The sequence below is a fragment of the Nocardioides sp. YJ-D4 genome (assembly GCF_054031495.1).
This window is the reverse complement of the sequence record NZ_CM132932.1, coordinates 2882490-2939418: the sequence shown is the minus strand read 5'-3', so window position 1 is coordinate 2939418 and position 56929 is coordinate 2882490. Positions and strand designations below refer to the sequence as shown.

Below are 56929 nucleotides of genomic sequence, written 5' to 3'. Positions count from 1 at the left end.
AGCGCGAGGAGCGCGAGCGCGTCCGGCGGCCGCTCGAGGAGATCGCCTTCGCCGACAAATGGGGCACCTCCTGGGCCTGATGCGCCGGGGTGCGCGTCCCGGAAGGCATTAAAAAGGACGTACCCATCGGGGCATCGGTCTAAGGTTCGTGGGTGGAGAACGGTCAGGGAACAGGTCGGCTCCGGCGCGTCGTGGCAGGTGTTTTCGTGCTGGGGGTGCTGGGTGCTGGGCTGGTGACGACCGCCCCGGCGGCCGTCGCGGCGCCCAACGACGGAGTCGGCGAGTCCTCCCGCACCCGCTATGTGCTCGACGAGAAGGCCAAGACCGTCAAGGTGAAGGCCGAGGTCACGGTCACCAACCAGCAGCCGAGCACGGCCACGACCTACTACTTCCTGACCGGTCACGCGATCCCGATCCCGGCCGGAGCGTCGAAGGTCAGGGCGACCAGCAACGGCGCGAACCTGCCGGTGAGCACCGAGAAGATCAAGGGCACCGGCCTCGCGGTGGTGACCGTGTCCTTCCCGAACCTCTACTACGGCAAGTCGCGCACGATCACCTGGACGTACGAGCTGAAGGGCGCCCCGATCCGGGCGAAGAAGAACCACACCCGGATCGGCGAGGGGTACGCCGTCTTCCCGGTGATCGGCCTCGGTGACGACGGGCAGGTGACCGTCGACGTCGTGCTGCCGAAGTCGATGACGTTCACCGCCTCCTCGGGCGACTTCACCAAGCGGACCAAGGGCAAGACGACGACCTGGCACTCCGAGGGCGACTTCGTCGACGCCGGCGTCTCCGCGCGCGACCCGAAGGCCTTCGACGAGAAGAAGATCAAGGTCGGCGACACGAAGCTGTCGCTGCAGAGCTTTCCCGAGGACAAGGAGTGGCTCGACTTCGCCGAGAAGCGGGTCACCGAAGGCATGCCGGTGCTGGAGGAGCTGACCGGCAACGAGTGGCCCGGTGGGCTGGAGACGATTCGTGAGGACGGTTCGGCAGAGGCCGTCGGCTACGCCTGGTTCGACTCCGACGCCGACGAGATCGTCGTCTCCGAGGACCTGGACACGGCGATCCTCTACCACGAGATGACCCACGCCTGGATCAACCCCGACATCGTCGAGGGCCGCTGGCTGAGCGAGGGCCTCACCGAGCTCGTCGCCCAGCACGCGACCGAGAAGGTCGGTGCCAAGGGGCAGAAGTACGGCAAGGTCAAGCGTCGCAGCGAGGAAGCGTTCCCCCTCCTGACCTGGGACGCCAACGGATGGAGCCAGGAGAAGGACGCGTACGGCTACCCGGCCGCCTACACAGCCGTCTCGGCCATGCTCGCGGACCTCTCCGACGAGGAGCTGACCCAGGTCGTCGACGACGTCTACGACGGCCGCACCGGTTACGACGCCGCCGATGACGAGATCACCAGCGGCCCGGTCGACTGGCGCCTCTTCCTCGACATCGTGCAGAGGTACGACACCGACGCCTCCCCGGAGAAGCCGCTGAAGAACTGGGTGCTCACCCGCGCCGAGGCCAAGCAGCTCGGGCCCAGGGCCGAGGCCCGCAAGACGTACGCCGAGATCGACCGCGTCAACGGCGAGTGGCTGCCGCCGCTGGGTCTGCGCGACGTCATGGCCGCGTGGACCTTCGAGGACGTGGACGGTGTCGTCGGCCTGATCGGTGAGGCGAACGCCGATGCCGCCGCGGTCCAGGAGGCGGCGGAGAAGGCCGATCTGCCGGTCCCGGCCGCGGCGAAGGAGGCGTACGAGGGCGCCAACGATGACGACCGGTATCGCGAGCTCGCCACCACGCTGCCCCGCACCGCCGAGGTGATCACCGAGGTCGGTGAGGCGACTGCGGACGTCGAGGGGATCCAGAACCCGCTGACCGAGCTCGGCGAGCTGGTGCTGTTCCTCGACGTGGGTGCGGCCAGCGCTCGAGCCGACCTGAACAACGGCTATCTCGAGGACGCCTCGGCCACCGCGGCCGGCGTGCGCGCCCGGGCCGACTGGGCACTGGTCGTCGGACTGGTCGCGCTGCTCGTGCTCGCCTGCGTGGCGTACGCGGCGTACCGGGTGTTCTGGAACCCGTCGGCGCGACGCCGGCGGGCCGAGCGCAGGGCCTTCCTCAGGCAGGCGAAGGAGACGCGGAAGGCGGGGGCTCCGTGGGATTCGCGACCTGCCTGGCCGCCGATGCCGCCCGGGCCGCCCGGACCGCCCCCGCCGTCAGTCGGTGGCGAGCTCTTCGGCGTACAGCGCGGCCCCGACGGCCCCCGCGGTGTTGAGCAGCTTCGCCGGGATGATCTCGGTGTCCAGGTCGAGCAGCGGCAGGAATTCCGCCGCCTCCTTCGAGACCCCTCCTCCGACGAGAAATAGGTCGGGGGAGAAGAGCATCTCCAGGTGCTGGTAGTACCTCTGCAGGCGCTTGGCCCAGTGCTTCCAGGAGAGGTCCTCGCGCTTGCGAGCGATGTTGGAGGCGCGGGTCTCGGCGTCGTGGCCGTCGAGCTCGAGGTGACCGAGCTCTGAGTTGGGCACGAGCACGCCGTCGTAGAGGAGCGCCGAGCCGATGCCGGTGCCGAGCGTGGTCATGATGACCAGTCCACGGCGACCCTTCGCGGCGCCGTAGCGGACCTCGGCCAAGCCGGCGGCGTCGGCGTCGTTGACCACGTGCACGTCCCGGCCGGTGGCCGCGGTGAAGATCGCGTCCGCGTCGGCGCCGATCCAGGACTTGTCGATGTTGGCCGCGGAGTGGACCACCCCGTGGCGTACGACGCCGGGGACGGTCACGCCGACCTTCCCGTCGTAGTCCGGGAACTGGGAGAGCAGGTCCACGAAGATCTCGGCGATGGCGTCGGGGGTGGAGCGTTCGGGTGTCGGGATGCGTACGCGTTCCTCGGCGAACTCGCCGGTGGCGAGATCGATCGGGGCACCCTTGATGCCCGTGCCGCCGAAGTCGATGCCGAAGGGCAGGCTCGTCGTCATGAGCCCATCCTATTTACAAGCACCGACGTGACGTACGACACTTGACAGATCGTCCTCATTTGTCAATCAAACTCAGCGTCAAAGGGGCCAACGATGGAGATCGCCAACAGCACGGTGCCCGACGGCTCGACCGAACACTGGCGCGACAGGAAGCGCTATCTGTGGTTGCTCGGTCTGGTGGTGCCGCTCCTCGGGTTCATCGCGATCGGCGGCTGGCATCTCACCGATATCAGCGCGTTCCTGTGGACCGGCCCGATCATCATCCTGATCGTGGTCCCGGCCATCGACCTGTTCGCGGGGCTCGACAAGTCCAACCCGCCCGACGACATGATCGAGGCGCTGGAGAACGACAGGTACTACCGCTGGATCGTCTACTCCTACCTCCCGCTGCAGTACGCCGTCTTCATCGGAGGCATGGCCATGGCCGCCCATGGCGCCCTGGACGGCCACACCCTGAGCATGCTGGACCGGGTCGGGCTGGCGATCTCGGTCGGCTGCGTCGGCGGAATCGGCATCAACACCGCCCACGAGCTCGGCCACAAGCGCGAGGACGTCGAGCGCTGGCTCTCCAAGGTCGCGCTCGCGCAGAGCTTCTACGGTCACTTCTACATCGAGCACAACCGCGGCCACCACGTCCGCGTCGCGACGCCGGAGGACCCGGCCTCCGCCAAGGTCGGCGAGTCGTTCTACACCTTCTGGCCGCGCACGGTCTCCGGTTCGCTGAAGAGCGCGTGGAGGCTGGAGAGGAAGAGGTACGCCCGCCGCGACCAGCACCCGTTCCGGATCGGCAACGACGTGCTCAACGCCTGGCTGATGTCGGCGGTGCTGTGGGGTGCGCTGATCGTGTGGCTCGGACCGGTGGTGATCCCGTTCCTGCTGATCCAGGCGGTCGTCGGGTTCTCGCTCCTCGAGGTGATCAACTACATGGAGCACTACGGGATGCTGCGGCAGAAGGTCGGCCGGCGCTACGAGCGCGTCGACCCCAGCCACTCCTGGAACTCCAACAACATCGCCACCAACGTGCTGCTCTACCACCTGCAGCGCCACAGCGACCACCACGCCAACCCCGTACGCCGCTACCAGACCCTGCGCGACTACAAGGAGTCTCCGGTGCTGCCGACCGGCTACGCCGGGATGATCCTGCTCGCGATCGTGCCGCCGGTCTGGCGCCGGGTGATGGACCCCAGGGTGCTGGCGCACTTCGACGGCGACATGTCGCGGGCCAACATCCTGCCGCGCAAGCGGGACAGGATCCTGGCGAAGTATCCGTCGCCGGTCGCAGATCGTGCCGAGACCGGCGACGACACCGTTGCGCAGGTCGTCGGCCAGGAGGTGCTGGTCGCCCGCTGTCCCGGCTGCGGCTACACCTACCGCGTCGAGGAGGGCAACGAGGCCGAGGGCTTCGCTGCCGGGACCGCATGGGCGGATGTCCCTGACGACTGGTGCTGCCCCGACTGTGGCGTGCGCGAGAAGGTCGACTTCGTGCCTCTCGCCTCGGACTCCGTCTCGTAGCCGTCCTCGGACGGCGACAGCCCCCGGCCTCGTACGAGACCGGGGGCTGTCATCGGTGCGGAGACCTCAGCTCTTGACGAGCTCCGGCTCACGCGGCTTCTCGGCGTAGTGGTCGGCGAGGTAGTGCCGCTCCAGGCTCTCGCCCTCGACGTCGACGTTCGGGAGGATCCGGTCGAGCCACTTCGGCAGCCACCAGGCCTTCTCCTTCATGAGGTACATGAGGGTCGGGATCAGGAGCATGCGGACCACGAAGGCGTCGAAGATGACCGCTGCCGAGAGCGCGAAGCCCATCGACTTGATGATCGGGTCGTCCATCAGGATGAAGCCCGAGAAGACGGCGGTCATGATCAGCGCGGCCGCCGTGACGACCCGGGCCGAGTTGCGGAACCCGTCGACGACGGCCTCCTTGTACGAGGCGCCGTGGACGTGCGCCTCGCGGATCCGGGTCACCAGGAAGACCTGGTAGTCCATCGCCAGCCCGAACACGAGCCCGATCAGGAAGATCGGGATGAAGCTGACGATCGGCTGGCCCTCGAAGATGCCGAAGGCGCCCTCCTGGAAGATCGCCACGGTCGCGCCGAGGGTCGCCAGGACCGACAGCAGGAAGCCGAGGGTCGCGGTCAGCGGCACCAGGATCGAGCGGAAGACGAGCATCAGCAGGATGAACGCCAGCCCGATCACGATCGCCAGGTAGGGCAGCAGGGCGTCGTTGAGCTTCTCGGAGATGTCGGACATGATCGCCGAGGTGCCGGTGACCGCGAGGTCGGTGCCGGTCTCCTTCTCCACGGCAGCCTCGCCGTCACGCAGCTCGGCGAGCAGGTCCTCGGTCTTCTCGTCCTCCGGGGCGGTCTCGGGCTCGATCAGGATGACCGCGCCGTTGTCGTTCCCCGAAGGCGGGATCACCTTGGCCACGCCGTCGAGGCCCGCGGCCCAGTCGGCGACCTCGGCGTAGGCCTGCTGCTTGGCCGCGGTGTCGCCGGACATGTCACGCGCGTCGACGACGAGCATCATCGGGTCGAGACGCCCGGGGCCGAAGCCCTCGACGACCAGCTCGACCGCCTGGCGGCGCGAGCTGTCCTCGGGCGCGGTGCTGTCGCTCGGCATGCCGAGGTGAAGGTCCTTGAACGGGATCGCCAGCGCTCCGAGGCCGATGACCGCGATCAGCACCCAGAGGATCGGCGCCTTGCCGATGAACCGGGCCCAACGGACACCGTTGTTGAGGATGCGACCGTTGGCCTCGCGCTTGGGGTTGTAGCGACGTACGTTGAGGCCGAAGGCCTTCGACTTGAGCAGGCCGAGGAGCGCCGGGAGCAGGGTCAGCGCGACCAGGACCGCGACGACGACGGTGACGGCCGCGCCCAGGCCCATGGCGGTCAGGAACGGGATCCCGACGACGCTGAGCGCGGCGAGCGCGATCACGACGGTCAGGCCGGCGAAGACGACCGCCGAGCCGGCGGTGCCCACGGCGACGCCGATGGCCTCCTCGCGGTCGTCGGTGTGGTCGAGCTCGCTGCGGTAGCGGGACAGGATGAACAGCGCGTAGTCGATCCCGACCGCCAGGCCGATCATCGTGGCGAGCATCGGGGTGGTCGAGGAGACATCGGTGAACGCGGTCAGTGCGGTGATCCCCAGCGTTCCGATCGCGACGCCGACGCCGGCGGTGATGATCGGGAGGCCGGCGGCCACGAAGGAGCCGAAGGTGATCACCAGGATGAACAGGGCGATGATGATGCCGAACAGCTCGGAGCTCGCACTGCCCATCTCCTGGACCTGCATGCCTTGGCCGCGCACCTCGACCTGGAGGCCGTCCTTGTTCGCGTCCTCGATGACGTCGGTGACCTGTTCCTGCATCTCAGGCGTCACCTCGGTCGCTTCGACATCCTCGAACTCGGTCGAGATCAGCCCGATCCGGCCGTCCTCCGACAGCGTCGGCTGAGCCTGGAGCTGGCCGAGCAGCATCTGCTGCGCCTGCTGGGTCGTAACCGTCTGCCCGCTCTCGGCGGACATCGCCTTGGCGTAGCCAGGGGCGGCTGCCTCGGCCTGTTCCGGTGTCCAGATGTAGGAGATCTGGTCGGGTACGTCATCGAGCGCGGCGAGGTTCTGAACGAGCTCGGCCACGGCCTTCTGGTTCGCGGCTGTGGTGAGCGTTTCGCCCTCGGGAGCAGCGACGACGACCTCGATGGAGGCGGCGTCGAGCACCGAACCGCCCTCGGTGCCCATGATCTCGGGCAGCTCCTCGGCAGCCTCGACCGACTCGAGGCCGGGCATGGTGAAGGTCGTGGACATCGGCTTGGACATCGTGGTCGCCACCGCGCCGATCCCGATGATCACGATCATCCAGACGGCGACGAAGATCGGCCACCGCCGGTAGGCGGTCTTTCCGAGTCGATAGAGCAGCTTGGCCATTTCGGGGTTCCCCCTGGTCAGTGGTTCAGAACAGATCGACGAGGTCGTCGAAGATCCGGGTGAAGTGGTCGGCGACGGTGCCGGCCGAAGGATTGGCGAGGTAGGCGTCGAGCGAGGCGTTGAAGACCACGATCACGAGATGCAGGACGACGCCCGCGAGCTCGGGAGTCATCTGGTCGCCCTCGCGCTCGGAGATGACCTCGGCGAAGTGAACGGTTATCTGCTCGAAGCGGGTGCGTGCCGCATCCAGCACCTGCCGGTCGGTGGCGAGGATGTGCCGGACGAGGACGAGCTCGTCATGGTCGATGGGCTCGGCGTCGAGCACCGTGCGCACCAGCGCGCCGAGATCGCGGCCGACATGGCCGGTGGGCCCGCCGCTGAGGAAGGCCTCGAGCAGCTCCGGGTCAGGCTCCTGCTCAGGGCCGAGGACGGCGTCCATCTTGCTCGGGACGTGGTTGAACAACGTACGCCGCGAGACACCGACGCGGTCGGCGAGATGCTCCATGGTCCAGCCGTCGAAGCCGAACTCGTCGGTCATCTCGAGCGCGGCCCGGTGGATCGCCGCCGCGGTCTTGTTGAGCCGCCGCATCATGACGTTGCACTTTCTCTCACAGAGTGCAGTGTTGCACTCCGGGGGTATCGAGTGCAAAACGATGTGGCTGGGTTCACCTGCCCGTCTTCCACGAGGAGGAGAGGCCGTAGACTTTGCCTTCATGGCGGCCGGCGCACCTGAAACCACCCGACAGCGGATCCTCGATGCCGCCGTCGAGATGACCACCGAGTCCGGGTGGGCGAGTGTGACGATGTCGCGCATCGCCGAGCGATGCGGAGTCAGTCGGCAGACGGTCTACAACGACATCGGCGCCAAGCCGGCGCTGGCGAAGTCGCTGATCCTGCGTGAGCTGGAGCAGTTCCTCGCGGTCGTGAGCACGGCCTTCGACGAGGAGGACGACTTCATCCGGGCGATCCGCCAGGCGACGTACGGCGTCCTCGACCGTGCCCAGGACAACAAGCTGCTGCACGCGGTCGTCTCGGCGACCCACGGTGCCGACACCGAGCTGCTGCCCTACCTCACCAGCCACAGCGAGGGACTGCTGGGCTACGCGACCGAGCTCATCCACGAGCACGTCGAGAGGTTCGAGCACGGCCTGACCGACGACCAGGCGGACACCGCCATCGAGATGACCGTGCGCGTGGTCCTCAGCCACGTCATGCAGCCGACCAAGTCACCCGACGAGACCGCCGACGACATCGCCTGGCTGATCTCGCGGGTCCTGAACGGATGAGTTTCCAGCGAGTTGGGTGCTGACCAGGCCTCGCCTAACCTTCCTGCGGGGAGGTAGATGGATGCGACAGGTCTCGTGGAGAGCGGCTGCGGCAGTGGGCGCGGTGCTCGTGACGACCCTGGCCGCCTGTGCGGGTGAGCGGGCGAAGCCGTCCACGCCGAGCGGCAGCCCGAGCTCCAGCGGGGCCGCCAAGGTCGAGAGCCCGGTCGCCGACCCCTCGCACGCCGTCGACATCCCCGGCAAACGCGAGGGCACGCTGCACTCCACCGACCTGCTGATCCTCTCCGAGGACACCCTCTCGTCCGCCGACGTCAAGAAGATCCGAGGACTAGACGGCGTCTCCGGCGTTGAGCAGATCTCGATGGCCCAGGTCAGCGTCGAGGGACGGCTGGTGAAGGTGGTCGCCGTCGACCCGTCGACCTATCGCAACTTCGCCCCCTTCCAGAGCGCCGACTCCGACGAGGTCTGGCAGCGCGTCGCCGGTGGCGAGGTGGCGATCGACCCCGAGCGCCAGGACGAGCTCCCGGCCGACAAGGACGGGTTCGTGCGGCTCGGCTCCAAGAAGGACGCGGCCTCTGTCCACGTCGGCGCCTACGCTCCCCAGCCGCCGGGTCTCGCCGCCGCCGTCGTCAACCACAAGTGGGGCGAGGAGATGGGCATGGAGAAGGGCAACGCGCTCATCGTCTCCACCGCCGCCATCGCCCCCAACCGGGTCGTCGAGCCGATCCAGAAGGTCGTCGGCTCGGACGCCTCCGTCCAGCGCCTCGACGTCGTCGCCCGCGCGGGCCTCGACCCCAACGCTCCCCAGAAGGCGTACGTCGTCGGCACCGTCGCCGAGGCCGTCGGCAACTACACCTACCGCGCCAACGGCGACGGCACCATCACCCCCGCCGCGAGCTGGGTGAGCTCCCACATCGTGACCGCCCAGGTGCCGATCCTCGGCTCGGTGACCTGCAACAAGGTGATGATCCCGCAGCTGCGGGCCGCCCTGCAGGAGGTCGTCGACCGCGGCCTGGCCAGGAAGATCGACCCGTCGCAGTACGCCGGCTGCTACTACCCCCGCTTCATCGCCAACACCACCCAGCTCTCCAACCACGCCTTCGGCACCGCCGTCGACCTCAACACCGCCGGCAACCAGCGCGGCACCGTCGGCGAGATGGACCGCACCGTCGTCTCCATCTTCGAGCGCTGGGGCTTCACCTGGGGCGGCAACTGGAAGTGGACCGACCCCATGCACTTCGAGATGAACCGCATCGTCAAACCGGGTTAACCCGGGGTTGTTGCTGACCTGCTTGGGACCCCGCATCTACGCTGGGGGACGTGACGATCCTCGATGACGCCCGTCCGGGCATGGATGACAGCATTCGGCCGCAGGACGACCTGTTCGGGTTCGTCAACGGCACCTGGCTCCGGGAGGTCGAGATTCCGTCCGACCGGTCCAGCTGGGGGCCGTTCGTGATGCTCGCCGACCAGGCCGAGAAGGACGTGCGCGCGATCATCGAGGAGCTCGCGGCCTCCGGTGGCGAGCCGGGCAGCGACGCCCAGAAGATCGGCGACCTCTTCGCGAGCTTCATGGACGTGGAGGGGGTGGCCGCGCGCGGCGTACGTCCTCTGGACGGCCTGCGGGCCGCCGTGGACGGGCTCCGCGACGCGGACGACCTGGCGGCGTTCCTGGGTGAGGTCGAGCGGATCGGCGGGCACGGGCTGTTCGGGTCTTACGTCGACAACGACGACAAGGCCTCCGACCGCTACATCTTCAACCTGCTCCAGGGTGGCCTCGGGCTGCCCGACAAGGACTACTACTTCGACGAGAAGTTCGCCGAGGTGCTGGGGAAGTACGCCGACTACCTGACCCGTCTCTACGAGCTCGCCGAGCACCCCGACCCGCGTGCGGCCGCCGAGACGATCATCCGGATCGACACCCGCCTGGCCGAGGGCCACTGGGCGCGCGAGGAGACCCGCGACAAGCAGAAGACCTACAACCTGCTGACCCTCGCCGAGCTGCGCGAGCTGGCCCCCAACTTCAACTGGGATGCGTACGTCCGCAATCTCTCCGGCTCGAAGCTGACCACCGAGGCGGTGCTCGGTGAGGTGGTCGTGCGGCAGCCGTCGTTCTTCTCCCACCTCTCGACCGTGCTCGGCGAGGTCGACATCGACGACTGGAAGCTGTGGCTCTACTTCCACGTGCTCCGCTGGGCGGCGCCGTACCTGACCGACGACTTCGTCGAGACCAACTTCGACTTCTACGGCCGCACCCTCAACGGCACCCCTGAGCTGCGTGAGCGCTGGAAGCGCGGGGTCGCGATCGTGGAGGGCGCGATCGGCGAGGCGGTCGGCAAGGAGTACGCCGCGCGTCACTTCCCGCCCGAGGCGAAGGCGCAGATGGACGAGCTCGTCCACAACCTCCTCGAGGCCTACCGCAAGTCGATCTCCGAGCTCGACTGGATGGGCGAGGAGACGAAGGAGAAGGCGTACGAGAAGCTCGACAAGTTCACGCCGAAGATCGGCTACCCGTCGAAGTGGCGCGACTACTCGGCGCTGCAGATCAGCAAGGACGACCTCATCGGCAACGTCTCGGCGGCCTCGATCTTCGAGACCGACCGGCAGCTCGGCAAGCTCGGCGGCCCGGTGGACCGCGACGAGTGGTTCATGCTGCCGCAGACGGTCAACGCCTACTACAACCCCGGCACCAACGAGATCTGCTTCCCGGCCGGGATCCTGCAGCGCCCGTTCTTCGACAAGGACGCGCACCCGGCGGAGAACTACGGCGGCATCGGCGCGGTCATCGGCCACGAGGTCGGGCACGGCTTCGACGACCAGGGTGCCCAGTTCGACGGCGACGGCAACATGCAGGACTGGTGGTCGCCGGAGGACAAGGCGGCCTTCGAGGTGAAGACCAAGGCGCTCATCGAGCAGTACTCGGCGCTCTCGCCGCGGGACCTGCCGGGTGAGTTCGTCAACGGTGCGCTGACCGTCGGCGAGAACATCGGCGACCTGGGTGGCCTGACGATTGCGCACACCGCCTACATGCTCGCCACCGGCGGTTCCGCCGGCGTCGGCGACCGGCAGCGGCTCTTCCTCAACTGGGCCTACGTGTGGCGTACGGTCCGACGCAAGGAGCAGGCTCAGCAGTACCTCACGATCGACCCGCACAGCCCGCCGGAATTCCGTGCCAACATCGCGCGGAACCTGGACGAGTTCCACGAGGTCTTCGGCACCGCTCCCGGCGACGGTCTCTGGCTCGACCCGGAGGAGCGCGTGCGGATCTGGTGACCTGTGCGGGTAGGGGTATTGGTTAATATTCGATAACAACGTAAAGGAGTTACGCGGGGAGGCGGCTTCACAAATCCGCATTGCAGGAACTTGTTTCTCCACGCTATCGATTCCGGTGCAAGGATTCCCTCCATCCTGGTCCCCACAATCGAGGAGAACCCCACGATGCGTATCGTTCGAGTAGCGGGAGCAGCGACCGCTGCCGCTGTTGCAGGAACTGCCTTCATCGCCTCCTTCGGAAGCCCAGCCGGCGCCACCCCTGCCGACTCCGCCTCCACCATCACGCCCGAGAGTCTGTCTGCGCAGAAGGTCGTCGACGACGAGTCGATCGCGGACAAGGCGATCCGCGCGCTGACGAGCAAGCCGTCGACCTGGAAGGTCGGCGCGGGCCAGGAGCTCGAGCCCGTGGTGACCCTGAAGGACGCCAACGGTGCCACCCACGTCCGGATGAACCGGACCTACGAGGGCCTCGAGGTCGTCGGCGGCGACCTGGTCGCCCACCAGACCAAGTCCGGCACCCTGACCTCCGTCTCCCAGGGGCTGACCAAGGTGCTCGACCTCTCGGTGAAGCCGGCGATCACCGAGACCGCAGCCACCAAGGCCGCGCTGACCCTGGACGCCGTCACCAAGACGATCACCAAGCTCCAGGCCGACAAGAAGTACGCACCCGAGCTCGTCGTCGACGCGGTCGACGGCACCCCGACGCTGGCGTGGCGGGTGACCACCAAGGGCAAGCAGGCCGACGGCACCCCCTCGCGCCTGGCGACCTACGTCGACGCGGAGACCGGCAAGGTGCTCCGCCGGGTCGAAGGCATCCACACCATCGACGGCGAGGGCAACACCCTCTACTCCGGGACCGTCCCGCTGCAGGTGAAGCAGAACGGCTCGACGTACGAGCTGCGTGACGAGACCCGCGGCGGCACCTACACGACCGACATGAACAACGCCGAGGACAGCCTTCTCTGCCAGCTCCTCGGGTTCGGCTGCGCGGCCGGGACGGTGGTCACCAGCCCGACCACGACCTTCGGCAACGGCTCCAACGACGACCGGGCCACCGCGGCGGCCGACGCGCAGTACGGCACCAACGTCACCTGGGACTACTTCAAGAACGTCCACGCCCGCGACGGCATCTTCGGCGACGGCTCGGGCTCCTACAACCGGGTCCACTACGGCACCGACTACGTCAACGCCTTCTGGGACGGCGAGAAGATGACGTACGGCGACGGCGACGGTGTCGGCTACGGACCGCTGGTCTCGCTGGACGTCGCGGGCCACGAGATGACCCACGGCGTCACCGAGAACACCTCGGGCCTGGAGTACTCCGGTGAGTCTGGTGGCCTCAACGAGTCGACCTCGGACATCTTCGGGACGGCAGTCGAGTTCTACGCCGACAACGCCGAGGACCAGGGCGACTACCTGATCGGTGAGTCCTTCATCCTCGACGGTGGCGACCCGCTGCGCCGGATGGACAACCCGTCCTTCGACGGCAACTCGGTCAACTGCTGGTCGTCCTCGACCGGCGGCCTCGACGTCCACTACTCCAGCGGCGTCGGCAACCACTTCTTCTACCTGCTCTCCGAGGGCTCGGGCACGAAGACGATCGGTGGGGTCGAGCACTCGAGCACGACCTGCGACGGCTCGACGATCGCCGGGATCGGTCGTGACAAGGCCGAGAAGATCTGGTTCCGGGCCAACTCGACCTACTTCACCTCGACCACCGACTACGCCGGCGCGCGCGACGCGACGGTCAAGGCGGCCTCGGACCTCTACGGCGCCTCCAGCCCCGAGGTCGCGGCGGTCGAGGCGGCGTGGACCGCAGTCTCGGTGAGCTGATCTCGCCACACTGACAACAGAGTCGTCCGACGGCGTCGTTTTCCTGCTGGAGGCGGCGCCGTCGACCGCTTTGGGTAACTAAAGTACGAATTCGGGCGTGTGGTTATGCCGGTTCGGCGATTGGACGCATACTGGAGATGCCGGGCCGGTTCTGCGGGTCCCCGTGGGGGAGGACCAACAGCGCCGGCTCGGCGTTCGCATCTGCGCTCGGCGAATAACGGTTCGCGTGGACGGGTCCTCGCTGTCTACCCTGGAGGCATGTACTCCGGCATCGCCTACATGCGCCTGCGCCCCGTCGCCTGACGGCGGCGCTGCGAGGCATACTCACGCCGCTGTCCGGCCATGCCGGGTAGCTGCTCTCGCTTTCCCGGCTCCCGTACGCGAGCTGGAAGTTCACTTTCGTGTCTGTACAGACCCATCACACCTCTGCCCACCTGCGCGCCGAGGACATCTCCGTCACCCGCGGCGGTCGCCCCGTCCTGCGCGGCGTCTCCCTGACCGTCTCTGCTGCCAACCGGTCCCGGTTGGCCATCGTCGGCGAGAACGGCCGCGGCAAGACCACGCTGCTCCACGTCCTCGCCGGACTGCTCGAACCCGACTCCGGCCGGGTTCAGCGGCACGGCAGCCTCGGCGTCGCGCAGCAGGCTCTGGACGTACGTCCTGGGGACACCGTAGGCACCCTCACCTCCGCCGCGCTGGCCGAGTCGCACTCCGCGCTCCGCGCACTCGATGAGGCTGCGGCGGCCTTGTCGGACGACCCGGCGGACTCCGGCGGGACGTACGCCGCCGCATTGGAGCGCGCGACCACGCTGGACGCCTGGGACGCCGATCGCCGGGTCGAGATCGCTCTGGAGGCGCTCGGCGCGTGCACCGATCACGGACGAGAGCTGGCGACCCTGTCCGTCGGCCAGCGCTACCGGGTGCGGCTCGCCTGCCTGCTCGGAGCACACCACGACCTCCTCGTGCTCGACGAGCCGACCAACCATCTGGACGCGTCGGGGCTGGCGTTCCTCACCGAGCGGGTCCGGGCTCATACCGGCGGGGTCGTGCTCGTCTCTCACGACCGCGCGCTGCTGCGGGAGGTCGGTGAGGAGTTCCTCGATCTGGACCCGAGCGAGGACGGTCGGCCCAGGACGTACGCCGGTGGCTACCAGGGCTGGCAGGAGGGTCGGCGCCGCGACCGGGAGCGCTGGGAGCAGGACTACGCGGCCCAGCAGGAGGAGCACCGGCGACTTCAGGACTCGGTCTCGGCCGCGCGGGACCGGCTGAGCACCGGCTGGCGCCCGCCGAAGGGCACCGGCAAGCATCAGCGACAGACCCGTGCCCCCGGTCTGGTGCGTTCCTTCAACCGTGACCTCGCAGCGCTCGAGGCGCACCGCGTCTCCGTGCCGGAGCCGCCGATGTCGCTGCGCTTCCCTGAGCTCTCCTCACCTGCCGGCAGCACGCTGCTGCGCTGTGAAGGCGTACGCGTGCCCGGTCGGCTGCCCGGACCCGTCTCGTTCGCCCTCGACGGTGGCGAGCGGCTCGTCGTCACCGGTCCGAACGGGGCGGGCAAGTCGACGTTGCTGCAGGTGCTGGGCGGCGTACTTCCTCCGTCCGAGGGGTCGGTGTGGGTCTCGCCGGGGGCGCGGATCGCGCTCGTCGGTCAGGAGGAGCCCGAGTGGGCGCCTGGGCTGACGGCGGCGGAGGTCTATGCGCAGCACTGTGGCCGGCTGGTCGCCGCCGGAGTGGTGCCGGAGCGGGCGATCCCGTCGCTCCGGTCGACCGGACTGGTGGACGCGGAGGCGCGGCGTACGCCTGCTTCGCGGCTCTCCCAAGGGCAGCAGCGGCGGCTCGAGCTGGCGCTGCGGCTGGCCTCGCTCCCGCAGCTGCTGATCCTGGACGAGCCGACCAACCATCTCTCGGCCGGGCTGGTCGACGAGCTGACGGCCGCGCTGCGGGCGACGCCGGCGGCGGTCGTGGTGGCCACGCACGACCGCCAGATGCTGGACGACCTGGCCGACTGGCCGAGGTTGGCACTGGGAAAGTAGTCGGTGGTCCCTGATAGACCTGTGGTCATGACTGATCCGGCTGGTGACGTACGTGCTCGTGCTGAGGCGCATCTGCGGGCCCTCGTGGGCCGGGACGACGCCACGCTGCGTGAGGACCAGTGGTCGGCGATCTCGGCGCTCGCCGTCGAGCGTCGCCGGGCACTGGTCGTGCAGAAGACCGGTTGGGGGAAGTCGGCGGTCTACTTCGTGGCGACGCTGCTGCTGCGTGAGGCCGGTCTCGGGCCGACCGTGATCGTCTCGCCGCTGCTCGCGCTGATGCGCAACCAGATCGCGGCGGCGCAGCGGGCCGGGATCCGGGCGGTGACGATCAACTCGACCAACCCCGAGGACTGGGTCTCGATCGAGGAGGCCATCCACGCCGGTGAGGTGGATGTCCTGCTGGTCTCCCCCGAGCGGCTCAACAACCCGAAGTTCCGCGACGCGGTGCTGCCTCGGCTGGCCGCCGAGTGTGGCCTGCTGGTGGTCGACGAGGCCCACTGCATCTCCGACTGGGGGCACGACTTCCGGCCCGACTACCGCCGGATCCGCACACTGCTGGCCGACCTCCCCGACGGGATCCCGGTGCTCGCCACGACCGCGACCGCCAACTCCCGGGTGACCTCGGATGTCGCCGAGCAGATGGGTTCGGGGGTTCTCGTGCTTCGAGGATCGCTGGACCGGGAGTCGCTGCGGCTCGGGGTGGTCACGTTGAAGACGCCTGAGCAGCGGCTGGCCTGGCTCTCCGACCACCTCTCCGAGCAACCCGGCTCGGGCATCGTCTACTGCCTGACCGTGGCCGCGACCGAGGAGATCGCCGACTATCTGCGCTCGCGCGGTCACGACGTGGCCGCCTACTCCGGGCGAACGGAGGCGGCCGAGCGGGCCGAGCTGGAGGAGTCGCTGGCCGCCGGGAAGATCAAGGCGCTGGTGGCGACCTCGGCGCTCGGGATGGGCTTCGACGCGACGCTCGGGTTCGTGGTCAACATGGGCGCGCCCTCCTCGCCGGTCTCCTACTACCAGCAGGTCGGCCGTGCTGGACGAGGCACCTCCGACGCCTCCGTCGTGCTGCTCCCGGGCATCGAGGACCGCGACATCTGGGCCTACTTCGCCTCGCTGGCGTTCCCGCGCGAGGAGCAGGTGCGCCAGACGCTCGGGGTCCTGTCGGAGGCCGGCCGAGCTCTGTCGACACAGGCGTTGGAGACGTACGTCGACCTGTCGCGGTCGCGCCTGGAGCAGATGCTCAAGGTGCTCGACGTCGACGGCGCCGCGCGCCGGGTCGGTGGCGGCTGGGAGGCGACCGGTGTCCCGTGGGACTACGACGCGGAGCGGTACGCCCGGGTCGCCGAGGCCCGGCGCCGCGAGCAGGACGCGATGCTCGCCTACATCTCGACCGACCAGTGCCGGATGCGGTTCCTGCGCGAGCAGCTCGACGACCCCGGCGCCGTCGACTGCGGCCGGTGCGACAACTGCGGCGGCTTCGCGGTGACGTCATCGGTCTCCGAAGGTGCGGTCGAGGAGGCCTCGGCGCGACTCTCGCGGCCCGGCGTGGTCGTGGAACCGAAGAAGATGTGGCCCACCGGTCTCGACCGGCTCGGCATCTCGCTCAAGGGCAAGATCAAGGACGGGCCGCTCGAAGGGCGCGCGGTCGCGCGGTTGACCGACCTCGGCTACGGCCAGGCGCTGCGCGACCTCTTCCGCGAACCGGTGCAGGACGGCCCGGTCCCGGTGCCGCTGGTGAAGGCGGTCGTCGAGGTCCTGGGCGACTGGCGTCCTCGGGTCGGCGGCATCGTCTACGTCGAGTCGATGACCCGCCCCACCCTGACCCGAGACTTCGCCGAAGGGCTCTCGCGCTATCTCCGCGTCCCCGTCCTCGGATCCTGGGCCATCGTCGACCCCGACGTCGGCCCCGGCCAGGGCGCCTCCAACTCCGCCCAGCGCGTCGCCGCCATCGGCCGCCGCTTCTCGCTCCACGCCGATGTCCCGCCCGGTGCTGACGTACTTCTCATCGACGACCGCATCGCGACCGGCTGGACCGTCACCCTTGCCGCCCGAGCCCTCCTCGACGCCGGTGCAGGCTCGGTGAGCCCGTTGGTGCTGGCGACGACGACGTAGGGCGCGTCGGTCTGTTCCGAAGGAACACCCCCACCTCAGACCGCCGGCCGGACGATGCCGTGGTCGTACGCGAAGACGATCGCGGCGGCGCGGTCTCGGAGGTCGAGCTTGGCGAAGATGCGGCCGATGTGGGACTTGACGGTGAGCTCGGAGATGACGAGCCGTTCGGCGATCTCGGAGTTGGTCCAGCCGGAGGCGAGGCCGCGGAGGACCTCGAGCTCGCGGTCGGTGAGCTCGGAGACCTCGACGGCGCTCGACGCCGGTGCGACGGCGGAGCGATAGGTGGCCAGGACGCGGCCGGTGATGGCGGGGTCGAGCCAGGCGTCGCCGAGTGCGACGGAGCGTACGGCCATGACCAGCTCCTCGGCGGGCGAGTCCTTGAGGATGAAGCCGGCGGCACCGGCACGGAGGGCGCCGGAGACGAGCTCGTCCTCGTCGAATGTGGTCAGCACCAGCACCGGCGGCGCCGACGGCAGCGCCCGCACCAGACCGGTGGCGGTGATCCCGTCGACCTGCCGCATCCGGAGATCCATGACCACGACATCGGCCGGGTTGGCCTCGAGGGCCGCGACCACCTCGGAGCCGTCGCCGCACTCGGCGACGATCTCCAGCCCGTCGCGCCTCCGCAGGATGCGGCGCAGGCCGCTGCGTACGAGCTCCTGGTCGTCGACCACGATCACCCGAATCGGCGCGGAGCCGTTGACAGCCGTCATGCGAGCGCCTTGCGTACGAGACAGTGCGATGGGATCACCAGGTCAACCTTCCACATCGACTCCTCGGCGCCTGCCGACAACCGGCCGCGCAGTTGCTCGGCGCGGGCGGCCATGCCGGCCAGCCCGGACCCCTCGCCGACCCCGCGACGGGTGCCGACGAGCGGGTTCTGCACGGAGAGACGTACGCCGTCGGCGACCGCCAACGAGACCGAGACCGGCGCGCCGGGAGCGTGCCGGATGGCGTTGGCAAGGGACTCCTGCAGGATCCGGTAGATGCCCAGCCCGACCCCGGCGTCGATGCGGGAGAGGTCGCCGGAGGAGGAGAACGTGATCGACTGACCCGCGTTGCGGCCTTCCTCCACGAGCCGGACCACGTCCGCGGCGCCGGGGAGCGGCGCGGTGCCGGCGCCGGTGGTGGACAGCGCCCCGATCGTACGGCGGATCTCGGCCATCGCTCGGCGCCCGACGGCCTCCGCCTCGGTGAGCGCGGACACCGCCTCGTCCGGCTCGTCGCCCTCGGCGACGGAGCGCCGTGCCGCGGTCAGGTGCAGCAGGGTGATCGAGAGCGAGTGCCCCACCAGGTCGTGGATCTCGCGGGCTATCCGGATGCGCTCGGCCTCCGTCGCACGCGCGTGCTCCCGCGACCGCGCCTGCCGTTCGGCCCGCAGCGCCCGCATCTGAGCCAGGATCAGAAGGCCGAGGATCCAGCCGACGAAGAGCAGCAGGTAGTGCACCCCGATGCCGCTAGGTGTGTCGGAGGCGAAGACCCCCATCACCACGGCCGAGGCGATCGCGTAGAGCGTCCCGGTCCGGAAGCCTTCGCGGACGACCATCTCGAGAGTCAGCGGGACCAGCACCGCCGGCGCGAAGTCGTGCTGTGGCCAGAACGCGGAGGCGGGCTGCGACATCAGCCAGGCCGACCCGGCCAGGGTCGGCACGAGATCGACGGCCCACATGTGGTTCTTGAGCCACTCACCGGTGTTCGGGATGAAGAAGATGCTCAGCGAGGGGACGACGATGACCATGCCCGCGACGACCATGTCGACGGCGGCCTCGCGCTGGAGCACCGCCACGGTGACCATCGCGACGAGGCCGAACGCCGACAGCAGCGGCGCCCACCAGGGGATGTCGAGGCCCTTGCTGCGGCAGCGCCGTTCCAGGAAGTCACGCACATCGCGAGCCGAGTCCTGGATACTCATGCCGTTCAGTCTAGAAACGCGTGACTCGCGTCGCATCCGACCACGGCAGGCGGCCGCTCTCCGACCACGGTAGGAACGCAGGTGCCTGCCAGCGGCCGATGTGCCGAGGTGCGGCCGATCCGTAGCGTCGAACCATCGCGACGATGACGGAGACGGTGAGGACCATGACGTGGAACCAGACCCATGAGCGCTACCGGCTGCTGAACGAGGCGGAGGCGGAGCTGCGATCCGGCTTCGCGCGCCGCCTGCCGTGGTCACCGGCCTATGCCGACGCCTTCGGCACCCCGGAGCGTCTGGCTCAGGCCCTCCGGCACCGCTGGCGGATCCGATTCCAGGCGCAGCTCGACCCGACACTGTCGCAGGAGGAGTACGAGGCGACCTTCGCCGATCTGCTGGCCGACCTGGCCCCGCTGATGGGCCGGATCGGCACCCACGAGTTCCGCGAGGAGCTCGCCGATGCCTCGGCCTGAGCTGTCACCGATCGATGGGGCTCGGTCGTACGCCCGGTGGGTCCTGTCCCAGGGCATCAACCGTGCGGTGCTGAGCTTCGCCTCCAGGCGCGGCGACCCGCTCGCCGAGCTGATGTGGTCGCGGGACGTGCCGGACTATGACCGTCTGCGAGCGCGCGGCCCGATCCACATCAACCCGTTCATGGCCGGCACGGTGTCGTACGCCGCGGCCAACGAGATCCTGCGCAGCAGTGACTTCGGCGTCGGTGACGGTCAGGGCGAGCTGCCCGTGCCGCTGCGGTGGCTGCTCGGCAAGGTGAGCGCGTCCGACGCCCTGGGTCCGGTCGACCCGCCGTCGATGCTCGCCGTCGACCCACCGCTGCACACCCGCTACCGCAAGCACGTCTCGAAGGCGTTCACCGCGCGCCGGATCAGCTCGATGGCCGAGATGGTCACCGCTGTTGCCGGCGACCTGCTCGACGAGATCGACCCGCGCGAGGGGCCGGTTGACCTCATCGAGGAGTACGCCGCGAAGCTCCCGATCGCCGTGATCGCCGAGCTGTTGGGCGTGCCCGCCGCGGACCGTGCCGACATCCTCCGTTGGGGCGACCAGGCCGCCGCCATCCTCGATCCTGGGTTGTCGTGGCGGGACTACTCGCAGGTCGAGACCGCGATGAGGTCCCTGCACCATTGGTTCGAGGACCACGTACGCCGCCTCCGCTCCGACCCCGGCGACGACCTCCTCAGCGCCCTGGTGATCGCCGGCGACCTCGACGACATCGAGCTCCACGCCCTCGGGTTGTTGTTGCTCGCGGCTGGTTTCGAGACCACCGTCAACCTGCTCGGCAACGCCGTGGCTGCCTTGGACGCCCATCCGTCCCAGCGTGCTCTTCTCCTCGACGACCCATCTCGCGTCGACGGTGTCGTCGAGGAGACCCTGCGCTGGGACCCGCCCGTCATGGCCACCGTCCGAGAGGCCTATGCGGCGACTCGCGTCGGTGGCGTGGAGGTCGCCAGAGGTACTGCTGTCGCTGTCGTCCTCGGCGGCGCCAACCGCGACCCGTCGGTGTTCGAAGACCCTGACACGTACGACATCACCCGCCCCAACGCCGACCAGCACCTCTCCTTCTCCGCCGGCGCCCACTTCTGCCTCGGCGCCAGCCTCGCCCGCCTCGAGACCCGCGTAGGCCTCCGCCTGCTGTACGAGCGCTTCCCCACCCTGCGTGTCACAGGCGTCCCCGTACGCCGCCCCACCCGCATCCTCCGCGGCTACGCATCCCTCCCCGTCGCCCTGTGAGCCGTGGTGTACTACTCCTACTGAGGCACCCGCCGGGGGTGCGTACGGAAGCCTCGGGAGGGCGGACCATGGGTAACGGCGACGAGCTCACCGTTGACTACGACAACCTGAACAAGGTCCATCGGGACCTCGAGGAGCAGAAGGGCCTGGTTCAGAGCCTCGACCTCGGGCGGGCACCGGCAGCGAGCGCATTCGGTGGTTCAGCCAAGGGTGAGTGGCTCGCCAACGCGGTGATCAAGGGTCACGAGAACATCGGCAAGGCGAAGAAGGAGACAGTTGAGGGTCTGGAGAAGTACGCCAGCGCCGTCGACGACGCCATTCACGACATCGCTGCGACCGACGAGGGCGCAGCCATCGTCGCCAAGAAGATGGCTGATGCCCTCGCCGTGATGAGCAACCCGCTCGTGATCTTCAGCCGTAAGCTCCCGATGCCCTTCTGAGGCACCTTCGGGGGTCAGAGGACTTTGTAGGTCGGCATGATCTGAGCGATCAGCGCCTCGGCGCCCTTGCGGTCGATGTCCGACTTCGTGAACCGCCAGGTGACTGTCACGCTGTGATCGCCTCCGGGGACCACGGTTCCGTAGTGATCCTCCCACTCGTGCCCGGTATCGCCTTGGAAGTGATAGAAGGTCGACCCGTTGATCGTCTCGTTTGGCAGGCGCTTCAGATTCTGAACGTCATCTGCCAGGGCCTTCTCCTCGAGGGCTGCGAGAGCGTCAACAGCCGCTTCGTCGTCTCCCTCGCCCGCATGTACGCCGCCCTGGAGGATTGCTGCGCCAGGCGAGATCCCGATGGCATCCTCCGGCGCACGCATGCTCAACGAAAGATCACCGCTGGACCTGATGTTCCAGTTCGCGGGAACCTGCAGCTGCGCTACCTCTACCGATGCGACCTGCCAATCAGCCGGAACCTCTGGACCGCTTGACCCGGACGGCTCTGTCGTCGCCGATCCCGATACGTCCGTGGTCGGCTCCGTGGTGGGCGTGTCATTTCCGCACCCAGCGATACCAGTCGCGGTGACCAGGGTCAGAGCGGCGATCGCGATCGCCCGAGACGTCCTCATGTCACCGCACTCTAGGGCACCTGATGAACGACGGTGACGACCTGGTCGGATGTGTTGTCTAATGGGGTCGCGGGGCGATCGGACCCCTTGTTTCGAACGCTCGGGGAGGAAAGCGCGTGTCAACACGAGGCCCATGGATGGAACGTCTTCGGACCTACGTCTCCGGAGCGGACCCGTCCACGATCGACATGCTGATCGACAGTTGGAGAGAGGCGGAGCGCCAGTTCCGCACGTCTGGATCGGTGCTTGTCCAGAGCGGGAAGGCTGCAGAGGATGGTTTCTCAGCGGCCTCGATGTCAGGTCAAGCTGCTCGTCGCAACATGGAGGCGTCGGGCAGGAAGACGACCGACAAGAGCGACGTGATCAAAGCAGCAGTCGAGGCGATGCAGGACGTACGAGCCAAGATCACCACTGCGATGCGCGAGTACGCCAGGCTCGAGGCAACCCTGCCGGCGACCCATGGCGCTGCGCCGGATGCATCCGATCCCAAGTACGCCCAGTCCGGGACAGGAGTAGACGCGGCTCAGGCAACGGCGAACCAGAAGGCCCTTCAGGCTGATCGCGCCGCTCACGCTGCGCGCGAGGCCGCGATCGCCGACGCGGAGCGGGTCGCTGCGCAGCACGTGCAAGACGTCGACACTTCAATTGACGACGCTGAGCCGAAGGTACGGGCTCTTTATGACGATGGCAGCGGTTCTGATCCCGTTCCAGCTGGCAGTTCGGCCTCACCCGGGTCGGCGAGCCAGGTAGCGGCCGCAGAAGCGCGCATTGCGAAGTACAACTCCGGCACCCTCTACCCCGACGGCTGGGGCCACGAGCTGATCGCTCAGGAGAAGGCGAACATCGAGGCGCACAAGGCCGAGAACAAGCCCGAGTGGAACGGCACCGAGTGGATCAACGCCGACGGCACCCCCGCTCCCGCGACCTCGTACGCGATGGTTGAGACCGCTGACGGCCTTGCACCGCTCGCTGGCGGCGCGGGCGGCATGTCCGCCCTCGCGATCGCCGGTGGCGGAGCGCTGCTCGGTGCAGGCGTGGCCAAGGCGATCGCCAGCAAGCTCTCCGCCGGTGCGTCCGCGAAGGCCGCAACCGCCGGCGCTGCATCGAGGTCAGCCGCTGCCCGGTCCGCAGCCGCCAGGGCCGGCACCGCCGGCGCCCGCGCGGGAGCTGGTGGTGCTGGTGCAGGTGCTCGTGGTGCTGGTGCGCGTGGCGCAGGAGCCGGCGCGCGCGGCACTGGTGCCGGCGGGCGTGGCGCCGGCCGGGGCGGTGCTGGCGGCCGCGCCGGAGCCGGTGCAGCCGGTGGCCGTGGTGCCAAGAAGCAGGACCAGAACGGCAGCCAGAACCAAGAGTGGGAAGCCGACTACACCGACGACTGGACCGAGACCGCAAGCGACGTCCTGGATCCCAACGCATCCCGCGGCTGGGTGCCTGACGCTCCGCAGGCCGACGACTCGGGGAACGACAAGAGCAGCCGCAAGTAGTCACTTGGTCCGGTTGAACCCGTCGCTGGTGCGACCCTCACCTGTCGTGCCAGCGACGTTCACGTCTGATTGGCGTATCGCTACTGCTCATCGACCTGGATGTCGAACTTCACGTCGGATCCGTCGACCTCTGTCACCTGCACGTTCACGCCGAGCTGGTCCGACCCTGCGGTGAGCGTGCACTTCATAGTCTCGCCGACCTTGGCTGAAAGATCGCCTGGGCACTCGATCTTGTCAGGCTTCTGTCCTACCTGAGCCTCGAGTCGCTCGGAAACCGTCTTCTCCACAGTCTCCTGCGCCACCGTGACTCCACCGCAACTGGAGAGCCCAAGCGCGAGGATCGCAGCGCAGATACAGACAGGGACGTTTCGACGGACCATGACCGGGCCTTTCAATCCGAGACGGTTGGCATGCGTCACCCTACAATCGCCTTCGTAGGTTTGTCTCGGTTGGCTCTTGCTGGTTGCGTCCTTCTTGAGATTCTCGCATTTTGAGTGTTTGAAGTTCCGAAATCCGGGTAGAAGACAGGTATCAACCTGATCGGAGGACGCCGTGACTGGCTACGAAGTAACCGTCGACGATCTGCGACGGACTGCAGGCAAGTACGAAACGCTGAAAGGCGACCTCGGGGCGTCGCGCGTCCCGGAGTCGCAGCTCTCCCCAGACGTCCTTGGCCACGTTGAGTTGGCCGGTTGGCTCACCGCCGTTATGGATCAGGTTGGGAACGCGCATGTCGCGCTTGGGGACGGCCTCGACGCGCTGTCCACGTTCCTCAAGGGCAAAGCCACCGACTACGAAGAGGCCGACGAGCTAAGCGCCCGACAGATGGCACCCGGGCCATGGGGTCCTAGTCCCTTCACCCCAGGGAGAAGTTCAGCCCTCCCGTACGGGCCAGGTACGCCCCTCGTGCAGCCGCAACCATTCCCCGACTTCCCCGTGCCTAACACCGGAGGGACTTCTCCCGCGTCGGAGGAGAACCGATGAGCCTCCCAGACGGCGCAGAGCTTGGTACGACTGCCGACGCGAAGGATCTGATCAAGGGCAACAAGTCCTCTATCGCCGAGCGGGCGGGCGTGCTCCACTCGGAGAGGAGGCGGGTGGTTGGGATCCTGCAGAGCATCGAGGGTATGGCGATCCCGACTTGGCAGGGGGGAGACGGCAAGGCGACCTATCTTCAGAGCCGAACTGCTGAGGTCGAGAAGTGGGAAGCCTATCGCGACCTGCTCAAGGCTTCTGGGGACAGTCTCAACTCGTATGCCGACGCGCTTGGGGTCGCCCAGGAGCGTGCACAATCTGCGATCGACAAGTGGGAGGAGGGCGAGAAGGCGACCAAAGATGCGACCTCCGCGTACAACGACCAGGTCGATTCGTACAACCAGTGGGTCGAGCAGCAGCGATGCAATCCGTCGTCGGTCCCATCGCTTGGGCCCGCGCCGCCTGGGCAGTTTGTTGATCCCGGCATGAAGATCCGCGAAGAGGCCCAGGAAGTGCTCAAGGATGCTCGTGAATCACTCGACAAGGCCGGTCTCTCGTGTATCAGGGAGCTTGGGGGTCTACCGGGCGCCAAGACGGAACATGGACAGATGGACCATGCAGAGTTTGAGGCGAAGGGGCCAAAAATCAAATGGGGAGCATGGTCCGAAACCTTCGGGCAAGGGATGGGCAAGGACGATCTCCTTGGAAGGGACGGCTCCAAAAAGCCACCGTTCGAGATCAGTCTTGGGTCTGTTGAAGGGAAGCTCCGCGCCTGGGGTTACGAGGGAAAGGTCGAAGACTACTGGGGCGATGTCAAGGTCAACGCTGAAGGCAAGATCATCGTCGGTGAAATCGCAGGCAAGGCATCGGCCAAAATTGTCAGTGACGGGATCGAAGCCGAGGTGGGCGCGAAGGCGACCGTCGTCCGGGTCGAAGGAAAGGCTGGCGCTGAATACGGTTACGCCCAGGTAAATGCGGAAGCCTCCGCAGAAGTTGCGGCCGAAGCCAAAGGCACAGCCAGTGCTACTCTCTCGGAGGGAATGCATGTTGGCGGCGAGGCGTTCGCAGGCGCAAAAGCCGATGCAAAGGTAAGCGGAGACGTTGCTGGCGTTGGAGGCACGGCGGGCGTCGAAGGCTGGGCGGGCGTTGGTGCGGCAGCCGACGCAGAGGTCGGCTGGGATGACGGCAAGATCACAATCGGCGGCGAGTTTGGTGTTGGTCTCGGGCTCGGCGGCAAGGTCGACTTAGACTTTACGATCGACACCGGAGAGGTCGCCGACGCTGGTGGAGACTTGGTCGATGCGATCGGAGGCCTGTTCTGATGATTGAGGCGTTCCCGTTTCCAATGCAATTCAAGATGCCGAACGACGAGTGGGTTCAGTCCGACCCGTCCGAACTCGGCTTAACAAACGCCGCATTTGTGGCCGTTCGACGCGGTTTCTCCGATGGCTACGCGCCTGTGTTGACCATCTCAGGCGGGTGGCGCACCGATGCGGCGACGTTCCAGCAGATCGCCGATGAGTCGCTAGTGGTGCTCGAACAGGACGCGACGGATGTCGAACTCATCAAGCGAACCGAGGTCGGCACGGAGCACGCTCCTGCTATCGCACAGTCCCTTGCTGGCACGGCGACGTATGAAGGGCGTCGACTGGACCTCCGACGATTTCAAGCCATCACCGGGCTTGTGGACGTCAACGATCCAGTCAAGCGGTTTGTCACCATCTGTTCGTTAACATGCCTGTATAGGCAATCGGAGCAGATGAAGGACGAATTCCAAGAATTTATGAGAACTGTCCAGTTCCTTGCCTCGTCCAGCGATGCAGATTGAGGACCTAACGGGCCAGCATCACGGCTCCGACGATGGCCCCCGTCAACACGAGAAGGACCAGGGTGCCGAGACCAATAAAGAGACCGACTTTCTCGATCGCTCCCCGCACCTGTCGATAACCTAGATCTGTTGCGGCGGATTCAATCAGGGCGCGACCCTCTTCGGAATTGAACGTAAAGTCCACGACTTTGCCGAACTCGCCCTGCTCATTGAAAGCATACGTTCGATTGAACGACACCTTCTTGATGCGTCCAACCTCCCTACTGGCCTCGTAAGAGACTCTGGGAGTTCCTGCGATCCATTCGACCGTTCTCGCGTCGTCTGTCACTGAGTATGTGCCGGTCTCTGGAATGGAAACGTGATGGACAAAGGCGTGCTTGAGGCCCGCCTTGTTGAAGAGGCCGAACCAGGTCGCATCAGCTACGTCTAACTCCACGTCGAATCCCTTTGCGGTAGGGACGACTCTGTAAGGGGTGTCTGCCGCTGCCTGCTGAACACGCGCGAACAGTTCGTACGCTACGGGAGGCATGATCTGATCGGTCACGGGAACAGCAAACCACATCTGAGCAGCGGTGACGACGAGTGCCACACGTGAGAAGGCGCCCGAGATGGCGCGCCTGTTGTTATGTGCTCAGGTGAGGATGCCGACCGTGGCGTGCGTTGCACTGGACCAAGAGTACGGGCTGCCGATGGCAGTTCGGCACGGCTTACGCGAGCCGATCAGGTGAGGTCATGCGACGGGTGGCTCCGTGCTGCCGCGCGGTCGCAGGGTTGCTCCCGCTTCTGCTAGCCCGCGCCGAAGACGCTTTGAATCACACGCATCGTGCGGAGCCACGGTCGGGTGCCGCTCAAGCGGTTGTGGCTGTGTCTCGAGCCATAGCCGCCGGTCGATCCGTGTCTGCCGGCCGCTCGGGTGAGGGTTGTTCGTGGGGTGACTTACTTACGCCGGGTTGATGCGACCGAGCCGTCTGTGGCGAGGTGATTCCTGCCGTCGCAGTAGAGGCCCTCGTGGAACGATAGCGCGTTCTCGGACGGGCGCTCAGGGTTGACGCAGCCTCGCATGAAGGTCGCCCTGTCCCAATACGTGTTGGCTACCCAAACGGAGTCGTAGAACGTCTTCCCGTCAACGGTGTATCGGTAATTGATCCAGTTTCCGGGGCCGTCGTCGTACCTCGACTCCCCAGGGATGACGTTGGTGACCGTGACCTCGACTTCGCGGGTCAGATCCTCTTGGCCGCTCTCATCAATCAGCCTGGGTGCGAGGAACACAATCACCAGGAAGATCATGCCGACGACGACTCCGATCGCAAGCAGGATCGCCAGGTTGCGGGTGGTCAACGTGCCACCGCTGCGTTCGGCTGTTTTGCTGGTCATCATTCCTCCGATGACGAGGAGGTCTTCGCCTTGATGATCCGGGCTTCGCGCGCTTCACCGCACATGTACTCGCGCTGTTCGACGTACTCCTCGGGCCTGTCCGGGTTGATGCACAGCGTCGGTATCTGTGGGGTCGTCGACTGCGGCCTGATCGAATCCTGGGCCCATCCGAAGTAGTCCACACCGTCCACCTTGTACGCGAAGATGATCTGATAGGTCCCGTCCTTTTCGCGGCCGGTGCCGTAAACGTTGATCACCGTCACCTTCTGTTCACGGGAGAGGTGACTGACGTCTTCCCAGCCGATGTTGAACAGGCCCCACACGATCGCGGCGAAGATCCCAAAGGGGATGGTGACAATCCCCAGCATCAGCAGGCACCCGAGGCAGGACAGCGGCTCCTTGGTCTCTGATCCCATGTCGGTGCGACACCCTTCGTTCCCAAGCACGAACACTCTGATTGTGCCAACAGCCGTTGCTGCTTTGTGCCAAGGGGCGTGTCCCGCGGGTCGTGTCGATACGGCACGCCGCGTCACGGCACGCGGGCCACAGCGGTGTGTTGACCAAGACGGGCCCGGCGATGCGCGCGCCGATCATCACACTCTGCGAGCCCTTTGAGGCCGTCTACGATCGGATCGCTTCCGTCATGGCATGACGGAGCCGCCGTCGCGCTGATGAGCATCAGCAGCTGCTGTAGACGTACGCGGGGTCGTCCTGTCCTACGAGGTCGCGGTCGCGGAGGATGGTGAGCGGGGAGCGGGCGGGGTCGGCGCAGACGTCGGCGAACGTGAGGTCGGCTTCGGCGAGCGAGTCGGGGTATTCGATCTGCAGCACGTGCGAGCCGTAGACGTCGGTGTAGGCGGAGCATTCGGCGTACGCGCCGCACTCCTCGACGACGGCGAAGTCGAAGCCGAGGTCGTCGTGGGCGACTCGGGCGGCTTCGGCGGCGTTCTTCTGGGCGATCGCCAGACCCAGGTCGTGGGCGGCGGTGACATATGCCGAGGCCAGGGCTAGGGCGCCGTCCTTCGAGATCGCGTCGAAGCGGGTCCAGGTGTCGAGGTTGTCGATCTCGACGGCGTCGAAGCCGTCGTCCGCACAGCCTTCGATGACAGGAGCCATGACCTCGAGGATCAACTCACGTGCAGAGGCGGTGGAGGGGTCGAGGATGATCTCGTCGGGCCAGTCGGGGTCGCGTACGGGATCGCCGGAGGCGTCGCGGAGCAGCGCAGACGGGCGATCGGACCAGTCGGCTCCGGGCTGGGTCTGGAAGCCGTTGACGTAGCAGACGTTGTAGGCGTTCTCGAGCGGAGCGGCGGTGGCGTCGCGTACGACCACGTCGAGAGGCGTGCCGTCGGTCAGCCGATCGGCAGGAGCGCCGAGCTGATAGTCGAAGACGCCATCGGTCGGTGGGAGGGCGACCGAAGGGGAGCCGCAGCCTGTCAGGGCGAACAGGCCGAACAGAGCAGCGAGGGCCGGGCCGCCAGTGGCAGCCCGGCCCCGCATGAATGAGCGGATCAGTGGAGGACCGTCGGAGCGGCGGCTCCGTGCTCGGCCTTGCTCTTGGGCAGGAACCACGCGGGGATGAGCGTGACCAGCACCAGGATCGCGGCGATCACGAAGGTGGTCGAGAACGCCTCGGCCATCTCGGCCGGGATGGCCTTGAAGACCTCGGGCAGCTTGGCCGGGTCGAGACCCAGTGAAGCGGCAGCCTCACCGACCTTCTGCTGGTTGGCCGGGTCGGCCATGAACTTCTCCAGACCGCCGGCCGGGACACCGAGCTTGTCGGCGAGGTCATCCGCGGCGGAGATCGACTCCTTGCCCGCCAGGGCGTTGGTGAGCAGCACCGAGAAGAGCGCGGTGCCGGCGGAGGCAGCGACCTGCTGGACGATGTTCACCAGGGTCGTACCTCGGGCGATGGTGTGCTCGCGCAGCGTCGCCTGGGCGGCGGCGAAGGTCGGCATCATCGTCGCGCCCATGCCGAGGCCCATGATGAACAGCGACAGGAGGAGGTACCAGTACGGCGTGGCCTCGTCGAGCCGCGAGAACATGAACATGCCCACCGCGATCGTGGTGAGGCCGCTGAGGACGATCTTGCCCGGACCGGTGCGGTCCGCGAGCATGCCGGCGATCGGCATCGTGACCATCGCGCCCAGACCCTGCGGAGCCAGCAGCAGACCGGCGTGGAGGGCGTCCTCGCCGCGTACCTGCTGGTAGTAGAGCGGGAAGAGCAGCGAGGCGCCGAAGAACGCCATCGCGAAGATCGACAGGGTGATCACCGCGACGGTGAGCTCCTTGTTGCCGAAGAGGCGTACGTCGATCAGCGGGTGGTCGTTGCGGGACGACAGCGCCCACGGGATGAACGCGGCGATCAGCACCAGGCCCACGACCATGAAGGAGAGGACCTTGGTGTCCAGCAGGGTGCCGGCCTCGGGGATCGAGGAGACCCCGTAGAGGAACAGCGCCAGACCCGGGGACAGCAGTACCATGCCGAGGAAGTCGAAGGACTGCGACGGCTCGACGTGGTCCTTGGGCAGCGCCCGCCAGGCGTACACCAGGGCTACGACACCGATCGGGATGTTGATCAGGAAGATCCAGTGCCACGAGGCCGAGTCGATCAGCGCGCCACCGATGATGGGGCCGAGGATCGGGCCGAGAAGCATGGGTACGCCCAGGATCGCCATCACGCGACCGACCCGCTCGGGGCCGGCGGCGCGGGTCAGGATCGTCATGCCGAGCGGCATCAGCATGCCGCCGCCGAGGCCCTGGAGTACGCGGAAGCCCACCAGCATCGGCAGCGTCGTGGCCAGCGCGCAGAGCGCCGAGCCGAGCGCGAAGAGCACGATCGCGGTCATGTAGAGGCGTTTGGTGCCGAACCGGTCGGCAGCCCAACCGGTCAGCGGGATCACCGTCGCCAGGGCGAGGGTGTAGCCCGTCATCGTCCAGGCGACCTCGGCAGAGGTGGCGTCGAACTCGCGCTGGAAGGTCTCCAGTGCGACGGAGACAACGGTGATGTCGAGGATCGACATGATCGATCCGAGCACGACGACGCCTGCGACGATGAGCACGCTCTTGTCGAGGTGGTCGTCGGGCGCCTTCTCAGGCTTGGCAGAAATGTCTGTCACGGGTTGACAGCCTACGTGTGGGTTGATAGGTCCCCTAGCCATTATTTACTTTTGACTAGTGACCTGGCTCACCCGCGTTCCCGCCGCGGCGAGCGGAGGCGAGCATGACGGTCTTGATCGCTCGGTAGACCGGGCGGATCAGCCATCCGGGCACCGTGCCATGGCGCTCCTCCTCCCAGACCCGCGCCCGCGGATGGGACTGCAGCAGCCGGTCGACGAGCGCCGGTGAGCCTGCCTGGGGCGAACCGGTGAGCACGTCGATGCGGCACACATGCTTGATGTTGGCGTAGCCGTACTGCGCCGGGTTGACCAGACGCAGCGGGGCGCCGTGGTCGCCGTCGAGCGGCCGGCCACCTAGCCGATCGGCGAGCAGGACGTCGTCGGCCAGGAGGTCCTCGAGCTCGGCCACGAAGTGTTCGCCGTCGAGGCCGCGTACGAGGACGTGTGTCACGACCGTGCCCGGCAGGAGGGCCGGTGCGACGTACCGCTGATAGACGGTGGCGAACGCGACGCCTTCCCAGGCGAGGCCGGTCACCGACCAGCCGGCGACGCAGTGGAAGTCGGCGTGGAGCTCGCGACGATCCGTACCGACGAGCTCGTCCACGGCGATCTCGATCGGCGTCGTGAGCGCTCCGCCGAAGACGACTGTCGGATGTGCGGACACGGTCGGTGGGGGCTGGTCGGTACGTCGGCCGAAGCGTGGGAAGAAGTCGATCTGCCGCTGTCCGGGCGGGAGTGCTGCGGGCGATTGGGTGGTCTTGGTCATGTCAGCCACCGTGGCAGGGGTCCGGCGTGGCGCGCCTCAACCTTGGGGAGCGATCACCTCATCCTCGAGGATGAGAAACCGTCGGTGCCGGCGGCTGGTGACCCTCCGAGCCTTGTGCGGTGGGGCAAGATGGTTCATTATCAGGATTCCTGTTATTTCTACTTCGTAGACACGAGGCGACGTCATGCCCTTCAGCTCGAGAATCCAGGCCAGAGGCATCCAGCTGCTGCTCGGTCGCGTCATGGCGCGCGTCCACAAGGATCTGCGCTTCACCGACGTCCCGAAGCGCACGGAAGCCCTGCGGGTGGAGACCGGTGCCGGACCGGTCACGTGCACCGTCTACCGCCCGCCGGCCTCGGCTACGACCGCGGCGCTCGCGCCCGTGTACGTGAACTTCCACGGGGGCGGTTTCGTGGTTGGCCGCCCGGAGCAGGACGACCACATCTGCGGCTACATCGCCGCCACGGCCGGCTGTGTCGTGATCAATGTGGATTACGCCGTCGCGCCGCAGAGGCCGTACCCGGTACCCGTCACCCAGGCATACGACGTCACCGCCTGGATCGCCGACAACGGGCCGGCGAACGACTGGGACGGTTCACGGCTCGCCGTGGGCGGACACAGCGCCGGCGCCAACCTGACCGCCGCGGTCTGCCGCCTGGCCCGGGATCGCGGCACGTTCACGCCCCGCCTCCAGATCATCGACTCTGCCCCGCTCGACCAGGTCGCCGACCCTGCCACCAAGCAGTCCCTCATCGCCAAGCCGCTGCTCAGCCCTCAGCTCATGCGGATCTTCACCGACGCGTACGTCCCCGATCCGGTCGACCGCGCGCATCCCCTCGTCTCGCCGGGACTGGCCGACGACCTCGCCGGACTCCCGCCGGCTTTGGTCATCACCGCGGAGAACGACCGCCTGCGCGACGAGGGTGACGCCTACGCCAAGGCCCTGGAGGCCGCGGGTGTTCCGGTCACTCACCGCGTCTTCGAGGGCGTCGACCACTACTTCACCCACACCGGCCCGGTGCCGGCGGCCAAAGAGGCCATCGAGCTGATGGTGACCACCCTGCGCACCGCACTCGGCGACTGACCCTGACGCACTGATCCTGGGTTCACCGCGCGGTTTCTGATCATCGCTCGCTTTCGGCATGAATGGTGTTGTCCGTGGTGGCGGCTACGGTCGTGTCCATGTCCTTCGTACCCGTGACCGGCCGCGCGGTCTTCCGCGCGGCGCAGCCGCCGCGGGACTCGACTGTGGAATTCGTGGACTCCCGGCGGTCGGTGTCGTTGCCGATGCGGGCCGCGCTGCCGGTCCTGAAGAAGGCGTACGCAGCCACTGACCTGCATCCCTCGGTCGCTCTGGTCGCGTCGGCGGCCCATCTCGGGCTCAGGTTCGTGGCGGCGGGGCAGCTGGAGCCGGCCGATGGTTCCTGGGCGGTCCGCTACACCCCTGAGGACGAGGAGCGGGTGCGGCTGCTGGCCTCGTCGCGCGCCTATGAGGATCTGGACGACGAGGCGGCCGAGCTGCTGGTGCGAGAGATCGTGGCCGCGGTCGCGGACGCGGTACCGACCTCGGCACCGAAGGCCTCCGGGTCGAATGCGTTCCGGGAGTCGCTGCAGACCCGGCTGTCGCGCTATCGGACCGACGAGGGGCCGGTGACGGCCTCGTTGCCGTCGTTGGTGCGGCTCTCGTTCCGGGTCGAGGCGCCGGAGGAGGACCTGCTCATCGGGTCGCTGACGTTGGTGCCGCAGGTGCACGACGAGGCCGACCCGCTGCATGTGGCCGATGCCGCTCGGCTGTGGGACGAGGCCGACGACCACGGGTTCGGCCCCCGGGCGCGTACGCATGCGCAGGTCGCTCTCCGCGGCGCCGCGGAGGCATGGCCCGTGCTCGACAGGCTGCTCGACCTGCCGGTGCCCTCGTCCCTGACCCTGGCCAGCGATGAGGTCGTCGGCCTGCTCGAGGACGGGGTCGAGTGGCTCAAGGAGCGCGGTGTAGACGTGCTCTGGCCGCGCTCGCTGTCACGGGACCTGACGACGTCGGTGGCGGTGGACCGGGTGGCGTCCTCATCGACCGACGCGCGCGAGGACCTGATGCGCGAGTCGCCACTCGGGGAGAAGGGCCTCTTCGCCTTCCAGTGGCAGCTGGCACTCGGCGGTGAGCCGCTCGATGCCGCCGAGATGGACTCCCTGGCCGCGGCCGCGGGTCCGGTACTGCGGCTGAGAGGGGCCTGGGCGGTCGTCCATCCATCAGTTCTCCGACGTGCGCGCAAGCGGCTGCTCAAGCGGATCAGCGGCGGGGAGGCGCTGGCCGTCGCCCTGACCGGTCAGGTGCCGAAGGAGGTCGCCGAGGCGGCGCCGGGCGAGCAGGTGATCATCGGGGCCTCGATCGCGCGCCTTCGCGACGAGGTGATCGCGGCGACCTCGGGGCCTGCTGTCGACGTGCCGGCCGAGCTGCAGGCCACCATGCGTGGCTACCAGGTCGAGGGGCTGACCTGGTTGGCCGGGATCACCTCGCTCGGGCTCGGTGGCTGTCTGGCCGACGACATGGGGCTCGGGAAGACCCTGATGACGATCGCGCTCCACCTCCACCGGCAGAAGGAGCATTCGGGGCCGACCCTGGTGGTCTGCCCGGCGAGCCTGCTGGGCAACTGGGAGGCCGAGCTCGCCCGGTTCGCTCCCGAGGTGGAGGTGCGCCGCCACCATGGCGCCGAGCGCGACGTCGAGGGCGCGAGCGGGGTGGTGCTGACGACGTACGGCACGATGCGGCGCGACACCGAGCTGCTCTCGGCGGTGTCCTGGGGGCTCGTCGTCGCCGATGAGGCGCAGCACGTGAAGAACGCTGCCTCCGCGACCGCGAAGGCGCTCCGCGAGATCCCGTCGCACGCCCGGGTCGCGCTGACCGGAACTCCGGTGGAGAACAACCTGACCGAGCTGTGGGCGCTGCTCGACTGGTGCGTGCCGGGTCTGCTCGGGAGTCGGCTGGCCTTCCGCCGCGCCTGGGCGAGCCAGATCGAGGCCGGTGCCGACGTCGGGAAGGCGAAGGAGTTCGCCTCGCTGGTCGGCCCGTTCATGCTGCGCCGCCGCAAGTCGGACCCCGGGGTCGCTCCCGAGCTCCCGCCCAAGACCGAGACCGATCACCTGCTGTCGCTGACGCGGGAGCAGACGGTGCTCTACGAGGCCTACGTACGCGACGCGATGGCCCGGATCGAACGGCTCGACGCCGATGACCCGCAGCGTCGCGGGCTGGTGCTCAGCCTGCTCACCGGGCTCAAGCAGATCTGCAACCACCCGGCACAGTTCTTGAAGCAGGAAGGCGGGCGGATCACGGGGCGGTCGCAGAAGATCGACCTCCTCGACGAGCTGGTCTCGACGGTGCTCGCCGAGTCAGGGGCGGTCCTGATCTTCACGCAGTACGTCGCGATGGCCCGTCTCCTCGAGGCCCACTGGGCCGCCGCCGGAGTCACCCACCAGTTCCTGCACGGCGGCACCCCGGTGGCGGAGCGCTCGCGGATGGTCTCGCGCTTCCAGGACGGTGAGGTGCCGGTCTTCCTGCTCTCGCTCAAGGCCGGCGGGGTCGGGCTCAACCTGACCCGCGCCGACCACGTGATCCACGTCGACCGCTGGTGGAACCCCGCAGTCGAGGACCAGGCCACCGACCGGGCCCACCGCATCGGCCAGACACGCACGGTCCAGGTGCACCGGCTCATCACCCAAGGCACCGTCGAGGAGCGCGTCGCGGAGCTGCTGCAGCGTAAACGGGTCCTCGCCGACGCGGTCCTCGGAGGTGGCGAGGCGGCCTTCACCGAGCTGTCCAACGCCGAGCTCCGTGAGCTGGTCAAGCTCGGTCCCCAGAAGCGCCGAAGACGTCGTCGGATCGCTTCATGAGCAAGGTCCTGACCTTCGCCCGCGAGCCGCACCGGCGCGGGATGGTGCGGGTCGAGTCGTGGTGGGGACGGGCGTTCCTGCGGGCGATCGAGGAGCTGGCGTACGACGACAACCAGCTCTCCGGTGCTCGGTCGCTGGCCCGCTCGGGGCGCATCGGCGGCCTGGTCGTCGAGCCCGGCCGGTTTGCCGCCGCCGTCGACGACGAACGCGGACTGTGGACCGTGACCGGCATGGTGCCGGTGCTGGGAGCGGAGTCCGTCGCCGCGCTCCTGGAGGTCCTCGGTGCCGCGTCCGTGCGGGCCGAGGCGCTGCTGGCCGGCGAGCTGCCGCTGGACGTGGCCGAGCACGCCGAGGAGGCCGGGGTCGAGCTGGTTCCCTATGGCGAGGAGCTCGCGGTGACCTGCACGTGCGGGCACTGGCACGCGGTGTGCGGCCACTCGCTCGCGGTGCTGCACCAGCTCTGCTGGATCGTCGACCGCGACGCGTCCACGCTGCTTCATCTGCGTGGGGCGGAGCGCGACGAGCTGCTGGCGGGCCTGCGACAGCGGCTGCGTCAGGAGCGGCCGGCAGGGCCGGCGGCGGTCGACGTCGCTGCGCCCGGCGAGTCGACCCGCGACCAGGTCGACGATGTCGAGATCGCGCTCGACGCGGTGCTCCGAGCACGCCACCTGCTCGAGGAGTGAGATGCCTCCAGAGCTCACGCGATAACCTCGTGCAATGACCTCGGCCCCGACGAAGACCAGGCGCGAGCAGATCCTGGACACCGCGGCCGAGCTCTTCGCGGCCCGCGGCTTCCACGGAGTCTCCGTCTCCGAGCTCGGCGCTGCCTGCGGCATCTCCGGCCCGGCGCTCTACAAGCACTTCCCGAGCAAGGACGCGATGCTCGCCGAGATGCTCGTCTCGATCTCCCAGGAGCTGCTCCGCGAAGGACGCGTCCGGGTGAAGGGCGCGTCGAGCACCGATGAGGCCATCGAGGCGCTGATCGACTGGCACGTCGACTTCGCGCTGCGCGACCGGGCCCTGATCGTCGTCCAGGAGCGTGACTGGGAGTCGCTCCCGCACGAGGCGCGCGAACAGGTGCGCACCCTGCAGCGGAAGTACGTCGACCTCTGGGCCGACCAGCTCCGCGACCGCAACCCGGCGCTGGCCCTCGACAGTGCCCGCGCGATGGCCCACGCCGTCTTCGGCCTCATCAACTCCACCCCTCACAACCGGGTTCTCCCCGAGGAGGCGACCCGCGCCGTGCTCACCAAGATGGCCCGCGGAGCCCTCGCGGAGTAGCCGCCGAGGCGTCCCGGCGCGGTTGACTTCGGTGTGGGGCTTGTCACCCGAGGTTAATGAACGTTAACCTCGGTCCATGGCGTCGAATCTGCGCGAGCTGACGCTCGAGCTGCGAGAGCGGCTCGAGCGCGTACGGCAAGGGGGGAGCGAACGCTCCCGGCAACGGCACACCGACCGCGGGAAGCTGCTCCCCCGCGACCGGGTGGACGGTCTCCTGGACCCCGGGTCACCGTTCCTGGAGGTGAGTCCGCTGGCGGCGTACGGGATGTACGACGACGGCGACGAGTGGGCGGTGCCGTCGGCGGGGGTGGTCGCCGGGATCGGCCTCGTCGCCGGCCGCAAGTGCATGATCGTGGCCAACGACGCGACCGTGAAGGGTGGCACCTACTACCCGCTGACGGTCAAGAAGCACCTGCGAGCGCAGACGATCGCGGCCGAGAACAACCTCCCGTGCATCTACCTCGTCGACTCCGGCGGCGCGTTCCTGCCGAAGCAGGACGAGGTCTTCCCCGACCGCGAGCACTTCGGGCGGATCTTCTTCAACCAGGCCAACATGTCCGCGCGCGGGATCCCGCAGATCGCCTCCGTGATGGGCTCGTGCACAGCCGGGGGCGCCTACGTGCCGGCGATGAGCGACGAGACCGTGATCGTGCGCGACCAGGGCACGATCTTCCTCGGCGGCCCGCCGCTGGTGAAGGCGGCCACGGGCGAGGAGGTCACCGCGGAGGAGCTCGGTGGCGGGCTCGTCCATGCGACGAAGTCGGGCGTCGTCGACCACCTCGCCGACGACGACAAGCACGCGCTCGAGATCGTCCGCGGGATCGTCTCGACCCTGCCGGAGCAGGAGACGCGGACGACGACGTACGACGAGCCGGTGGAGTCTCCCGAGACCCTCGCCGACGTGGTGCCCGCCGACACGAAGACCCCCTATGACGTACGCGAGGTGATCCGCCGCATCGTCGACGGGTCCAAGCTGCAGGAGTTCAAGGCGCTCTACGGCGAGACGCTGGTCTGCGGGTTCGCCCACATCGAGGGGCAGCCGGTCGGCATCGTCGCCAACAACGGCATCCTCTTCTCCGAGTCGGCGCTCAAGGGCGCCCACTTCGTGGAGCTGTGCAACCAGCGCGGCATCCCGCTGGTGTTCCTGCAGAACATCACCGGGTTCATGGTCGGCAAGGAGTACGAGAACAAGGGCATCGCCCGCGACGGCGCCAAGCTCGTCACCGCGGTCGCCTGTTCCGTGGTCCCGAAGTTCACCGTCGTCATCGGCGGGTCCTACGGCGCCGGCAACTACGGCATGTGCGGTCGTGCGTACGACCCGAGATTCCTGTGGATGTGGCCCAACGCGCGGATCTCGGTCATGGGCGGCGAGCAGGCCGCATCGGTGCTCGCGACGGTCGCCGGCAAGCCGGACGACGAGGAGTTCAAGGCGCCGATCCGGGACCAGTACGAGACCCAGGGCTCTCCCTACTACGCCACCGCGCGCCTGTGGGATGACGGCATCATCGACCCCGCCGACACCCGACGGGTGCTGGCGATGGGTCTCGCGGTGGCGGCGAACGCGCCGACCCCCGAGCCCCGCTACGGAATCTTCAGGATGTGACTGGGATGTTTGAGTCTGGGATGTTCGAGAGTGTTCTGGTCGCCAACCGCGGCGAGATCGCGCGACGCGTCTTCCGCACCTGTCGTGAGCTGGGGATCCGCACGGTCGCGATCTACACCGCGCTCGACGCGGACGCACCCCACGTACGCGACGCCGACGAGGCCGTCGAGGTCGCGTCCTATCTCGACGCCGACGCGGTGGTCGCGGCCGCTGTCTCGGCGGACGCCGCGGCGATCCATCCGGGCTACGGCTTCCTCTCCGAGCGGGCCGAGTTCGCACGCGCGGTGGCGAAGGCGGGGCTGACCTGGGTCGGTCCGACGCCCGAGGTGATCGAGCAGATGGGCCGCAAGGACGCGGCCCGGGAGATCGCGGTCGCCGCCGGCGTACCTGTGGTTCCGCGGGGCGAGGACAGCCCCTACCCGTTGCTGGTCAAGGCCGCGGCGGGCGGTGGTGGCAAGGGCATGCGCATCGTCCGCTCGCCGGAGGAGCTGGACGAGGCTCGAGCCGCGGCCGCCCGCGAGGCGTTGAGCGCGTTCGGCGACGAGACCCTGCTGATCGAGAAGTACGTCGAGCGGGGCCGCCACATCGAGGTGCAGGTCTTCGGCGACACCCACGGCAACGTCATCCACCTCTTCGAGCGGGACTGCTCGGTCCAGCGCCGCCATCAGAAGGTGATCGAGGAGGCGCCCGCCCCGACGCTCACCGACGAGCAGCGGAACCTGGTCCTGACCAGCGCCGTCGCGCTCGCTCGCCAGGTCGACTACACCGGCGCCGGGACGGTCGAGTTCCTCCTGGACGAGGTGTCCGGCGAGGCGTACTTCCTGGAGATGAACACCCGTCTCCAGGTCGAGCACCCGGTCACCGAGGAGGCGGTCCGCATCGACGGGGCCGCCGCCGACCTCGTCGCGCTCCAGCTCCGGGTCGCTGCCGGTGAGCCGCTGGGCATCGCCCAGGACGACGTACGCATCGACGGTCACGCCATCGAGGTCCGGGTCTATGCGGAGGACGCCTTCGAGGGCTTTCTCCCGCAGGCCGGCCGCACCTCGATCGTCCGCTGGCCGGCCGGTGCACGGGTCGAGCACGCGCTCGAGAGCGAGCAGGTCGTCTCGACCGCCTACGACCCGATGCTGGCCAAGATCATCGTGCGCGGCGCCGACCGCGAGGAAGCCCGTACGGCGATGGTCAAGGCCCTCGACGCGACCGCGGTCCTCGGCCTGACCACCAACACCGGCTTCCTGCGCGTACTGGCCGCCTCCGACGCCTTCCGCGACGCGGAGATCGACACCGCCTGGCTCGACCGCAACGACGTGCCCGCACCCGACCCCGAGGTCCCGCGGGCGCTCGTCGCCTGGGTCAGCGCGATGCTGTCGGCGGCGTCGGACACCACGACGCCGTTCCGCGCCGACGGCTGGCGCCTCGCCGGCTCCCCGGCGCCGACCATCGTCGACCTCGACCGCAGCGTCATCGTCGACCGCCCCTCCGGCCGCGTAGACACCCACCTCGTCCGGCAGATCAGCGCGGCCGACCACGTCCTCGTGGCCATCGTTGACGGCGTACGTCACTGGGCCGCCATCAACGTCCAGCCCGGCCTCGCCGAGATCGTCCACCAAGGACACCGCTTCGACTTCTCCCCGCCCGACCGCGTCGCCGGCGCCGCCGCCCACCACAGCGACGGTGCGGTCGAGGCCAAGATGCCCGGCACGGTCATCGACGTACGCGTCCAGGTCGGCGACCAGGTCGAGGAGGGCCAGGTCCTCGGGGTCATGGAGGCGATGAAGATGGAGGTCTCCCTCAAGGCCCCGTTCGCCGGCACCGTCACCGTCGTCGGTGCGTCAGCGGGATCCCAGGTCCCCCTCGGCTCCGAGCTGTTCGTGGTGGAGCCGACCGATGACTGATCTCCCCGCAGTCGTACGCCACGACAACCTGCCCAGCAGGGTCACGATCTACGAGGTCGGTGCGCGTGATGGCCTCCAGAACGAGAAGACGGCGATCGACACCGGCATCAAGGCCGACCTGATCACCCGTCTTCTGGATGCCGGGCTGAGTCCGGTGGAGGCGACGAGCTTCGTGCACCCGAAGTGGGTGCCGCAGCTGGCGGACGCGAAACAGCTGATGGAAGAGTTGGTCGACCGCCTCGGCGACAGGGCGCGAGAGCTCCCGGTGCTGGTCCCCAACGAGAAGGGCCTCGACCGGGCCCTCGAGCTCGGGCTAAAGCGCATCGCGATCTTCGGCAGCGCGACGGAGACGTTCGCCACCAAGAACCTCAACCAGACCTTCGACGGCCAGTGGGCGATGTTCGAGCCGACGATGAATCGTGCGAAGGCCGAAGGCATGACCGTCCGCGGCTACCTCAGCATGTGCTTCGGCGACCCCTGGGAGGGCCAGGTCGAGATCGCGAAGGTGGTCGAGGCGGGCAAGCGGCTCCTGGATCTCGGCGCCGACGAGCTCAGCCTCGGGGACACGATCGGCGTCGCGACCGCCGGGCACGTGAAGGCATTGATCGGAGCGTTCAAGGAAGAAGGCGTCACGACCGACCGGCTCGCGCTGCACTTCCACGACACGTACGGCCAGGCTCTGGCCAACACCCTCGCCGGACTCCAGTCCGGGGTGACGACCTACGACGCCAGCGCGGGCGGCCTGGGCGGTTGCCCCTATGCCAAGTCAGCCACCGGCAACCTGGCCACCGAGGACCTGCTCTGGATGCTCGACGGCCTGGGGATCGAGCACGGTGTCGATCTCGACAAGGTCGCCGACACGAGCAGCTGGCTCGCCGGACACCTCGGCAGGCCGAGTCCCTCGGCCGTCGTACGTGCCTTGCGGTCCTAGCTGGAGGCACGCCCTAGACTGCATCCAAGAGTGACGGCCGGGTGACAAAAGACGGACCGCCGCGACAATCTCTACTAACTTGGTGCAGAATAGCGGGATCATGGCGCGCAAAGTCTTCCTCCACGTCGGCGCTCCGAAGACGGGCACGACGTACCTCCAGGACAGGTTGTTCCACAACCGGGTGTCCCTGGAGAAGCATGGCGTCTTCTACCCGGTCGGCGGCCAGCCCGACTTCTTCCGGCCGGCGCTCGACCTGATCGACCGTCCGTGGGGCGGGATGAGGAAGACCGTCCACGGCGAGTGGGACGCGCTGGTCAAACGGGTGCGCCGCGACGAGTCCGAGACGATCCTGATCAGCCACCACCTCTTCGCCGGGGCTCGGCCCGACCGGGTCGAGAAGGCGATGACCGACCTCGGCGAGGGCGGGCGCACCGAGGTGCACATCGTCTACACCGCCCGCGACATCGCGCGCGTGCTGGCGGCGGAGTGGCAGGACCAGGTGCAGCGCGAGCGCAAGGTCACCTTCGCGCGCTACCTCGAGCGGATGCAGACCGCGAAGCAGTCGCGCTCGGCCGCCTGGTTCTGGCGTACGCACGGCCTGCCCGACGTGCTCAGCCGATGGGGGCGCAACCTGCCGCCCGAGCGCGTGCACCTGGTCACCGTGCCGCACGACGGGGCGCCGAGCGAGGTGCTCTGGCGCCGGTTCTGCGAGGTGGTCGGGATCGAGGAGTCCTGGACCCCGATCGACAGTGACCGCCACAACCAGTCGCTCGGCCGCGCCGAGGCGACGCTGCTGCGCCGGCTCAACGCGCGGCTCGAGTCGCAGGAGCTCCCCCGCGAGGACTACCGCCACATGGTCACCGAGGTGATCGCCAAGCGCACCCTTGCCCACCGCGACGGTCGCGAACGGGTCACGATGCCGCCGACCGCCTTCGACTGGGCCGACCAGGTCGCCGACTCGTGGATCGAGTGGGCCGAGCTGGCCAAGGTCGACATCGCCGGTGACCTCGAAGACCTCCGCCCGCAGCGACCCGACGCCGACGTCGAGTGGATCGACCCGGACGCGCCGCGCACCAAGGACGTCGCCGACGCGGCGATCGACGCCCTGGTCGCGGTCGTCGTCGAGGCCGCGCGCACCGACCCGCCCCAGCGCCCTGTCGCCTCCCGCGCCGCCAGCCTGATGCGGCGGGTCAAGGGGCGACGCTCCTGATGCCAGCTGCACCCACCAGGGGTTGGGGTTGGGCCGCGCACCTGCGCGAGGGCGGTACGACTCCGTGGGCAGCCTGGTCCGAGCCCGCCACGCCCTTCACGACCGACCACCTGCCGGGTGCCGAGATGCTCGAGCTGCTGCGGCGGCTCAACGAGACGACCAGAGCGAGGTCGAGCGGCGAGCTTGCTCGTCCGCTCGCGCCGAGCGAGGGAGTAACCGCGCGAAGCGCGGAGACAGGCCCGTCCGATCCTGATCGGGTCGATGCCCTGCTGCGTACGAGCCCGCCCGGCCGAGGCCGCCGCGACCTTCCGCTGCTCGGCGACACCGAGACGAGGACGTACGGCCCGCTGCCGGTCGATCCGGCGACGCTGTCGGCGCGGGAGCTGCTGAGGGCGGCGAGCGTGCTGCTCGCCGAGGACCTGCTCGCCACCGTGGAGACGGCGCCCGCGCGGCGGCCGCGAAGGTGGTCGCGCCGGCCCAAGAAATCCCAGCCTGAGCAGGAGAAGTTTCCCTATCGCCTGGTCGGTTCGCCGTGGCTCACGCTGCCCATCCGCGAGGAGCTGGAGCGGCAGGGAAGGCTGCCCGGCGCCGACGGCTACACCGTCTACGTCCTCGGCGGTCCGCTGGACGAGGTCGCCGCCGGGGCGTGGAAATTCCGCACCTTCACCAATCGGGTCAACCCCTGGCACATCTGGATCCGTGACGCGCAGTGGCGCGGCTGGCTCGGCCCGCGTGCCGATCTGCCCAGGATCGCCCGCTGGTGGGCCCGGCGGGTCGGGAAGGACCGGGTCGAGATCGTCACCGATCCCGCCCTGCTGCCCGGCCTGCTCGGCGTGGACAGCCTGCCCGGCCCCTGGCCGATCTCGGCCGAGGGCAACGAGGTCGCGCGCGTTATCGGGCAGGTTCTCAGCGTACGAACCGATCTCGAGACCCAGCGGAAGCTGCTGGTCGACCGGCTGCGACCGCGGCTGGAAAAGCTCGAACCGCTCGTTCCGGATGCTCGGGAGGTCGGCGTTCCCGCGGAAAGTTTGCCTTGGCTCGAAACACAGGCGCGGGCCCAACGTGATGCATTGGTCCGAGCCGGATACGCTCTCCACGGAGACCCTGACCGGCTGCTCCCTTCGGGGGCGGCGACCCAGGGTCCCGACGAGTGCCGGGCGTTGGCGCTCGCGTTGTCATTGCTGGCGGGGCGTTCCTAGAGGAGTAGAACGTTGGAGACTGGGCGGCGCGTGCTGCTTCATGTCGGCACCCCGAAGACGGGCACGTCCTATCTTCAAGACGTCCTCTTCCACAACCGGGAGTCCCTCGCCGAGCAGGGAGTCCACTACTTCGCCGACCGCTTCGACGCCCACTTCCTGGCGGCCCTCGACCTGATGGACCTGCCCTGGGGCGGCATCGAGGAGGAGGCGACCGGCGCCTGGGACGCACTCGCGGAGAAGGTGCGCTCGGTCGAGAACGGCACCGTGATCATCTCCCACGAGATCCTGGCGAGCGCGTCCTGGCAGCAGGCCAAGCACGCGCTGGACTCGCTGGGCGACTCCGAGATTCACATCATGCTCTCCGCGCGCGACCTGGCCCGGCAGATCCCGGCCGAGTGGCAGGAGAACGTCAAGCACCGCTCGGTCGTGACCTACGCCGAGTTCCTCGACGAGATCCGCGACCCCGCCCGCGAAGGCCGGATCGGATCGTGGTTCTGGGGCGTCCAGGAGCTGCCCGACATCCTCGACCGGTGGACCCAGGGCATCGCGCCCGAGCGCGTCCACCTGATCACCGTCCCGCCGCCGGGGTCGTCCTCGTCGCTGCTGTGGGAGCGGTTCTCGACCGCCTTCGGCCTCGACGACCTGACCATCGACTTCGAGGGGATCGACCGCGGCAACCCGTCCCTCGGTGTGCCCGAGGCGGCGCTGCTCCGCGAGATCAACCTGGCGGTCGTGCCGGTGCTCGAGCCGGCCGACTACCGGCCTTTCGTACGCGAGTTCCTGGCCCACCGCACGCTGGCCAAGCGCCGCGACTCCGCCCGCCTGGCCCTCTCGCCCTCGATCCTGCCGTGGGTCGAGTCGCTCTCCGAGAGTTGGGTCAAGGCGCTGTCGGGACGCGGCTACGACGTCGTCGGTGGGCTGGAGGAGCTGCTGGTCCCCGCTGACCTGGCCGACAAGCCGTTCGTCGACCCGGACACCATCTCCTCGCGCGAGGTCCTCGACGCCGGTGTCGCCACCATCGACGCGCTCCTCCAGGAGGCCATCCGGCTGCGCAAGTCCGAGGCCCGGCTGGAGGACGAGGTCGGTGAGCTGCGCGCCGAGCTGGAGCACACCCGGTCGCTGGTGCCGAAGCAGCGGGCCCGCGAGGGTCTCGAGCGGCGCTGGTGGGGTCGCGCGATCCTGAAGGTCTACCGCCTCGTCCGTCGCTAGAGGATCGCCTCGAGCAGTCCCGCGGCCCGGGCGCGGTCGAAGACGTGCACCCGGTCCCAGGAGCCGTCGGCGTCACCGAAGGTCGCCGCGGTCAGAAGCCGTGGCTGGTCGTCGGTCCAGCGGTGCCAGTGGCGCTCGAAGGATTCCGTACGGACCATCCGGCCGCGCTCGTGCTGGCCGTCGATCGCCGCGACGCGCGGCACATCGATCATGACCAGCGACGTACGCCAGCCGCGGGCGTGGGCGATCCGCCCGAGCAGCTCGCGCCGGCCGGGCCGGGTGGCCGGGTCGTGGACGAGGAGCGTGGGGCGACCGGGGGTCGGGCCGAGCAGGACCAGGATCAGGGTCGCGATCGCGTGCCACAGGTGCACCAGCGGCCGGTACAGGCGGTAGGGCACCTCCGGCAGCCGTGCCGCGAGCCAGCGCCCCGGGGTCTCCGGGTCGAGGGCGCGTACGTCGGGACGCCGGGCGGCCACGTCGCGGATCAGGGTGCTCTTCCCGGCACCGGGTACGCCGCCCAGGAGGAGCAGGTGAGGTCTCACCTCGACCCCGGCAGCGCGGGCTGGACTGATCGGGGCGTACGTCGTGTCGAGGGTCATCGACTGCTCCTCCCAAGCGGACACCAACAGTGTGGAGTTCCGTGCTCAGAGGAACGTTGGACGGACCTGTGAAGTTCCTGTGAGCCGAGCTCAGCCGGCGTCGGGGTGACGCGGCAGCAGCTCGCGCGAGGCGTAGCGACCGATCTGGTAGGTCATCCACCCATCAGCCCCTCCACCGACGACACCGCCGACCAGCGGGATCCGCTTGGCGGCCATGGAGATCATGCCTCTGCCGGTGACCCGGCTGAGCAGCTCCTGGGCCACCTCCGAGGCGACGATGGCGTCGATCGCGCGGTCGTAGGTCGGAGCGGTCGCGATTGCCATCGGCGGGGCGGGGATCCTCTTGTCCTGGATCCACTTGCCGACCTTCTCCTCGCTCAGGAGGGTGAGCAGGATGGCGTTGCGCACGCGAGGATCGGTCAGGTCGTAACCACGGAGATGCGCGATCGCGGCCACCATGCGGCACTGGATGATGGCCATCCCGGTGATGTTGGCCGGGAGCGTGATCGCCTGGGTGACCAGACCGCCGATGTTGGTCGCGAAGCCACCGACACCGGCCAGCCGCACGTGGTTGTCGATGACGTGCTTGACCGCGAGCTCGACGTCGTTGTCGTGGTCCTTGAGGTGCTTCTCGGCGGCCGCGGCCGCTGCCGGGAGCGGGCCGACACCGACGATCGCGTGGTGCAGCGCCTGCCGGACCACGGTGGTGGTCACGCCGGGAGCGGACTGGATGACCTTGGGTGCGAGCCGGCCAGCCGCACTGGTGAGCACTGCCTTGGGACCGATCATGAGGCAAATCTTAAGTGTGTGGTGGTTGGCGCCGCACGGGGCGATAACGTTTCGTCGTGGCGAATCTTCGGGGACCGATCGAACCCGAGCCCTCGCCGTGGGCCTTCGCCGACCTCCGGGATCCAGGCGCGGGCCATGGCGGGGCCGATCTGGACGATCTGGTGGGGATGGGTGCGGACGTTGCGCCCGGGACACTCCTGGCCGCATACCGGCACGGGATCTTCCCGATGCCCGGGGAGTCCCCGCGTGATCCGATGATGTGGTTCTCGCCGGTCAGGCGCGGCGTACTTCCGCTGGACGGGCTCGTCGTCTCGCGGTCCCTGCGCAGGTCCGTGCGGGACTTCGAGATCAGGATCGACACCAGCTTCGACCAGGTGGTGGCCTCGTGCGCCGACCCACGCCGGCCCCATGGCTGGATCGACAAGCGGATCCGCCGGGCCTACGGCGACCTGCACGAGCTGGGCTGGGCACACTCGGTCGAGGCGTGGCAGGACGATCGCCTGGTCGGCGGGCTCTACGGGGTCGCGATCGGCGGTCTCTTCGCCGGGGAGTCGATGTTCCACCGTGTCCGAGACGCGTCCAAGGTCGCCCTGGTCGGGCTCGTCTCGGCGCTGCGCGAGGCGGGGTCGATCGACCAGCGGATCCTGGACGTGCAGTGGCGCACCGACCATCTGGCCTCGCTGGGCGTCGTCGAGATGGGTCGCAACGACTACCTCGACCGCCTGGAGAAGGCGCTCAGGCTGCCGCTCCCGGAGGCGTTCGGCGGCCCTCCGGCCGAGTCCTAGCGGTAGTCCTAGAGGACGTACGCCTCGGCGCCGGTCTCGCTGACCATCGGTCGCCCGGCGGCGGCCCAGTCGAGCATGCCGCCGGCGAGGTTGACGACCTCGAAGCCCTGCTGGGCGAGGTAGTTGACCGCCTGGGCGCTGCGTCCGCCGACCTTGCAGACCACCAGGGTCTGGCCCTCGGGAAGCTCACCGAGGCGCGCCGGGAGCTCCTGGAGCGGGATGTGGGTGGCGCCCTCGATGTGGCCTGCTGCCCACTCGTCGTGCTCGCGGACGTCCAGGACGGCCACGGGCAGGGGATCGGGCACGCCAGCGATCTCGACGGTGGGGATGGTCACCAGTCAAGCCTACTTGAGAAGCCGGGACATCCGGCGATCGGCGAGCGGCTTCCCGCCGGTCTGGCAGGTGGGGCAGTACTGCAGGCTCGAGTCGGCGAAACTGACCTCGAGGATCGTGGAACCACAGACCGGGCACTTCTTGCCGGCCTTGCCGTGCACTGCGAGGTTGGACTTCTTCTCGCCCTTCAGCTCGCTCATCGCCAGGCCGGAGTCGCGCTCGACGGCCTCCCGCAGGGTCGTCCGCAGCGCGTTGTAGAGGCTCTCCGACTCCTCCTCGGTCATCTCGGCGGGCTTGAACGGCGACATCTTCGCCGCCCACAGGATCTCGTCGGAGTAGGCGTTGCCGATGCCCGCGATGATCGACTGCATCCGCAGTACGCCCTTGATCTGCTTGCGGCCCTGACCTGCGAGGATCTCGCGGAAACGGGCCAGCGTGAAGTCGTCGGCCAGCGGGTCGGGGCCGAGCGAGGCGACGCCCGGGACGTCCTGCGGATCGTGGACGACGTAGAGCGCCAGGCGCTTCTTGGTGCCGCCTTCGGTGATGTCCAGCCCGGTGTCGTCGTCGAGCACGACCCGGATCGCCAGCCCGGACTTCGACCCCGGCCGGGGCGGTGCCGCCGGGATCTCGTCACGCCACCTGATCCAACCGCCGCGGGCCAGGTGCAGCACGAGATGGACGCCGCTCGCCTCGATGTCGATGAACTTGCCGTGGCGGGTCACGTTGTCGACGAGCGTGCCCTCGACCGCGGTCAGCGGCGGATCGTACGTCTTCAGTGCGCTGAACTGCGCGACGTGCACCTTCGTGATCGCGCGGCCGTCGAGGCGCCCGCGCAGGTCCTCGGCGAGCGCTTCCACCTCGGGGAGTTCCGGCATGTCCGCGAGTCTAGATCGTCAGGCTTGCGCGAGGGGAAGAAATCCCGCTATGATCGAACACACGTTCGACACTAGCGATCGATGTGAGAGTCTGCGCCTTTCTAAGGTTCATCCTAGAAAGGCGAATAGAGACCTACGCTCATGAAAGATGTGGCTCGCTAGCCAAATCTAAGACGCGTCCTAGAGATGTGGATATCGTCTGATCATGGACCCCATCCGCAATCCGTACGCTCCTGGCGCCGGTCAGCGGCCCCCTGAGCTCGCTGGTCGTAACGAGCAGCTCGGGCAGTTCGACGTGGTGCTGGAGCGGGTGGCGCGTGGTCGCCCGGAACGGTCGCTGGTGCTCACCGGGCTCCGCGGCGTCGGCAAGACGGTCCTGCTCAACACGCTGCGGTCCGCCGCGGTCCGCAAGGGCTGGGGCACCGGGAAGATGGAGGCTCGCCCCGACCAGTCGCTGCGCCGGCCGCTGTCGAGCGCCCTGCACCAGGCGGTGCGCGAGCTGGGTCATCCGAGCTCCGACGACGTCGACCACGTGCTCGGCGTGATCCGCTCCTTCGCCCAGCGGGAGGCCGGTCCCAACGCCAAGCTGCGCGAGCAGTGGTCGCCGGGCATCGAGGTCGCGGCGGTACGGGGCCGGGCCGACTCCGGTGACATAGAGATCGACCTGGTCGAGCTGCTCACCGACGTCGGCGGGCTTGCCGCCGATGTCGGCAAGGGCGTCGGCGTCTTCATCGACGAGATGCAGGACCTCGGCCCCGACGACGTCTCGGCGATGTGCGCGGCCTGCCACGAGATCAGCCAGTCGGGGCCGCCGGTGATCGTCGTCGGCGCCGGCCTGCCGCACCTGCCGGCCGTGCTCTCGGCGAGCAAGTCCTACTCCGAGCGGCTCTTCTCCTACCAGCGCATCGACCGCCTCGAGCGGGAGGCCGCCGACCGCGCCCTCGCCGCTCCCGCTGGCGAGGAGGAGGCCGAGTTCGAGCTCGACGCCCTCGCGGAGATGTACGCCGCCACCGGCGGTTACCCCTACTTCATCCAGGCCTACGGCAAGACCGTGTGGGACCAGGCGCCGCGCTCCCCGATCACCGTCGAGGACGTGAAGGTCGCCGCCCCCGAGGCCGAGCGCGAGCTCGCGGTCGGCTTCTTCGGCTCGCGTTACGAGCGCGCCACCCCCGCGGAGCGGGACTACCTGCGGGCGATGGCCGACGCTGCCGTCGAGCTCGGCGCCGACGACATCGGCACCGTCGCCACCGCGGACGTCGCCGCCTTCCTCAACAAGAAGCCGCAGTCGCTCTCCCCGGCGCGTGACGCGCTGATGAAGAAGGGGCTGATCTACTCCGGCGAGCGCGGCCGGATCGCGTTCACCGTTCCTCACTTCGGTCGTTACCTACGCCAACAGGGGTAATTCGGCGTCAGCTCCGCAAACAGGGTGTAATTCCCTCTTCCCTCCGCGTAGGCACGGTGCTTGACTTTGGCGGTGGCCAGTGACGCACATCACATCGGCCGCATTCCCGCAGCGAACTCGGGCGCAGCACGAACGAGTGGAGGGAGAACCACGCATGCGTGGTTGGAAGAAGGCGCGACTCCTCACCATCGGAGCCGCAGGAGCGCTTGTCCTCGGTCTGACGCTGCCCGGCGCACCCGCCGGCAGCGCGCCGCCGTCGGACGACGATCGTGGCCGGGCCGCCAAGGAGCTCAAGGAGACCGGGTCCGACTACAACAACGGCAAGCGTCTCGGGGTCGAGCGGCACCGGGGCGATCTGGCCGGCAAGCAGGCACCGAAGGGACCCGCGAAGGTCGGCCAGAGCCGCACCTGGTTGGGGCTCGACGACGCCCAGGGAAGCATCTACCTCAAGGACTACACACTGCGAGGCGTCGGCGACAACATCGAGGTGTGGGTCGCCGAGGACCGGGCGTTCCCGGACGGTGACTGCCGCAACGCCCTCGGCCTGACCGAGGTCACCGACGCCCAGGTCTCGAACTTCATCTCGGAGTTCGACAACACCATCTACCCGATCGAGTCGGAGGAGTTCTCGGTCCCGCCCGACCGGGACGGCAAGCAGGCCACCCTGCCGGGGCTGATCCCCAACCTGCCGTCCTCGGAGTACAAGGGCGACGGCGACAACATCGTGGTCCTGGTCGACAACGTCCGGGACGCCAACTTCTACGAGCCCGCCACTCCGGACGGGCAGACCTACATCGCGGGCTTCTTCTACTCGGTCTTCAACGAGTACTTCGACCGCAACGTGATGAGCATCGATGTCTTCGACTGGCTGCACCGCACCGGCACCAACCCGCCCGACGACAGCACCGATCCGGCGTACGTCGCCTGCAACGAGGAGCTGAACAGCGCTCCCGGACGGCTGGTCGGAGCATCTCGGCCGCTGCTGTACGAGGGCACCTTCGCGCACGAGTACCAGCACCTGCTGGAGTACTACGAGGACACCGACGAGGTCTCCTGGGTCAACGAGGGTCTCTCCGACTACGCCCAGACCCTGGTCGGCTACGTCGACCCGAGCACCCCACCTGACGATCCCGGCGCGGACTCGCACCTGGCGTGCTTCATGGGCTATCTCGATCCGGCGTTCGGTGGTTCGGAGAACTCGCTGACCGGCTGGGGCGACCAGGGTGGGCCGGAGACGCTGTGCGACTACGGCGCGGTCTACTCCTTCATGGAGTATCTGGCCAGCCACTACGGCCCCGACTTCCTCAGTGCCCTGCACCGCGAGGATGCCGGCGGACTCGAGGGGCTCCAGGTGGTGCTGGACCAGTTCGACGCCGGGGTCTCCGCCCAGCAGACGATCCACGACTGGGCCGCCATGGTGGCTCTCGACGCGGCCCTGGACGCCAACGGCGGCAACCTGAACGGCGGTGACGCGGCGACGTACCAGGCCGACTCGCTCTCCGCGAAGGTCAACTGGGACAACCCGGAGTCGTGGAACGAGAGCGGCGCACCGCCGAACGGCTCGGACTACGTACGCCTGCGTGACGGCGCCGGGGCCTACCTCTCCGCGGGCGAGATCGATTCGCTCAGCTTCGACGGGGCGTCGGCGTTGGAGCCCAAGCCGGTCGAGTGGACGGTCGACACGACCCCGCCGGACGCCACGGCGGCCGACAGCAGCTGTGGTTCGCCGCCTCCGGACGGCACCGGAGCCGCAGCGCTCTACGCCGGCTGTGGGCCGAACCTCGACCGGTCGGTCGTGCGAGCCGTCGACGTCCCCGCCGGCGGAGCCTCGCTGACCTTCGACGCCCTGTGGGACGCCGAGGTCGGTTGGGACTTCGGCTACGTGCAGGTCTCCACAGACGGTGGTGAGACCTGGCAGAGCCTGGCCACCGCCGACACGACCAGCGAGCACGACCCGGGTGCCATCCCGACCGTGGTCGACAACCTGCCCGGCTTCTCCGGCGACTCCGGGGGCTGGCGGCCGCAGAGTGCGGACCTGTCGGCGTACGGCGGGCAGAACGTGCTGGTGGCGTTCTGCTACATCACCGACTCCGGGGTCGACGAGTCCGGCTTCTGGGTCCGTGACATCGCCGTCGGCGGCACCGCGCTGCCCAGCGACACCCTGGACGGCTGGCAGTCGATGTCGCAGGTCAACCCGACACCGGTCGAGGGCTGGACGGTCCAGCTGGTGGCGTACGGCCCGGCGGGCTCGCCCGCGTGGGTGCACACCCTCGCGCTGGACGAGTCGTTCGACGGCACGCTCAGTGGTGCTGCGCTCGACGCCGCGATCGGTGACACTGCCGAGACCGTGGCGGCGGTCGTGATGTTCGACGATCCGACGGAGAGCGTGTCCGACCCGGCGCGCTACACCCTGACGGTCGACGGGGTCACCCAGCCGGGCGGCTGATCCCGGCACCCAACGAGCGGGCTGCGGCTGTCGATGGACAGTCGCAGCCCGCCGCTGTTCTACGGTGGAAGACGTACGCGCCGAGAAGGAGACTGCATGTCGACCATCGCCGAACAGATCGTGTCCACCCTGTCCGCCAGCGGTGTCCGCCGCGTCTACGGGATCCCGGGTGACTCCCTCAACGGGTTCACCGACGCGCTCCGCAAGAACGGAGACATCAGCTGGATCCACGTACGTCACGAGGAGGCTGCCGCGTTCGCGGCCGCCGCCGACGCGGCCACCACGGGTGAGCTCGCGGTGGTCGCGGGGAGCTGCGGGCCGGGCAACCTCCACCTGATCAACGGTCTCTTCGACGCGAACCGCTCACGGGTTCCGGTGCTCGCGATCGCCGCCCACATCCCGACCGCCGAGATCGGCACCGGCTACTTCCAGGAGACGCACCCGCAGGAGCTGTTCCGGGAGTGCTCGGTCTACACCGAGTACGTCGCCCAGCCGAGCCAGATGCCGCACGTGCTCGAGATCGCGATGCGTACGGCGGTCGAGAGGCAGGGCGTGGCGGTGCTGGTGATCCCCGGCGACGTCGCGCTGGCCGAGTCCGTGGTCGAGCGGACCGTGGAGATCCGCCCGACGCGCTCGCGGGTCATCCCCGACGAGGACGCCCTCAGGCGGGCGGCGGACCTGCTCAACGCCGGCGAGAGAGTGACCATCCTCGCTGGTGCCGGCTGCGCTGGTGCGCACGACGAGGTGGTGGCCCTGGCCGAGACGCTCGGCGCCCCCGTGGTGCACGCGCTCCGCGGCAAGGAGTTCCTGGAGTACGACAACCCCTACGACGTGGGGATGACCGGCCTGCTCGGCTTCGCCTCCGGCTATCGCGCGATGGACCGGGCCGACACCCTGCTGATGCTCGGCACCGACTTCCCCTACCGGCAGTTCTTCCCGAAGCACGCCAAGACCATCCAGGTCGACGTACGCGGCGAGCAGCTCGGCCGTCGCCACCCGATCGACGTCGGGCTGGTCGGAACGGTCAAGGACACCGCCTCGGCCTTGCTGCCGCTGCTCGACCGGAGCGATGACCGGCGCCACCTGGACGACTCCCTGGACCACTACCGCCGCACCCGGACCAAGCTCGACGAGCTCGCCACCCCGTCCCGGTCGAAGGCGCCGATCCACCCGCAGTACCTCGCTCGTCTGGTCGACCAGGCCGCCGCCGACGACGCCGTCTTCATCCCCGACGTCGGGTCGCCGGTCGTGTGGGCGGCGCGCTACCTGACCATGAACGGCCGCCGCAGGCTGATCGGCTCCTTCGCCCACGGTTCGATGGCCAACGCGCTGTCGCAGGCGGTCGGTGCCCAGGTCGCCCATCCGGGCCGGCAGATCGTCGCGCTCGCCGGTGACGGTGGGCTCACCATGCTGCTCGGCGAGCTGGTCACCCTCATCCAGAACCGGCTCCCGGTGAAGCTCGTCGTCTTCAACAACTCCTCGTTGAACTTCGTCGAGCTGGAGATGAAGGCCGCCGGCTTCGTCACGTACGGCACCGACCTGGTGAACCCGAACTTCGCCGACGTCGCCACCGCGATGGGCATCTACGCCCGCCGCGTCGAGCACTCGGCCGATCTGCCGGACGCGGTCGCCGACGTCCTCGGCCACGACGGCCCCGCCCTCCTCGATGTCGTCACCGAGCGTCAGGAGCTCTCCATCCCGCCCAACATCACCGCCGAGCAGCTCAAGGGCTTCACCCTCTACGCCCTTCGGTCCGTGATGTCGGGTCGGGGTGACGAGCTGATCGACCTCAGCAAGGCCAACCTGCGCCAGCTGTTCTAGCGGTCGCGTCCCGCCGTCTCGAGCAGACGCAGCCAGATCTCGCTCATCGTCGGGTAGGCCGGGACCGCGTGCCAGAGCCGGTCGAGAGGGACCTCGCCGACGATCGCGATGGTCGCGGCGTGCAGCATCTCGGCGGTGTCGGGCCCGACCGCGGTGAAGCCGACCAGGACCTTGCGCTGCTCGTCGATGACCATCCGCGCCTGGCCGCGGTAGCCGTCGGCGTGCAGCGACGCTCCGGCGATCGAGCCGAGGTCGTAGTCGACGACGCCGACCTCGATGCTGGCGGCCTCGGCCGATTCGGCGGAGTGTCCGACCGCGACGACCTCGGGGTCGGTGAAGATCACCTGGGTGGCGGCCCGCTCGTCGGCGGTGGCGGCGTGGCGCCCCCATGCGCTCAGGTCGGGCTTCTCGCCGCGAGCGCGTGCCGCGATCAGATCGCCCAGCCCTCGAGCCTGGTACTTCCCGTGGTGGGTCAGCAGCGCTCGATGGTTGACGTCGCCCGCGGCGTAGAGCCAGCCTTCCTCGAGCTGCCCGCTGTCGTCGACCACGGCCAGGGCGTCGTCGACCTTCAACCAGCTGCCGGGCTCGAGGCCGACGTGCTCCAGACCGAGGTCCTTGGTGTTGGGCACCCGACCGGTGGCCACCAGCACCTCGTCGGCGGTCACCTCGGTGCCGTCCGAGAGGGTCACCCGCACCTCGCCGCCCTCATCACGCCGAGCCTCGGTCGCGCCGGCGTCCAGATGAAGCGTGACCCCGTACGTCCGGAGCGCCTCGGCCACCTGCTCGCCGGCGAACTTCTCGACCCCCGGCAGGAGCCGGGTGCGGGAGATCAGCGTCACCTGCGACCCGAGGGCGCTGAAGGCGGTCGCCATCTCGGCGCCGACCACCCCGCCGCCGATGATCGCCAGGCGATCGGGAACGGACTGGGCGCCGGCGGCCTCGCGGTTGGTCCAGGGACCGACTTCCTCGAGTCCCGGGATCGGCGGGATGAGGGAGGAGCTGCCGGTGGAGACGACGACGGCGTGGCGGGCCTGAAGGTTGGTGGTCGTGCCGTCGTCGGCGGTGACGGTGACCGAGCGGGTGCCGGTGATGCGCCCGTGTCCGCGGACCAGGGTGATCCCGGCCCCGGTGAGCCACTCGACCTGACCGGTGTCCTTCCAGTTGGAGGTGAACCCGTCGCGTCGGGCGAAGACGGCGGAGGCGTCCAGCGTGCCCGTGACCGCCTGACCTGCGGCCGGAAGCGCGCGGGCGGCGCGCAGGGCTGCCGCGTCCCGCAGGAGGGCCTTCGTCGGCATGCAGGCCCAGTAGGAGCACTCGCCGCCGACGAGCTCGCGCTCGACGATCGCTGCGGTCAGGCCGCCCTGCACGACTCGGTCTGCGACGTTCTCGCCGGTCGGGCCGGCGCCGATGACGATGACATCGACGGTCAGATCTTGGCTGGTGCTCGTCATGTCAGTTGACCTTACCCGCGCGCTGGCGCAGTCGGAGGGCAGAAATCAGGAAGAAGATGCCGCCCAGCGTCGCGTAGCCCGCGAGGCCGGTGAGTGACGCCTTCGGGCCGGCGGCCATCAGGATGAATCCGGTTCCGGCGAAGGTCGAGATCCCGCCGCTGAGGATCATCGCCCACTGACCACCGAGTCGGTAGCGGCGTACCGCGACGAACAGCTGGACCAGGCCGGCGGTGATCGCCCAGGCGCCCCACACCCGCAGGATGTCCGGGATCCCGGAGGTGGCCGCGACAGCGACGCCGACAGCGGTGAGCAGGCTGAGTGCCATGTTGACGTACAGCAGTACGCGCGGGCCGTTGGCGCCCGAGGTGCGGTGGTCGACCACGGCGGCCGCCACGTCGAACAGCGGGTAGATGACCAACAGCGCGATGCTGGCGGCGTTGAGCGTCGTCGCGGTGAGTGCGACCAGCCCGGCCCAGACGATCGCGAACCCGAAGCGGAAGAAGTAGAGCCTCGGCAGTGCGCGGGGCGGGGCGGTCAGTGTGCCGGATCGACCGGTCTCGACGGAGGTGGACATCAGATCCCTTTCGTGGATCAAGCTGGGAGACAGAACGATCGTTCTACCTGGATCGAGAGTCTGTCGCAGCCGCCCGGAAAATGCAAGACCGATCGTTCTGTCTGCTAGCGTTGAGACCACGCGAACGAGAGGGATGACGGATGTCTGAGGCCCGGGATCGACTGCTCAGCACGGCGAGTCGGCTCTTCTACACCGAGGGTCTGCACTCGGTCGGGGTCGATCGCGTGATCGCCGAGGCGCAGGTCACGCGGGCGACGCTCTATCGGCACTTCCGGAGCAAGGACGAGCTCGTCGTGGCGTACCTGACGCAGACCGACGATGCGATCCGGGCGCGCCTGGACGCCGCCCGGGCGGAGGTCGACGACCCCGACGAGCTCATCCGGGCCGTCGGCCGGTCGATCGCCGCGGACATCCAGGGCGAGGGGTTCCGTGGTTGCGCGTTCCTCAACGCCGCCGCCGAATACCCGGACCCGGAACACGTGGTCCATCAGGCGGTGCTCAAGCACCGGGAGTGGTTCCTGGCCACGATGACCGATCTCTTCGCGGCGACGGGGAAGCCTGATTCGGAGTTTGCCGGCCGCCACTTCGTCATGTTGCGAGACGGTGCGATGGCGGCCGGCTGTCTGACCGATCCCGCCCCGGTCGGTGAGACGTTCCTACGAGGGCTCGAAGGACTTCTGACCTACCGGAGCGGCCTGGGGTCAGCGCTCAGCTGACGCCGTTGTCGGCGAGGAACTCCTTGGCGACGGTGGCCGGGTCGGCCTTGTCGACCTGGACCTTGGCGAGAGCCTCGGTCAGGTTGGCGGTGGTGAGCGCCTCGGAGACCGCGTTGAGCGCGGTCTCGGCGTCGCTGCTGAGCACCTCGGAGCGGATCAGCGGGACGATGTTCTGGGCGAGGAAGAGGTTCTTCGGGTCCTCCAGAACGACCCAGTCGTTCGTCGGGATCGCTGAGTCGGTCGTGAACA

General features: G+C 68.5%; 49 protein-coding genes (2 of these 49 only partly in view). 29 read left to right on the top strand and 20 right to left on the bottom strand.

Translation table 11 applies throughout. The annotated features are described in order from the left end of the window. On the top strand, window positions 1-80 hold the 3' end of the coding sequence (locus tag ACW14X_RS13940) for a nitroreductase family protein (RefSeq protein ID WP_457165958.1). The gene continues 535 nt to the left of window position 1, outside the view; only the last 80 of its 615 coding nucleotides appear in the window; the start codon falls outside the window, past its left edge; its stop codon occupies window positions 78-80. Window positions 81-2207: 2127 nt separating this feature from the next. Here ACW14X_RS13940 and ppgK read toward each other — a convergent pair. Next, window positions 2208-2963: a polyphosphate--glucose phosphotransferase gene (ppgK, locus tag ACW14X_RS13935; RefSeq protein WP_160025998.1), complete on the bottom strand. Its 756-nt coding sequence runs from the start codon at window positions 2961-2963 to the stop codon at window positions 2208-2210. Window positions 2964-3056: 93 nt separating this feature from the next. Between ppgK and ACW14X_RS13930 the strand changes: the two genes are divergently transcribed. Further along, window positions 3057-4475 carry a fatty acid desaturase gene (locus ACW14X_RS13930; RefSeq protein WP_457165957.1) on the top strand — a complete coding sequence of 473 codons (1419 nt, stop codon included), beginning with the start codon at window positions 3057-3059 and terminating at the stop codon, window positions 4473-4475. 66 nt (window positions 4476-4541) lie between these two features. Here the strand turns inward: ACW14X_RS13930 and ACW14X_RS13925 are convergent, their stop codons facing one another. After that, complete coding sequence (locus tag ACW14X_RS13925) at window positions 4542-6881, bottom strand: MMPL family transporter (protein WP_457165956.1); 2340 nt, start codon at window positions 6879-6881, stop codon at window positions 4542-4544. A gap of 25 nt (window positions 6882-6906) precedes the next feature. After that, window positions 6907-7473, bottom strand: a complete 567-nt coding sequence (locus ACW14X_RS13920) for a TetR/AcrR family transcriptional regulator (RefSeq protein WP_457165955.1) — start codon at window positions 7471-7473, stop codon at window positions 6907-6909. 121 nt (window positions 7474-7594) lie between these two features. On the opposite strand from ACW14X_RS13920, the gene ACW14X_RS13915 reads away from it, so the two are divergent. The 6 genes from ACW14X_RS13915 (at window position 7595) to ACW14X_RS13890 (ending at window position 17415) form a co-directional block, all read left to right on the top strand. Beyond that, entirely contained in the window at window positions 7595-8167 is a 573-nt protein-coding gene (locus tag ACW14X_RS13915) for a TetR/AcrR family transcriptional regulator (protein ID WP_160025994.1), read from the top strand. A 61-nt stretch (window positions 8168-8228) separates the two neighbouring features. Beyond that, the gene (locus ACW14X_RS13910) at window positions 8229-9437 is read left to right on the top strand and encodes a M15 family metallopeptidase (protein WP_457165954.1); all 1209 of its coding nucleotides are present in this window, start codon (window positions 8229-8231) and stop codon (window positions 9435-9437) included. 50 nt (window positions 9438-9487) lie between these two features. Beyond that, the gene (locus ACW14X_RS13905; RefSeq protein WP_457165953.1) at window positions 9488-11440 is read left to right on the top strand and encodes a M13 family metallopeptidase; all 1953 of its coding nucleotides are present in this window, start codon (window positions 9488-9490) and stop codon (window positions 11438-11440) included. A 165-nt stretch (window positions 11441-11605) separates the two neighbouring features. Continuing rightward, complete coding sequence (locus ACW14X_RS13900) at window positions 11606-13273, top strand: M4 family metallopeptidase (RefSeq protein WP_457165952.1); 1668 nt, start codon at window positions 11606-11608, stop codon at window positions 13271-13273. 401 nt (window positions 13274-13674) lie between these two features. Continuing rightward, a complete protein-coding gene (locus ACW14X_RS13895; protein ID WP_457165951.1) occupies window positions 13675-15303 on the top strand; it encodes an ABC-F family ATP-binding cassette domain-containing protein in 1629 nt (542 codons plus the stop codon). Window positions 15304-15330: 27 nt separating this feature from the next. After that, entirely contained in the window at window positions 15331-17415 is a 2085-nt protein-coding gene (locus ACW14X_RS13890; protein ID WP_457165950.1) for a DEAD/DEAH box helicase, read from the top strand. A gap of 35 nt (window positions 17416-17450) precedes the next feature. Here ACW14X_RS13890 and ACW14X_RS13885 read toward each other — a convergent pair whose 3' ends face one another. Both ACW14X_RS13885 and ACW14X_RS13880 read right to left on the bottom strand, forming a co-directional pair. Then, a complete protein-coding gene (locus ACW14X_RS13885) occupies window positions 17451-18128 on the bottom strand; it encodes a response regulator transcription factor (RefSeq protein ID WP_350839816.1) in 678 nt (225 codons plus the stop codon). Then, window positions 18125-19327 carry a sensor histidine kinase gene (locus ACW14X_RS13880; RefSeq protein ID WP_457165949.1) on the bottom strand — a complete coding sequence of 401 codons (1203 nt, stop codon included), beginning with the start codon at window positions 19325-19327 and terminating at the stop codon, window positions 18125-18127. The genes ACW14X_RS13885 and ACW14X_RS13880 overlap by 4 nt, the downstream gene beginning before the upstream one ends. Before the next feature lie 164 nt (window positions 19328-19491). On the opposite strand from ACW14X_RS13880, the gene ACW14X_RS13875 reads away from it, so the two are divergent. From ACW14X_RS13875 to ACW14X_RS13865, 3 genes are all read left to right on the top strand, one after another. Then, on the top strand, window positions 19492-19797 hold the full coding sequence (locus tag ACW14X_RS13875; protein ID WP_160025986.1) for a hypothetical protein: 306 nt from the start codon (window positions 19492-19494) through the stop codon (window positions 19795-19797). Then, window positions 19784-21073, top strand: coding sequence for a cytochrome P450 (locus ACW14X_RS13870; RefSeq protein WP_457165948.1), 1290 nt, complete (start codon window positions 19784-19786; stop codon window positions 21071-21073). Before ACW14X_RS13875 ends, ACW14X_RS13870 begins: the two co-directional genes overlap by 14 nt. 68 nt (window positions 21074-21141) lie before the next feature. Further along, a complete protein-coding gene (locus ACW14X_RS13865) occupies window positions 21142-21513 on the top strand; it encodes a hypothetical protein (RefSeq protein WP_457165947.1) in 372 nt (123 codons plus the stop codon). 14 nt (window positions 21514-21527) lie between these two features. On the opposite strand, the gene ACW14X_RS13860 is transcribed toward ACW14X_RS13865, so the two are convergent. Beyond that, window positions 21528-22136: a hypothetical protein gene (locus ACW14X_RS13860; RefSeq protein ID WP_457165946.1), complete on the bottom strand. Its 609-nt coding sequence runs from the start codon at window positions 22134-22136 to the stop codon at window positions 21528-21530. Between the two features lie 293 nt (window positions 22137-22429). Between ACW14X_RS13860 and ACW14X_RS13855 the strand changes: the two genes are divergently transcribed. After that, entirely contained in the window at window positions 22430-23617 is a 1188-nt protein-coding gene (locus tag ACW14X_RS13855) for a hypothetical protein (RefSeq protein WP_457165945.1), read from the top strand. A gap of 80 nt (window positions 23618-23697) precedes the next feature. On the opposite strand, the gene ACW14X_RS13850 is transcribed toward ACW14X_RS13855, so the two are convergent. After that, window positions 23698-24036 carry a DUF4333 domain-containing protein gene (locus ACW14X_RS13850; protein ID WP_457165944.1) on the bottom strand — a complete coding sequence of 113 codons (339 nt, stop codon included), beginning with the start codon at window positions 24034-24036 and terminating at the stop codon, window positions 23698-23700. Between the two features lie 561 nt (window positions 24037-24597). Between ACW14X_RS13850 and ACW14X_RS13845 the strand changes: the two genes are divergently transcribed. Continuing rightward, entirely contained in the window at window positions 24598-25914 is a 1317-nt protein-coding gene (locus ACW14X_RS13845; protein ID WP_457165943.1) for a putative T7SS-secreted protein, read from the top strand. After that, a complete protein-coding gene (locus ACW14X_RS13840) occupies window positions 25914-26420 on the top strand; it encodes a hypothetical protein (RefSeq protein ID WP_457165942.1) in 507 nt (168 codons plus the stop codon). Before ACW14X_RS13845 ends, ACW14X_RS13840 begins: the two co-directional genes overlap by 1 nt. A 4-nt stretch (window positions 26421-26424) precedes the next feature. Here the strand turns inward: ACW14X_RS13840 and ACW14X_RS13835 are convergent, their stop codons facing one another. The 6 genes from ACW14X_RS13835 to ACW14X_RS13810 all read right to left on the bottom strand — a co-directional run bounded on the left by ACW14X_RS13835 (window position 26425) and on the right by ACW14X_RS13810 (window position 31679). After that, entirely contained in the window at window positions 26425-26964 is a 540-nt protein-coding gene (locus ACW14X_RS13835) for a hypothetical protein (protein WP_457165941.1), read from the bottom strand. Window positions 26965-27356: 392 nt separating this feature from the next. Next, window positions 27357-27794 (bottom strand): hypothetical protein, encoded by a 438-nt coding sequence (locus tag ACW14X_RS13830; RefSeq protein WP_457165940.1) that lies wholly within the window; start codon window positions 27792-27794, stop codon window positions 27357-27359. After that, complete coding sequence (locus ACW14X_RS13825; protein ID WP_457165939.1) at window positions 27794-28210, bottom strand: hypothetical protein; 417 nt, start codon at window positions 28208-28210, stop codon at window positions 27794-27796. The genes ACW14X_RS13830 and ACW14X_RS13825 overlap by 1 nt, the downstream gene beginning before the upstream one ends. 262 nt (window positions 28211-28472) lie before the next feature. Then, on the bottom strand, window positions 28473-29294 hold the full coding sequence (locus ACW14X_RS13820) for an endo alpha-1,4 polygalactosaminidase (RefSeq protein WP_457165938.1): 822 nt from the start codon (window positions 29292-29294) through the stop codon (window positions 28473-28475). Window positions 29295-29305: 11 nt separating this feature from the next. Beyond that, window positions 29306-30913 carry a DHA2 family efflux MFS transporter permease subunit gene (locus tag ACW14X_RS13815; protein ID WP_457165937.1) on the bottom strand — a complete coding sequence of 536 codons (1608 nt, stop codon included), beginning with the start codon at window positions 30911-30913 and terminating at the stop codon, window positions 29306-29308. 55 nt (window positions 30914-30968) lie between these two features. Continuing rightward, window positions 30969-31679 carry a molybdopterin-dependent oxidoreductase gene (locus tag ACW14X_RS13810; RefSeq protein ID WP_457165936.1) on the bottom strand — a complete coding sequence of 237 codons (711 nt, stop codon included), beginning with the start codon at window positions 31677-31679 and terminating at the stop codon, window positions 30969-30971. Between the two features lie 184 nt (window positions 31680-31863). Here ACW14X_RS13810 and ACW14X_RS13805 point away from each other — a divergent pair, with 184 nt between their 5' ends. The 10 genes from ACW14X_RS13805 (at window position 31864) to ACW14X_RS13760 (ending at window position 44889) form a co-directional block, all read left to right on the top strand. Continuing rightward, window positions 31864-32763, top strand: coding sequence for an alpha/beta hydrolase (locus ACW14X_RS13805; RefSeq protein WP_457165935.1), 900 nt, complete (start codon window positions 31864-31866; stop codon window positions 32761-32763). Window positions 32764-32861: 98 nt separating this feature from the next. Then, the gene (locus ACW14X_RS13800) at window positions 32862-35561 is read left to right on the top strand and encodes a DEAD/DEAH box helicase (RefSeq protein WP_457165934.1); all 2700 of its coding nucleotides are present in this window, start codon (window positions 32862-32864) and stop codon (window positions 35559-35561) included. Beyond that, a complete protein-coding gene (locus ACW14X_RS13795; protein WP_457165933.1) occupies window positions 35558-36244 on the top strand; it encodes an SWIM zinc finger family protein in 687 nt (228 codons plus the stop codon). Before ACW14X_RS13800 ends, ACW14X_RS13795 begins: the two co-directional genes overlap by 4 nt. A 34-nt stretch (window positions 36245-36278) precedes the next feature. After that, the gene (locus ACW14X_RS13790; protein ID WP_400469308.1) at window positions 36279-36842 is read left to right on the top strand and encodes an SACE_7040 family transcriptional regulator; all 564 of its coding nucleotides are present in this window, start codon (window positions 36279-36281) and stop codon (window positions 36840-36842) included. 76 nt (window positions 36843-36918) lie between these two features. Next, entirely contained in the window at window positions 36919-38445 is a 1527-nt protein-coding gene (locus ACW14X_RS13785) for a carboxyl transferase domain-containing protein (RefSeq protein ID WP_160025970.1), read from the top strand. Between the two features lie 20 nt (window positions 38446-38465). Then, entirely contained in the window at window positions 38466-40340 is a 1875-nt protein-coding gene (locus ACW14X_RS13780) for an acetyl/propionyl/methylcrotonyl-CoA carboxylase subunit alpha (protein ID WP_457165932.1), read from the top strand. After that, the gene (locus tag ACW14X_RS13775) at window positions 40333-41271 is read left to right on the top strand and encodes a hydroxymethylglutaryl-CoA lyase (RefSeq protein WP_457165931.1); all 939 of its coding nucleotides are present in this window, start codon (window positions 40333-40335) and stop codon (window positions 41269-41271) included. Before ACW14X_RS13780 ends, ACW14X_RS13775 begins: the two co-directional genes overlap by 8 nt. Window positions 41272-41371: 100 nt before the next feature. Beyond that, entirely contained in the window at window positions 41372-42481 is a 1110-nt protein-coding gene (locus tag ACW14X_RS13770) for a hypothetical protein (protein WP_160025967.1), read from the top strand. Beyond that, the gene (locus ACW14X_RS13765) at window positions 42481-43680 is read left to right on the top strand and encodes a hypothetical protein (protein WP_457165930.1); all 1200 of its coding nucleotides are present in this window, start codon (window positions 42481-42483) and stop codon (window positions 43678-43680) included. The genes ACW14X_RS13770 and ACW14X_RS13765 overlap by 1 nt, the downstream gene beginning before the upstream one ends. A gap of 12 nt (window positions 43681-43692) precedes the next feature. After that, window positions 43693-44889, top strand: a complete 1197-nt coding sequence (locus ACW14X_RS13760) for a hypothetical protein (protein WP_457165929.1) — start codon at window positions 43693-43695, stop codon at window positions 44887-44889. Here ACW14X_RS13760 and ACW14X_RS13755 read toward each other — a convergent pair. Then, the gene (locus tag ACW14X_RS13755) at window positions 44886-45488 is read right to left on the bottom strand and encodes an AAA family ATPase (RefSeq protein WP_160025964.1); all 603 of its coding nucleotides are present in this window, start codon (window positions 45486-45488) and stop codon (window positions 44886-44888) included. The two genes, ACW14X_RS13760 and ACW14X_RS13755, sit on opposite strands and share 4 nt — an antisense overlap. A gap of 90 nt (window positions 45489-45578) precedes the next feature. Then, on the bottom strand, window positions 45579-46277 hold the full coding sequence (locus ACW14X_RS13750; RefSeq protein ID WP_350839858.1) for an EcsC family protein: 699 nt from the start codon (window positions 46275-46277) through the stop codon (window positions 45579-45581). A gap of 56 nt (window positions 46278-46333) precedes the next feature. Between ACW14X_RS13750 and aat the strand changes: the two genes are divergently transcribed. Continuing rightward, complete coding sequence (gene aat / locus ACW14X_RS13745; protein ID WP_160025963.1) at window positions 46334-47062, top strand: leucyl/phenylalanyl-tRNA--protein transferase; 729 nt, start codon at window positions 46334-46336, stop codon at window positions 47060-47062. Window positions 47063-47070: 8 nt separating this feature from the next. Here aat and ACW14X_RS13740 read toward each other — a convergent pair whose 3' ends face one another. Both ACW14X_RS13740 and ACW14X_RS13735 read right to left on the bottom strand, forming a co-directional pair. Beyond that, window positions 47071-47397, bottom strand: a complete 327-nt coding sequence (locus ACW14X_RS13740) for a rhodanese-like domain-containing protein (RefSeq protein WP_160025962.1) — start codon at window positions 47395-47397, stop codon at window positions 47071-47073. A gap of 9 nt (window positions 47398-47406) precedes the next feature. Beyond that, window positions 47407-48270 carry an Fpg/Nei family DNA glycosylase gene (locus ACW14X_RS13735; protein WP_457165928.1) on the bottom strand — a complete coding sequence of 288 codons (864 nt, stop codon included), beginning with the start codon at window positions 48268-48270 and terminating at the stop codon, window positions 47407-47409. A 205-nt stretch (window positions 48271-48475) separates the two neighbouring features. On the opposite strand from ACW14X_RS13735, the gene ACW14X_RS13730 reads away from it, so the two are divergent. The 3 genes from ACW14X_RS13730 (at window position 48476) to poxB (ending at window position 53939) form a co-directional block, all read left to right on the top strand. After that, complete coding sequence (locus ACW14X_RS13730; RefSeq protein ID WP_457165927.1) at window positions 48476-49672, top strand: AAA family ATPase; 1197 nt, start codon at window positions 48476-48478, stop codon at window positions 49670-49672. 154 nt (window positions 49673-49826) lie between these two features. Continuing rightward, window positions 49827-52118 carry a peptidase M6 gene (locus tag ACW14X_RS13725; protein WP_457165926.1) on the top strand — a complete coding sequence of 764 codons (2292 nt, stop codon included), beginning with the start codon at window positions 49827-49829 and terminating at the stop codon, window positions 52116-52118. A gap of 96 nt (window positions 52119-52214) precedes the next feature. Beyond that, window positions 52215-53939 (top strand): ubiquinone-dependent pyruvate dehydrogenase, encoded by a 1725-nt coding sequence (poxB, locus tag ACW14X_RS13720; protein ID WP_457165925.1) that lies wholly within the window; start codon window positions 52215-52217, stop codon window positions 53937-53939. On the opposite strand, the gene ACW14X_RS13715 is transcribed toward poxB, so the two are convergent. Continuing rightward, on the bottom strand, window positions 53936-55390 hold the full coding sequence (locus ACW14X_RS13715; protein WP_457165924.1) for a dihydrolipoyl dehydrogenase family protein: 1455 nt from the start codon (window positions 55388-55390) through the stop codon (window positions 53936-53938). The two genes, poxB and ACW14X_RS13715, sit on opposite strands and share 4 nt — an antisense overlap. Window position 55391: 1 nt before the next feature. Further along, complete coding sequence (locus ACW14X_RS13710; RefSeq protein ID WP_457165923.1) at window positions 55392-55964, bottom strand: hypothetical protein; 573 nt, start codon at window positions 55962-55964, stop codon at window positions 55392-55394. 140 nt (window positions 55965-56104) lie between these two features. Here ACW14X_RS13710 and ACW14X_RS13705 point away from each other — a divergent pair, with 140 nt between their 5' ends. Then, window positions 56105-56680 carry a TetR/AcrR family transcriptional regulator gene (locus ACW14X_RS13705; RefSeq protein ID WP_457165922.1) on the top strand — a complete coding sequence of 192 codons (576 nt, stop codon included), beginning with the start codon at window positions 56105-56107 and terminating at the stop codon, window positions 56678-56680. On the opposite strand, the gene ACW14X_RS13700 is transcribed toward ACW14X_RS13705, so the two are convergent. Then, window positions 56673-56929, bottom strand: partial view of an ABC transporter substrate-binding protein gene (locus ACW14X_RS13700; RefSeq protein WP_457165921.1) — the 3' end only. The gene runs 670 nt beyond the window's last position; the window shows 257 of its 927 coding nt (coding positions 671-927); the start codon falls outside the window, past its right edge; its stop codon occupies window positions 56673-56675. The genes ACW14X_RS13705 and ACW14X_RS13700 overlap by 8 nt on opposite strands.

What these genes read in the sequence shown, in the direction of transcription:
- ACW14X_RS13750 (WP_350839858.1), bottom strand. Translation starts at nt 46,277, where the DNA reads ATGATCGGTCCCAAGGCAGTGCTCACCAGTGCGGCTGGCCGGCTCGCA.
- ACW14X_RS13930 (WP_457165957.1), top strand. Translation starts at nt 3,057, where the DNA reads ATGGAGATCGCCAACAGCACGGTGCCCGACGGCTCGACCGAACACTGG.
- ACW14X_RS13870 (WP_457165948.1), top strand. Translation starts at nt 19,784, where the DNA reads ATGCCTCGGCCTGAGCTGTCACCGATCGATGGGGCTCGGTCGTACGCC.
- ACW14X_RS13765 (WP_457165930.1), top strand. Translation starts at nt 42,481, where the DNA reads ATGCCAGCTGCACCCACCAGGGGTTGGGGTTGGGCCGCGCACCTGCGC.
- ACW14X_RS13810 (WP_457165936.1), bottom strand. Translation starts at nt 31,679, where the DNA reads ATGACCAAGACCACCCAATCGCCCGCAGCACTCCCGCCCGGACAGCGG.
- ACW14X_RS13755 (WP_160025964.1), bottom strand. Translation starts at nt 45,488, where the DNA reads ATGACCCTCGACACGACGTACGCCCCGATCAGTCCAGCCCGCGCTGCC.
- ppgK (WP_160025998.1), bottom strand. Translation starts at nt 2,963, where the DNA reads ATGACGACGAGCCTGCCCTTCGGCATCGACTTCGGCGGCACGGGCATC.
- ACW14X_RS13715 (WP_457165924.1), bottom strand. Translation starts at nt 55,390, where the DNA reads ATGACGAGCACCAGCCAAGATCTGACCGTCGATGTCATCGTCATCGGC.
- ACW14X_RS13860 (WP_457165946.1), bottom strand. Translation starts at nt 22,136, where the DNA reads ATGAGGACGTCTCGGGCGATCGCGATCGCCGCTCTGACCCTGGTCACC.
- ACW14X_RS13705 (WP_457165922.1), top strand. Translation starts at nt 56,105, where the DNA reads ATGTCTGAGGCCCGGGATCGACTGCTCAGCACGGCGAGTCGGCTCTTC.
- ACW14X_RS13855 (WP_457165945.1), top strand. Translation starts at nt 22,430, where the DNA reads ATGTCAGGTCAAGCTGCTCGTCGCAACATGGAGGCGTCGGGCAGGAAG.
- poxB (WP_457165925.1), top strand. Translation starts at nt 52,215, where the DNA reads ATGTCGACCATCGCCGAACAGATCGTGTCCACCCTGTCCGCCAGCGGT.
- ACW14X_RS13925 (WP_457165956.1), bottom strand. Translation starts at nt 6,881, where the DNA reads ATGGCCAAGCTGCTCTATCGACTCGGAAAGACCGCCTACCGGCGGTGG.
- ACW14X_RS13890 (WP_457165950.1), top strand. Translation starts at nt 15,331, where the DNA reads ATGACTGATCCGGCTGGTGACGTACGTGCTCGTGCTGAGGCGCATCTG.
- ACW14X_RS13825 (WP_457165939.1), bottom strand. Translation starts at nt 28,210, where the DNA reads ATGGGATCAGAGACCAAGGAGCCGCTGTCCTGCCTCGGGTGCCTGCTG.
- ACW14X_RS13900 (WP_457165952.1), top strand. Translation starts at nt 11,606, where the DNA reads ATGCGTATCGTTCGAGTAGCGGGAGCAGCGACCGCTGCCGCTGTTGCA.
- ACW14X_RS13785 (WP_160025970.1), top strand. Translation starts at nt 36,919, where the DNA reads ATGGCGTCGAATCTGCGCGAGCTGACGCTCGAGCTGCGAGAGCGGCTC.
- ACW14X_RS13735 (WP_457165928.1), bottom strand. Translation starts at nt 48,270, where the DNA reads ATGCCGGAACTCCCCGAGGTGGAAGCGCTCGCCGAGGACCTGCGCGGG.
- ACW14X_RS13730 (WP_457165927.1), top strand. Translation starts at nt 48,476, where the DNA reads ATGGACCCCATCCGCAATCCGTACGCTCCTGGCGCCGGTCAGCGGCCC.
- ACW14X_RS13885 (WP_350839816.1), bottom strand. Translation starts at nt 18,128, where the DNA reads ATGACGGCTGTCAACGGCTCCGCGCCGATTCGGGTGATCGTGGTCGAC.
- ACW14X_RS13880 (WP_457165949.1), bottom strand. Translation starts at nt 19,327, where the DNA reads ATGAGTATCCAGGACTCGGCTCGCGATGTGCGTGACTTCCTGGAACGG.
- ACW14X_RS13780 (WP_457165932.1), top strand. Translation starts at nt 38,466, where the DNA reads ATGTTCGAGAGTGTTCTGGTCGCCAACCGCGGCGAGATCGCGCGACGC.
- ACW14X_RS13775 (WP_457165931.1), top strand. Translation starts at nt 40,333, where the DNA reads ATGACTGATCTCCCCGCAGTCGTACGCCACGACAACCTGCCCAGCAGG.
- ACW14X_RS13795 (WP_457165933.1), top strand. Translation starts at nt 35,558, where the DNA reads ATGAGCAAGGTCCTGACCTTCGCCCGCGAGCCGCACCGGCGCGGGATG.
- ACW14X_RS13875 (WP_160025986.1), top strand. Translation starts at nt 19,492, where the DNA reads ATGACGTGGAACCAGACCCATGAGCGCTACCGGCTGCTGAACGAGGCG.
- ACW14X_RS13770 (WP_160025967.1), top strand. Translation starts at nt 41,372, where the DNA reads ATGGCGCGCAAAGTCTTCCTCCACGTCGGCGCTCCGAAGACGGGCACG.
- ACW14X_RS13910 (WP_457165954.1), top strand. Translation starts at nt 8,229, where the DNA reads ATGCGACAGGTCTCGTGGAGAGCGGCTGCGGCAGTGGGCGCGGTGCTC.
- ACW14X_RS13820 (WP_457165938.1), bottom strand. Translation starts at nt 29,294, where the DNA reads ATGCGGGGCCGGGCTGCCACTGGCGGCCCGGCCCTCGCTGCTCTGTTC.
- ACW14X_RS13865 (WP_457165947.1), top strand. Translation starts at nt 21,142, where the DNA reads ATGGGTAACGGCGACGAGCTCACCGTTGACTACGACAACCTGAACAAG.
- ACW14X_RS13710 (WP_457165923.1), bottom strand. Translation starts at nt 55,964, where the DNA reads ATGTCCACCTCCGTCGAGACCGGTCGATCCGGCACACTGACCGCCCCG.
- ACW14X_RS13830 (WP_457165940.1), bottom strand. Translation starts at nt 27,794, where the DNA reads ATGACCAGCAAAACAGCCGAACGCAGCGGTGGCACGTTGACCACCCGC.
- ACW14X_RS13805 (WP_457165935.1), top strand. Translation starts at nt 31,864, where the DNA reads ATGCCCTTCAGCTCGAGAATCCAGGCCAGAGGCATCCAGCTGCTGCTC.
- ACW14X_RS13845 (WP_457165943.1), top strand. Translation starts at nt 24,598, where the DNA reads ATGAGCCTCCCAGACGGCGCAGAGCTTGGTACGACTGCCGACGCGAAG.
- ACW14X_RS13915 (WP_160025994.1), top strand. Translation starts at nt 7,595, where the DNA reads ATGGCGGCCGGCGCACCTGAAACCACCCGACAGCGGATCCTCGATGCC.
- ACW14X_RS13920 (WP_457165955.1), bottom strand. Translation starts at nt 7,473, where the DNA reads ATGATGCGGCGGCTCAACAAGACCGCGGCGGCGATCCACCGGGCCGCG.
- ACW14X_RS13790 (WP_400469308.1), top strand. Translation starts at nt 36,279, where the DNA reads ATGACCTCGGCCCCGACGAAGACCAGGCGCGAGCAGATCCTGGACACC.
- ACW14X_RS13725 (WP_457165926.1), top strand. Translation starts at nt 49,827, where the DNA reads ATGCGTGGTTGGAAGAAGGCGCGACTCCTCACCATCGGAGCCGCAGGA.
- ACW14X_RS13840 (WP_457165942.1), top strand. Translation starts at nt 25,914, where the DNA reads ATGATTGAGGCGTTCCCGTTTCCAATGCAATTCAAGATGCCGAACGAC.
- ACW14X_RS13800 (WP_457165934.1), top strand. Translation starts at nt 32,862, where the DNA reads ATGTCCTTCGTACCCGTGACCGGCCGCGCGGTCTTCCGCGCGGCGCAG.